52 protein-coding genes and 1 tRNA gene (1 of these 53 running past the window's edge) are annotated in these 57671 nt (G+C 32.8%); 33 read left to right on the top strand and 20 right to left on the bottom strand.

All coding sequences use genetic code 11. The annotated features are described in order from the left end of the window. Nucleotides 1-1639: the 3' portion of a DNA primase gene (gene dnaG, locus BZARG_RS07870; protein WP_008637118.1), read on the top strand. The gene continues 323 nt to the left of window position 1, outside the view; the window shows 1639 of its 1962 coding nt (coding positions 324-1962); its start codon lies off the left edge, out of view; the stop codon is at nucleotides 1637-1639. On the opposite strand, the gene BZARG_RS07865 is transcribed toward dnaG, so the two are convergent. Both BZARG_RS07865 and nadE read right to left on the bottom strand, forming a co-directional pair. Next, nucleotides 1640-2266, bottom strand: a complete 627-nt coding sequence (locus BZARG_RS07865; RefSeq protein ID WP_008637038.1) for a response regulator — start codon at nucleotides 2264-2266, stop codon at nucleotides 1640-1642. A gap of 92 nt (nucleotides 2267-2358) precedes the next feature. After that, complete coding sequence (gene nadE / locus BZARG_RS07860; RefSeq protein ID WP_008637035.1) at nucleotides 2359-3147, bottom strand: NAD(+) synthase; 789 nt, start codon at nucleotides 3145-3147, stop codon at nucleotides 2359-2361. Between the two features lie 95 nt (nucleotides 3148-3242). Here nadE and gldB point away from each other — a divergent pair, with 95 nt between their 5' ends. Together gldB and gldC are read left to right on the top strand one after the other, a co-directional pair. Then, entirely contained in the window at nucleotides 3243-4208 is a 966-nt protein-coding gene (gene gldB, locus BZARG_RS07855) for a gliding motility lipoprotein GldB (protein WP_008637057.1), read from the top strand. Then, nucleotides 4201-4536: a gliding motility protein GldC gene (gene gldC, locus BZARG_RS07850; protein ID WP_008637162.1), complete on the top strand. Its 336-nt coding sequence runs from the start codon at nucleotides 4201-4203 to the stop codon at nucleotides 4534-4536. The genes gldB and gldC overlap by 8 nt, the downstream gene beginning before the upstream one ends. A gap of 126 nt (nucleotides 4537-4662) precedes the next feature. Here gldC and BZARG_RS07845 read toward each other — a convergent pair whose 3' ends face one another. The 8 genes from BZARG_RS07845 to BZARG_RS07810 all read right to left on the bottom strand — a co-directional run bounded on the left by BZARG_RS07845 (nucleotide 4663) and on the right by BZARG_RS07810 (nucleotide 13728). Beyond that, nucleotides 4663-5454, bottom strand: a complete 792-nt coding sequence (locus BZARG_RS07845; protein WP_008637119.1) for a hypothetical protein — start codon at nucleotides 5452-5454, stop codon at nucleotides 4663-4665. Nucleotides 5455-5789: 335 nt separating this feature from the next. Beyond that, nucleotides 5790-7067 carry a rod shape-determining protein RodA gene (rodA, locus tag BZARG_RS07840; protein ID WP_008637033.1) on the bottom strand — a complete coding sequence of 426 codons (1278 nt, stop codon included), beginning with the start codon at nucleotides 7065-7067 and terminating at the stop codon, nucleotides 5790-5792. Between the two features lie 8 nt (nucleotides 7068-7075). Then, complete coding sequence (locus tag BZARG_RS07835; RefSeq protein WP_008637143.1) at nucleotides 7076-9004, bottom strand: peptidoglycan D,D-transpeptidase FtsI family protein; 1929 nt, start codon at nucleotides 9002-9004, stop codon at nucleotides 7076-7078. Further along, nucleotides 9004-9507 (bottom strand): rod shape-determining protein MreD, encoded by a 504-nt coding sequence (mreD, locus tag BZARG_RS07830; protein WP_008637129.1) that lies wholly within the window; start codon nucleotides 9505-9507, stop codon nucleotides 9004-9006. Before mreD ends, BZARG_RS07835 begins: the two co-directional genes overlap by 1 nt. Beyond that, entirely contained in the window at nucleotides 9500-10324 is an 825-nt protein-coding gene (gene mreC, locus BZARG_RS07825) for a rod shape-determining protein MreC (protein ID WP_008637164.1), read from the bottom strand. The genes mreD and mreC overlap by 8 nt, the downstream gene beginning before the upstream one ends. 11 nt (nucleotides 10325-10335) lie before the next feature. Continuing rightward, nucleotides 10336-11364: a rod shape-determining protein gene (locus tag BZARG_RS07820; protein WP_008637113.1), complete on the bottom strand. Its 1029-nt coding sequence runs from the start codon at nucleotides 11362-11364 to the stop codon at nucleotides 10336-10338. Nucleotides 11365-11628: 264 nt separating this feature from the next. Further along, nucleotides 11629-13161: a bifunctional phosphoribosylaminoimidazolecarboxamide formyltransferase/IMP cyclohydrolase gene (gene purH / locus BZARG_RS07815; protein ID WP_008637100.1), complete on the bottom strand. Its 1533-nt coding sequence runs from the start codon at nucleotides 13159-13161 to the stop codon at nucleotides 11629-11631. 111 nt (nucleotides 13162-13272) lie between these two features. Beyond that, nucleotides 13273-13728 (bottom strand): GAF domain-containing protein, encoded by a 456-nt coding sequence (locus BZARG_RS07810; RefSeq protein WP_008637181.1) that lies wholly within the window; start codon nucleotides 13726-13728, stop codon nucleotides 13273-13275. Nucleotides 13729-13822: 94 nt separating this feature from the next. On the opposite strand from BZARG_RS07810, the gene xrtF reads away from it, so the two are divergent. The 6 genes from xrtF (at nucleotide 13823) to BZARG_RS07780 (ending at nucleotide 18407) form a co-directional block, all read left to right on the top strand. Further along, a complete protein-coding gene (xrtF, locus tag BZARG_RS07805; RefSeq protein WP_040288214.1) occupies nucleotides 13823-14371 on the top strand; it encodes an exosortase family protein XrtF in 549 nt (182 codons plus the stop codon). Continuing rightward, nucleotides 14368-14796: an exosortase F system-associated membrane protein gene (locus BZARG_RS07800; protein WP_008637201.1), complete on the top strand. Its 429-nt coding sequence runs from the start codon at nucleotides 14368-14370 to the stop codon at nucleotides 14794-14796. The genes xrtF and BZARG_RS07800 overlap by 4 nt, the downstream gene beginning before the upstream one ends. Before the next feature lie 56 nt (nucleotides 14797-14852). Beyond that, a complete protein-coding gene (locus BZARG_RS07795; protein ID WP_449374802.1) occupies nucleotides 14853-15254 on the top strand; it encodes an HYC_CC_PP family protein in 402 nt (133 codons plus the stop codon). A 184-nt stretch (nucleotides 15255-15438) separates the two neighbouring features. Then, nucleotides 15439-17676 carry a TonB-dependent receptor gene (locus tag BZARG_RS07790; RefSeq protein ID WP_008637055.1) on the top strand — a complete coding sequence of 746 codons (2238 nt, stop codon included), beginning with the start codon at nucleotides 15439-15441 and terminating at the stop codon, nucleotides 17674-17676. 60 nt (nucleotides 17677-17736) lie between these two features. Next, nucleotides 17737-18093 carry a heavy-metal-associated domain-containing protein gene (locus BZARG_RS07785; protein ID WP_008637082.1) on the top strand — a complete coding sequence of 119 codons (357 nt, stop codon included), beginning with the start codon at nucleotides 17737-17739 and terminating at the stop codon, nucleotides 18091-18093. 107 nt (nucleotides 18094-18200) lie between these two features. After that, the gene (locus BZARG_RS07780) at nucleotides 18201-18407 is read left to right on the top strand and encodes a putative signal transducing protein (RefSeq protein WP_008637087.1); all 207 of its coding nucleotides are present in this window, start codon (nucleotides 18201-18203) and stop codon (nucleotides 18405-18407) included. A 146-nt stretch (nucleotides 18408-18553) separates the two neighbouring features. Here the strand turns inward: BZARG_RS07780 and groL are convergent, their stop codons facing one another. The 7 genes from groL to miaB all read right to left on the bottom strand — a co-directional run bounded on the left by groL (nucleotide 18554) and on the right by miaB (nucleotide 25417). Continuing rightward, nucleotides 18554-20182, bottom strand: a complete 1629-nt coding sequence (groL, locus tag BZARG_RS07775) for a chaperonin GroEL (RefSeq protein WP_008637107.1) — start codon at nucleotides 20180-20182, stop codon at nucleotides 18554-18556. Nucleotides 20183-20302: 120 nt separating this feature from the next. Beyond that, complete coding sequence (locus BZARG_RS07770) at nucleotides 20303-20578, bottom strand: co-chaperone GroES (RefSeq protein ID WP_008637117.1); 276 nt, start codon at nucleotides 20576-20578, stop codon at nucleotides 20303-20305. Between the two features lie 161 nt (nucleotides 20579-20739). Beyond that, nucleotides 20740-21093 (bottom strand): preprotein translocase subunit SecG, encoded by a 354-nt coding sequence (secG, locus tag BZARG_RS07765; protein WP_008637104.1) that lies wholly within the window; start codon nucleotides 21091-21093, stop codon nucleotides 20740-20742. Between the two features lie 3 nt (nucleotides 21094-21096). Further along, nucleotides 21097-22092 carry a hypothetical protein gene (locus tag BZARG_RS07760; protein WP_008637095.1) on the bottom strand — a complete coding sequence of 332 codons (996 nt, stop codon included), beginning with the start codon at nucleotides 22090-22092 and terminating at the stop codon, nucleotides 21097-21099. Nucleotide 22093: 1 nt separating this feature from the next. Beyond that, nucleotides 22094-22600 (bottom strand): LptE family protein, encoded by a 507-nt coding sequence (locus BZARG_RS07755; RefSeq protein ID WP_008637090.1) that lies wholly within the window; start codon nucleotides 22598-22600, stop codon nucleotides 22094-22096. Nucleotides 22601-22620: 20 nt separating this feature from the next. Further along, complete coding sequence (locus BZARG_RS07750) at nucleotides 22621-23889, bottom strand: sigma-54 interaction domain-containing protein (RefSeq protein WP_008637022.1); 1269 nt, start codon at nucleotides 23887-23889, stop codon at nucleotides 22621-22623. 88 nt (nucleotides 23890-23977) lie between these two features. Then, entirely contained in the window at nucleotides 23978-25417 is a 1440-nt protein-coding gene (gene miaB / locus BZARG_RS07745; RefSeq protein ID WP_008637158.1) for a tRNA (N6-isopentenyl adenosine(37)-C2)-methylthiotransferase MiaB, read from the bottom strand. Nucleotides 25418-25569: 152 nt separating this feature from the next. Between miaB and BZARG_RS07740 the strand changes: the two genes are divergently transcribed. The 8 genes from BZARG_RS07740 to BZARG_RS07705 all read left to right on the top strand — a co-directional run bounded on the left by BZARG_RS07740 (nucleotide 25570) and on the right by BZARG_RS07705 (nucleotide 36144). After that, complete coding sequence (locus BZARG_RS07740) at nucleotides 25570-26343, top strand: hypothetical protein (RefSeq protein WP_008637198.1); 774 nt, start codon at nucleotides 25570-25572, stop codon at nucleotides 26341-26343. A 159-nt stretch (nucleotides 26344-26502) separates the two neighbouring features. Beyond that, nucleotides 26503-29052 carry a type I DNA topoisomerase gene (gene topA, locus BZARG_RS07735; protein WP_008637200.1) on the top strand — a complete coding sequence of 850 codons (2550 nt, stop codon included), beginning with the start codon at nucleotides 26503-26505 and terminating at the stop codon, nucleotides 29050-29052. Between the two features lie 6 nt (nucleotides 29053-29058). Next, nucleotides 29059-30225, top strand: coding sequence for a formimidoylglutamase (locus BZARG_RS07730; protein WP_008637081.1), 1167 nt, complete (start codon nucleotides 29059-29061; stop codon nucleotides 30223-30225). Between the two features lie 162 nt (nucleotides 30226-30387). After that, nucleotides 30388-31758 carry a T9SS ring complex lipoprotein PorK/GldK gene (gene porK / locus BZARG_RS07725; RefSeq protein WP_008637196.1) on the top strand — a complete coding sequence of 457 codons (1371 nt, stop codon included), beginning with the start codon at nucleotides 30388-30390 and terminating at the stop codon, nucleotides 31756-31758. A 46-nt stretch (nucleotides 31759-31804) separates the two neighbouring features. Then, the gene (gene porL, locus BZARG_RS07720; RefSeq protein ID WP_008637051.1) at nucleotides 31805-32452 is read left to right on the top strand and encodes a type IX secretion system motor protein PorL/GldL; all 648 of its coding nucleotides are present in this window, start codon (nucleotides 31805-31807) and stop codon (nucleotides 32450-32452) included. Nucleotides 32453-32503: 51 nt separating this feature from the next. Further along, entirely contained in the window at nucleotides 32504-34054 is a 1551-nt protein-coding gene (gene porM, locus BZARG_RS07715; protein WP_008637190.1) for a type IX secretion system motor protein PorM/GldM, read from the top strand. A gap of 50 nt (nucleotides 34055-34104) precedes the next feature. After that, on the top strand, nucleotides 34105-35004 hold the full coding sequence (porN, locus tag BZARG_RS07710) for a type IX secretion system ring subunit PorN/GldN (RefSeq protein WP_040288207.1): 900 nt from the start codon (nucleotides 34105-34107) through the stop codon (nucleotides 35002-35004). 96 nt (nucleotides 35005-35100) lie between these two features. Further along, entirely contained in the window at nucleotides 35101-36144 is a 1044-nt protein-coding gene (locus BZARG_RS07705) for an NAD(P)/FAD-dependent oxidoreductase (RefSeq protein WP_008637079.1), read from the top strand. Here the strand turns inward: BZARG_RS07705 and BZARG_RS07700 are convergent. Beyond that, nucleotides 36137-36517 (bottom strand): DUF983 domain-containing protein, encoded by a 381-nt coding sequence (locus tag BZARG_RS07700; RefSeq protein ID WP_008637145.1) that lies wholly within the window; start codon nucleotides 36515-36517, stop codon nucleotides 36137-36139. The genes BZARG_RS07705 and BZARG_RS07700 overlap by 8 nt on opposite strands. A gap of 83 nt (nucleotides 36518-36600) precedes the next feature. On the opposite strand from BZARG_RS07700, the gene BZARG_RS07695 reads away from it, so the two are divergent. The 15 genes from BZARG_RS07695 to BZARG_RS07625 all read left to right on the top strand — a co-directional run bounded on the left by BZARG_RS07695 (nucleotide 36601) and on the right by BZARG_RS07625 (nucleotide 55637). Further along, the gene (locus BZARG_RS07695) at nucleotides 36601-38508 is read left to right on the top strand and encodes an ABC transporter ATP-binding protein (protein ID WP_008637094.1); all 1908 of its coding nucleotides are present in this window, start codon (nucleotides 36601-36603) and stop codon (nucleotides 38506-38508) included. Nucleotides 38509-38613: 105 nt separating this feature from the next. Beyond that, nucleotides 38614-39354, top strand: a complete 741-nt coding sequence (locus tag BZARG_RS07690; RefSeq protein WP_008637099.1) for a hypothetical protein — start codon at nucleotides 38614-38616, stop codon at nucleotides 39352-39354. A gap of 69 nt (nucleotides 39355-39423) precedes the next feature. Next, nucleotides 39424-39606, top strand: coding sequence for a CPXCG motif-containing cysteine-rich protein (locus BZARG_RS07685; protein WP_040288204.1), 183 nt, complete (start codon nucleotides 39424-39426; stop codon nucleotides 39604-39606). Between the two features lie 118 nt (nucleotides 39607-39724). Continuing rightward, nucleotides 39725-39797 (top strand) — tRNA-Met (locus BZARG_RS07680). A gap of 53 nt (nucleotides 39798-39850) precedes the next feature. After that, nucleotides 39851-41227: a tyrosine-type recombinase/integrase gene (locus tag BZARG_RS07675; protein ID WP_040288238.1), complete on the top strand. Its 1377-nt coding sequence runs from the start codon at nucleotides 39851-39853 to the stop codon at nucleotides 41225-41227. A 164-nt stretch (nucleotides 41228-41391) separates the two neighbouring features. Then, nucleotides 41392-42342: a hypothetical protein gene (locus BZARG_RS07670; RefSeq protein WP_008637075.1), complete on the top strand. Its 951-nt coding sequence runs from the start codon at nucleotides 41392-41394 to the stop codon at nucleotides 42340-42342. A gap of 332 nt (nucleotides 42343-42674) precedes the next feature. Continuing rightward, entirely contained in the window at nucleotides 42675-42812 is a 138-nt protein-coding gene (locus BZARG_RS15770; protein ID WP_008637112.1) for a hypothetical protein, read from the top strand. A 2-nt stretch (nucleotides 42813-42814) separates the two neighbouring features. Then, a complete protein-coding gene (locus BZARG_RS07660; RefSeq protein ID WP_237702582.1) occupies nucleotides 42815-43867 on the top strand; it encodes an AAA family ATPase in 1053 nt (350 codons plus the stop codon). 4 nt (nucleotides 43868-43871) lie between these two features. Beyond that, on the top strand, nucleotides 43872-44060 hold the full coding sequence (locus BZARG_RS07655) for a hypothetical protein (protein WP_008637025.1): 189 nt from the start codon (nucleotides 43872-43874) through the stop codon (nucleotides 44058-44060). Nucleotides 44061-44439: 379 nt separating this feature from the next. Then, nucleotides 44440-45312, top strand: a complete 873-nt coding sequence (locus tag BZARG_RS07650; RefSeq protein WP_040288236.1) for a DUF6371 domain-containing protein — start codon at nucleotides 44440-44442, stop codon at nucleotides 45310-45312. A 418-nt stretch (nucleotides 45313-45730) separates the two neighbouring features. After that, nucleotides 45731-49042, top strand: coding sequence for a helicase-related protein (locus BZARG_RS07645; protein WP_008637132.1), 3312 nt, complete (start codon nucleotides 45731-45733; stop codon nucleotides 49040-49042). Beyond that, a complete protein-coding gene (locus tag BZARG_RS07640) occupies nucleotides 49042-52662 on the top strand; it encodes an Eco57I restriction-modification methylase domain-containing protein (protein WP_008637175.1) in 3621 nt (1206 codons plus the stop codon). The genes BZARG_RS07645 and BZARG_RS07640 overlap by 1 nt, the downstream gene beginning before the upstream one ends. After that, complete coding sequence (locus BZARG_RS07635) at nucleotides 52662-54581, top strand: ATP-binding protein (protein WP_008637185.1); 1920 nt, start codon at nucleotides 52662-52664, stop codon at nucleotides 54579-54581. The genes BZARG_RS07640 and BZARG_RS07635 overlap by 1 nt, the downstream gene beginning before the upstream one ends. 4 nt (nucleotides 54582-54585) lie before the next feature. After that, nucleotides 54586-55167, top strand: a complete 582-nt coding sequence (locus BZARG_RS07630; RefSeq protein WP_123766896.1) for a hypothetical protein — start codon at nucleotides 54586-54588, stop codon at nucleotides 55165-55167. A gap of 5 nt (nucleotides 55168-55172) precedes the next feature. After that, nucleotides 55173-55637 (top strand): hypothetical protein, encoded by a 465-nt coding sequence (locus BZARG_RS07625; RefSeq protein ID WP_008637039.1) that lies wholly within the window; start codon nucleotides 55173-55175, stop codon nucleotides 55635-55637. 113 nt (nucleotides 55638-55750) lie between these two features. On the opposite strand, the gene BZARG_RS07620 is transcribed toward BZARG_RS07625, so the two are convergent. Beyond that, nucleotides 55751-56671 carry a tetratricopeptide repeat protein gene (locus tag BZARG_RS07620; RefSeq protein ID WP_008637172.1) on the bottom strand — a complete coding sequence of 307 codons (921 nt, stop codon included), beginning with the start codon at nucleotides 56669-56671 and terminating at the stop codon, nucleotides 55751-55753. Nucleotides 56672-56990: 319 nt separating this feature from the next. On the opposite strand from BZARG_RS07620, the gene BZARG_RS07615 reads away from it, so the two are divergent. Then, nucleotides 56991-57371 (top strand): hypothetical protein, encoded by a 381-nt coding sequence (locus tag BZARG_RS07615; RefSeq protein ID WP_008637116.1) that lies wholly within the window; start codon nucleotides 56991-56993, stop codon nucleotides 57369-57371. Between the two features lie 2 nt (nucleotides 57372-57373). Here BZARG_RS07615 and BZARG_RS07610 read toward each other — a convergent pair. Further along, on the bottom strand, nucleotides 57374-57671 hold a 298-nt coding region (locus tag BZARG_RS07610; protein WP_138280476.1), incomplete at its 5' end, for a transposase.

Genomic DNA, 57671 nt, shown 5'->3' with positions numbered 1-57671 from the left:
TACACGCGAAAGTTTATATTTGGTAAGCGAATATGCTAGTAAGTACTTCCAGAATGTGATGCATAAAACAGATCCTGGAAAAGCTATAGGCTTAAGTTATTTTAAAGAACGTGGTTTTACTGAAGAAACGATAAAAAAATTCGATTTAGGCTATTCGTTGGATGAATGGCAAGCATTTACGGATGAAGCATTGAAAAAAGGTTATCAACTTGATTTTTTAGAAAAAACAGGATTAACCATTGTAAAAGAAGATAAACGATTCGACCGATTTAAAGGACGCGTTATGTTTCCTATTCAGAGTATGAGTGGGCGTGTGTTGGGCTTCGGTGGTCGTATTTTGGGTATTGATAAAAAAGCAGCTAAATACTTAAACTCGCCAGAAAGCGATATTTATCATAAAAGCAAAGTGCTATACGGAATTTTTCAAGCGAAGCAGAGTATTGCAAAAGAAGATAATTGTTATTTAGTAGAGGGTTACACGGATGTAATTCAGTTTCATCAACGTGGTATTACCAATGTGGTATCATCTTCTGGAACAGCCTTAAGCCCAGAGCAAATTCGATTAATTAACCGACTTACCAAAAACATTACTGTTTTATTTGATAGTGATGCTGCAGGGTTACGTGCTTCTTTGCGTGGTATAGATTTAATCTTGGAGCAAGGTATGAACGTTAAAGTTTGTACGTTTCCAGCAGGAGATGATCCGGATAGTTTTGCCAAGAAAAACACATTAGAAGAAATTTCAACTTATCTAGAAGATAAAGCGCAAGATTTTATTCAGTTTAAAGCATCACTTCTGGTTGCAGATGCTAAAAATGATCCTATCAAGAAAGCGGAAACCATTCGTGATATTGTTAATAGTATTGCTAAAATTCCGGATCGTATAAAAACCGAGATTTACATTCGGGAGTGTTCGCGAATTATGGATATAAGTGAAGAGGTTTTGTTTAGCACATTAGCTCAAATTACTAAAAAAGAAACTCAAGAAACCCATAAAAAGGTTAGTCAAGATCGGAAAGCTTTTGATGTTATTAAAAACCAGGATCAATCTAACAAAAAGGTAGATGTCCAGTATGAATTAGAGCGAAAAATTATTCAAATTCTATTGTTGTATGGTAACAAAACAGAAGATTTTGAAGATTTAATTTTGAAAGAAAATGAGACCAATGAATTGGTTTTAGAGCCTGTTAAACATCAAGCAAAGGTATTTGAAAAAATATATTTAGATCTACAGGAAGATGAAATGCAGTTTACCAATGAAACTTTCAGGGACTTGTATTACACCATTATTGAAACGCTTAATCAAAATCCTGATTTTCTAATCGAAAATATTGTAAATACGGTAGAGTCCAGTATGGCTAGTGAGATAACAACCATATTAATGGAGGATGAGCGTCATTCTTTATCGGATTGGGAGCGTCAAAATATTTTTCCAAAATCTAAAGACTCTACCATTGCACAATTAGTAAGTGAAACTATTTTAAGTTTACGGTGCTACCTAATTGACTTAAAAGTTCGTGAGTTTCAACAGGGAACGTTGAGCAATATGGCAGACACAAATCGTAATATTCTAGAAGAAGTAAAGGATTACTCCGGACTAAAAATGTTGCTTTCTAGAAAACTTAATCGCGTTTTATAGTTACAACTCGAGTAGTTTAGCGCGACTAATTAAATCCACGATATTTGAAACATTCAATTTTTTCATGAGGCGTGCTTTATAGGTACTAACAGTTTTTTCATTAATCTCCAATTCTTGAGCTATTTCTTTATTTTTTCGACCCGAAGCTAAAAGTTTTAAAACTTCAATTTCACGGGTGGATAGCTTTTTGTAATAGGACCCTGTTCTCGAAGATCGGTTTTTGGAAGACATTTGTTCTGCCATCGCTTCACTTAAATACACATTGCCATCATTAACCTTTAGAATAGCTTCCTTAATAGTCGCAATACTGGCAGTTTTCATTAAGTAGCCTTCAGCACCAGATTTAATGGTGTTGATAGCATAAATTTCTTCGGGCTGTGCAGTGAACATAATGGTTTTAACTTTCGGAAATTCTTTTCGTAAGCGCCGTAAGGCAGTAATACCATTTAGTTTCGGTAAGTCTATTTCTGTTAAAATAATATCTACAGGATGTTGTTTTAAGAAATCAAAAATAGCTTCTCCATTATTTACACCACCAACAACTTGAATTTGAGGGGATGTAACAAACAATAACTCTAGTCCTTTTATAACTATAGGATGGTTGTCAACGACCAACAGTTTTATCATATTGATTTAATTTTAAAATTAATACTGTTGAGGCAAGGTTGTAATTGGGACGTTATTGTAAATATATAAAATATTTGACAGAAAATTCTATATTATTTAAAATTATTAGGAATTTCACAAATAGGTATGGGCTTCATCTTGTGTTTGTTAGCATTATTTAGGCGTTTATATATATTCAGGACATCTGTTTCTCTACCTTCAAAATCGTTTGCTGTCTTTCCTAATTCCAGCATATTCATAGCCCATTCTAATTCTGGATATGATGCGCCAATTTGATCTTCATCACTACGAGAGTCGCCAAATAAACCATCGCTCGGTGCTGCATCCAATATAGATGCAGGTACGTTTAGATATTTCCCGATCGCATAAACTTCCGATTTCATTAAATCGGCTAGCGGACTTAAATCCACACCACCATCGCCATATTTGGTGTAAAAGCCGATCCCAAAATCTTCTACTTTATTTCCCGTTCCTGCTACTAATAGCTTTTCTAAACCCGCGTAATAATATAAAGTGGTCATGCGTAATCGCGCACGCGTGTTCGCTAACGCCATGTTTACAATTTCCTGATTGCCTTCCAATGAGACTTGGGATTTAAATTCTTCAAAAACAGGTGTTAAATCTGTTTGTATGTCTCGTACATTAGAGAAGTTTTTCTTCAAAAACTTAATATGTTCTTGACCTCGAGATACGTGACTTTCATGTTGGTGAATTGGCATTTCAATACACAAAATATTTAGACCAGTTTTTGCGCACAGTAGAGATGCAACTGCGGAATCAATACCACCGGATATACCAATAACAAATCCGTTAACTCCAGCGTTATTTGCATAATTAGTAAGCCATGTTACAATATGATTGACAATTTTATCTGTTTGCATTTTAATGGATATTTTAAACAAAGTGATGTACCTTTGTATAACAAAAATATAGCAATCGTTGAACTAATAAAAATTAACGACAGATAAGTTTTTTTATGAAATATTTAGTGACACTTTTTCTCGTTTCTTTTTTATTTTCTTGCCAACAACAAAGTCAGGTGGAAAAGGAAATTGAAAGCATAGATATCACTTTTAAAGTGGAACGTTTTGATAAAGCGTTTCACAATTCTAAACCATCAGATTTACCTAAACTAATGGAAACTTTCCCGTTTATGTTTCCAGATGAGTATCCAGATGAATTTTGGGAAATGCGCATGCAAGACTCACTTCAGCAGCAACTAACAGGGGAAAGCACCCGAATTTTTGAGGATTTCAGTAAAGAAAAAGATGATATTACGCGTCTTTTTCAACATTTAGAATATTATTTCCCCGAATTTAAAGTGCCTCGTGTTATAACATCAACCTCAAATGTTGATTACCGAAATAAAGTTATTGTAACCGATACCATTGTTCTCATATCTGTTGACACTTATTTAGGTAAGGACCATGATTTTTATCAGGGGATTCAAAAATATTTAACAGCTAATTTTGAGCGTAATCAAATTGTAGTGGATTTAGCTACTGCTTATTCCGAGAAATATACCTTTCAATCCGATAGAAAATCCTTGTTGGATGAAATGATTTATTACGGAAAACAGCTCTACTTCAAAGATGTAATGATTCCGTTTGTAAGTGATGCCGAAAAAATTGGTTATACCGAAGAGCAGCTAAAATGGGCTCGAACAAATGAATGGTTTATTTGGAATCATTTTATAGGACAAGAATTGTTATATGATACCAGCGCCAAATTACCATCTAGATTTATTAATCCAGCACCGTTTTCCAAGTTTTATTTAGAGCAGGTGGATAATGAGTCGCCTGGAAGAATTGGACAATATATGGGATGGCAAATTGTAAAATCCTATATGTCCGAAAACCCAGTGTCTTTAAAAAAGATGCTGAATACGGAACCGTTAGAAATTTTTAAAACTAGTAAATATAAACCAAAAGATAATGGCTAAAATAAAATCTACTATAGAACTTAATGTTGAATTAGATGAAAATCGCGTCCCTGAAAGCTTAAGCTGGACTGCACCAGATGGAGGAATCGATAATGAAGAAGCGAAGGCTATGTTGCTATCCGTCTGGGATCATAAAAATCAGGAGACGTTGCGTATTGATTTGTGGACAAAAGATATGCCTGTTGATGAAATGAAAGTCTTTTTTCATCAAACTTTAGTAGCTATGAGTGATACTTTTAAACGTGCTACTCAAGATGAAAAAATGACAGCTACAATGAAAGATTTCTGCGATTATTTTGCCGAAAAACTAGATTTGAAAAAGGAATAAATTTTTAGTCTAGAAGTTCGTTTCCATCTGTTTTTATAGTAAACACGGATTGTTTTATTCTAATTATTCTAATTGTCTAGCTAGTTAGGTTTTAAGGCTTTCTGAACTTGTCAATGCAAATAGGTCTTATTTCGAATTTATAATAAAAGTAGCTTGTGCTTGTACTAACCAATCTGCATTTGTTGGATGTGATACAAATTTATAAACACCAGCTTTTAAATTAATTGGTAAATATCGGTTTGGAATTAGTTTGCCAATCCCAACTCCCAAAGGAACGCTCCATTGTTTATTGCTAATGGCATTCCAATTAACTGTAATATGTGGATTAGTGTAAACATACCAATGGTCTAAAAAGTTTTGGGAAACCATAATTTGTGCTTCTAAAATATTTACATCGGGTTTAGTGTGCGATCCAACTATGGAAAAGTAATTTTGCACAGCCAAGCCATAAGTTAAACCATTGGTTTGCTTTAAAGCTATGATAGACGGCCCAATAGAAAGCTTATTATTACCTAATATTTCTTTTACAGCAGGAAACATAATTGCCGGTCCGAAGCCCCAACTAAATCCCTTTTTTTTTGCTGATGTTATAGTGGATATAAACTTCACATTACCCAAACCATTTTTGTAACCAGACCGTGTTGGTATATTCATTAGAGGAATAACTGTTTTAGTTATAACTTGCCATTTTTTAAATATAGTAATTGGAATTATAGGCTCGAAATATATGATATTGGTATTTCTATCACCTAGATATAAATGATAAGAAACTGGAACGCTTAACATGTTAGCAATTGGGTTTTGAATTTTATCTCGTAATAACTTTCCATCATCAAATGGCGAATAGTTATCTTGGATTTGCGCTGTTAAAATTGTGCAATACGTAATGAAGAAAGCAAAGAATACTAGTTTTCTCATAAAAATATTCTTTTAAAGATGTTAGAAATTAGTGTAAATATTACGCGATAATACTCACTTATTTTTTGCTATTAAAACTATCTGATGTTCGATGAATATAGGGATATAAATTAAAAAGAAGCCTATATTATAAAATAAATACAGGCTTTATTTTTTTTAAGTGGTTGTTAATGATGGCTTAAGGGTCTCTAATGATTTAGTTTTTTTAGAGAATCAGAAGTCTTCCTAAAAAAAAGTAAAGGTTTCTTAACTGTAAGTGTTAGTGCAGAGATGTTGCGTTCTAATTATTCAGGAGGTTTTAATATGAATTTTCGTAATTGAATAAAGGTGATTATTTACCATTCATTAATTCTATTTGAATCTAATTTAATAAAAATAAATAGTAAAATAGTAAATCCCCAAAGTCCGGAGCCTCCATAACTAAAAAATGGAAGTGGTATTCCAATGGTAGGAATCAGGCCCATAACCATACCAATATTAATCAAAAAGTGGAAGAATAGAATGGCAGCAACACTGTAGCCATAAACGCGACTAAACTGCGACTTTTGCAATTCGGATAAATGAAGAATCCGTAATAATAGTAGTATAAAAATAATGACAACAAAGGCGGTACCAACAAAGCCCCATTCTTCACCAACAGTACTGAAAATATAATCTGTATGTTGTTCCGGAACAAACTTTCCTGTTGTTCTTGTGCCTTGTAAATAGCCTTTTCCAGTTAAACCACCAGAGCTAATGGCCTTTTCGGATTCGTATAAATTATATAGAATATCCCGCTGCATTTCTTGAATTTTAGCTGGATCTTTTTCTAGCCTTAACCATAAACTGATACGATCTTTTTGATGTATCTGTAGTATGTTTTCATATAAAAACTCCACCGCAAAACTTAAAACAAGGCAGGCTAAAATAATAGAAAACGTTTTTAAAATCTGTGGCTTTTTGCGTCTGGTGATGTGATATGTTAGTATTATAACGGTTGCCACAATTCCTGTTGTTACATCTCCAAATTTTAAAGCACTCATTGTAATTAGCGTTAAGCTAAAGCCTAGTATTAAATATACTTTAGGTAAACCTTCTCTATAAAAAACAAAAATAAAGGCGGCATAAACTAAAGCACTTCCGGTATCATTTTGGAGCAAGATTAAGAGTGCGGGAATGCTGATAATTATAAAGGCTTTAATTTGATCTTTAAAGTTTTTTAAATCGATCTGTAAGTCGCTTAAATGCTTAGCAATTGCTAATGCGGTAGCTGCTTTAGCAAACTCACTGGGTTGTATGGTCATGCCACCAATGCCGTACCAGGCCGTAGCGCCATTAACGTTTTTTCCAAATAAAAATAATCCAACCATGGAGACCATGGATAGTATATAAAGGACGCTAGAAAACCTAACGTAAAATTTGGATTCTAAAGATAATATTAGAATAATAAGCAGTAAGGTAAGCGATATAAAAAGTAGCTGTTTTCCGTATGGTTGTGTGAAATCGAGATAATCTATAGTATCACCAATATGAGAAGCCGATAGAATATTCATCCATCCAAAACCAACTAGAATTAAGAATAAAACTATGGTAATCCAATCAAACTTAAAATGTCTATTAGTTTCTCTGGTCATAAAAAATACTAAATCTCTTTTAATTTATCTTTTAAAATTTTTAATTCTTCGGGAGATACTGTTTCTTGTCCTCCTTGTCTATTAATTTTAAAGGGTTTTCCAGAAAATGGCTTTTGATATTCATGTTCTAAACTATACGTTAAAATCCAATTTTCTAAATCGGTTCGAGAAACTTCATCTTTTAAATATTTCTCAATCATTAAACTGGCAATTCTACCTGCATATCGTGAACCAAAATAACCGTTTTCCACAAAAACAGCAATGGCTATTTTGGGATCGTCTTTTGGAGCGAACGCAATAAATAGTGAGTGGTCTGTAAGCTGGGTGCGTTTACCTTCAATGATGGCAAAGTTTTCAGATGTACCTGTTTTTCCACAAATTTCAATACCAGGAACTTTTAGGTGTTGAGCGGTTCCATTATTCTCATACACATTAAATAAACCTTGAATCACGGGTTCAAAATGTTTTTTGTCTATGGTTGTATAATTTGGCGTGGTATATTTAGAATCTATTTCTTTCCCTTGAATATGTTTTATAATATGTGGTGTATAGTAAAAACCTCTATTGGCAATAGCAGCCGTCATATTAGCTAAATGTATAGGAGTCACTAAAATTTCTCCTTGACCAATGGCGTTTGATAAAACCGTACTTCCTACCCATTTAAAATCTGGGTACCATTTATCATAATAAGCACCATCTGGAATGTTTCCTTTTTTACCTATGGGTAAATCAGTACCTAAAAACTCTCCTAATCCAAAACTTTTTACATGATTACTCCAGATATCCATCGATTTAGAGGAGTTGGAAACAATATCTAAACTTTTACGATAGGCATTGGCGAAATAGGAGTTACAAGATTTTGATATGCCTAATATTAAATCGCGATTTCCGCCTCCACAGTGGCAACCCATTTTACCTCTACGTCCATAAAGGTATACGCCCGAGCAAAATAAGGAGGTTTGTGGTGTAATAACACCTTCTTGCAGTGCCGTTAGGGCTACAATAGCTTTGAAAGGCGATCCTGGTTCGTGCACTCGCAATAAACTTTTATCTATTAATGGTAAGTGTATGCTATCACGATATAATTTTGTGTAATTCTCAGAACGTTTTCTACCCACTAATAAATTGGGATCGTAAGATGGTGCAGATACTAATGCTAAAATCTCACCAGTTTTAGGCTCTAAAGCTACAATACCACCCCGTTTGTTGGTCATGAGTAATTCGCCATATTCTTGAAGTGTTCGATCTATAGTAATAGTAATATCTTTTCCTTGTTGGGGAATGGTATCAAATTCACCATTTTGATAAGGACCAATATCCCGGTTAAAACGATCCTTTTGAATGAACTTGATGCCTTTTATACCACGTAGCTCTTCTTCATAAGATAGTTCTACACCTTGTTTCCCTATTAAATCACCCATTATATAGTACGGGTTTGAAGCTATTTGACTCGGCGTAGCTTCAGCAATAAAACCTAAAACATTGGCAGCTACCGAAGTTTGATAATCTCGTAAAAGTCGTTTTTGAATATAGAAGCCTTCATATTTACGCATTTTCTCTTGTAAAACGGCATAATCTTCCTTTGATAAGTGTGCTAGAAATACATAAGGTAATCTAGGTGAATAATTATAAGCACGTTTATAAGTTTTTTTAAACTGGTCTTTAGTGATTTTTAAAAGGGAACAAAACTCTAATGTATCTAAAGGTTTTACTTCTTGTGGAATAACCATTACGTCATAAGATGGTTGATTTCCTACCAAAAGCTTTTTGTTTCTGTCGTAGACAAATCCACGTTTAGGGTAATCATAAACTTTTCTAATAGCGTTGTCATCTAGGATGTTATGTCCTTCAGCTGAATACACTTGTAAATAGAATAACCTTCCAATAAAAGTGATACCTACTAGAATAATAATAAAAAAGAGTAAAAATTGTCGCATTAAGTTTTTTTACTGAATAAGATGCTCGTTACTAAACACAGTATAATAGTAAATATACTTGAGAATAACGTCTTTTGAATCACCAAAATTATATCTTTTATGTTAAAAGTTTCTAAAGCAAATAGAATAAAATGGTGAATGAAGACAAGAATAATGAAGTAAATAATTTTTGCTCCAAAATCTACGTTTTTAAACTTAATGGTGCCATGGTCATAAACAGAGCCGAAACAAAACTTAAGAACAACAGGTCTAATAAATGCAATGCTCACTGCTGCAGCGGCATGAACACCTCCAGAATCCGAGAAAATGTCTATAGTTAATCCTAAAACAAAACTGATTAAAAGGTAGGTTAGCCGTTTGTCATTTATAGGGAATAGCAAAATAAAAATAACATATAAGTATGGGTTAATATGACCCAAGAAATTAATGTGGTTTAAAATCAATACTTGCACTAAAACGAGTACAATAAACTGTAGGCTATAAGACAAGACGCTATTATTCATTATTAGGTTTTAGTAGGCTGTTTATTTCATCTTTGTCTATATTTTCAATAATGTAAACATATTCAATATTGGTCATGTCATTAAAAAGTTTGACATCTATTGTGTAGAAGTTTTCGGCAGAATCTAAGCGGTAATCTTTAATGACTCCAATAGGAATGCCTTTAGGGAAAATTACAGAACGCCCAGATGTAACAATGGTATCGCCTTTTTTGACAGGTGCGATTTTTGAAATTTCATTTAGCTGCACTATTTGTGGCGATTTAGTATTCCACATTAAAGACCCAAAATGATTGCTGTTTTTTAATTGAGCACTAATTTTAATATTGGTATTTAATATAGATAAAACAGTAGCGAATTTTGTACTTGTTTGATCTACAATTCCCAGAATACCTTTGGGTGTAACTACACCAAAATCTTGCTTCATACTATCACGTTTACCACGATTAATGAGCAACACATTATTTTTAGCTGAATAGCTGTTTTTTATAACTTGAGCTGGCGTAAATTTATACTTAACACCTGAATAAACCGTATCGTTAATGAAACTGTTGTCTATTGTATCATTTGGTGTGTGATAAATTGAATTTAAACGCGCATTTTCCTCTTGTAATAAAATATTTTGAGATTCTAAATTAAAGTAAATAGAAACATTATTAGCCGAATTATAAACACCTCCTGTAATAAAGTTAGCCGAATTTATAAACTTACTCTTATGATAGGAATGCGACTGAATCGTAAAAATTACGGCAATAAAAAGCAGCAATAAATACAACAAATTAGTTTTGTTTCTTATAAAGAATTGAATGATTTGTTGCATGATTTAGAATGCTATTTTATCAAGATACTTTTGAATTTCGATAAGTTTTTTAATGTAATACCAGTACCTCTAACGACGGCACGTAAAGGATCTTCTGCAATATAAACAGGTAAGTCTGTTTTTTGAGATAATCGTTTGTCCAATCCACGCAACATAGAACCTCCACCTGCTAAATAAATACCAGTATTATAAATATCGGCAGCCAATTCTGGGGGTGTTTGAGATAGTGTTTCCATAACGGCATCTTCAATACGTAAAATAGATTTATCTAAAGCCTTTGCTATTTCTCTGTATGAAATTTGAACTTGTTTTGGTTTACCAGTTAGTAAATCACGCCCTTGAACACTCATGTCTTCTGGAGGTAATTCTAAATCCTCAGTAGCGGCTCCAATTTGAATTTTTATTTTTTCAGCTGTACGTTCACCTACATATAAGTTATGTTGGGTACGCATATAATATATGATATCGTTGGTAAACACGTCACCAGCAATTTTAACAGATTTATCGCAAACAATACCTCCTAAAGCAATAACAGCAATTTCAGTAGTACCTCCTCCTATATCTACAATCATGTTTCCTTTTGGTTGCATGATATCTACACCAATACCAATAGCGGCAGCCATAGGTTCATGAATAAGGTAAACTTCTTTTCCATTTACACGCTCACATGATTCCTTAACCGCACGCATTTCCACTTCCGTAATTCCTGAAGGAATACAAACTACCATACGTAAAGATGGCGGGAATAATTTTTTCTTTAAAGCAGGAATGTTTTTAATGAACATGCTAATCATTTGTTCGCTGGCATCAAAATCTGCAATTACACCATCCTTCAAGGGCCTAACCGTTTTAATGTTCTCATGCGTTTTACCTTGCATCAAGCTCGCTTCTTTACCAACGGCAATTATTTTTCCAGAAATTCTGTCTCGAGCAACAATAGATGGGCTGTCTACAACTACTTTATCGTTATGAATAATTAGGGTGTTCGCGGTTCCTAAATCTATTGCTATTTCTTCGGTTAAGAAGTCAAAAAATCCCATGTGTTTTAGTGGTTTATAAAAGGGTTGTTAATCAATTCTTGTAAATGTAATAAAAGTTTATGCAATTATTGTTGTTGGTTTTATTTTTGAATGGTTTTGTTTTTAAATTGTTTTCCTGCAACTTTACTTGTTGTGCCATTTTTCAGCAAAGTGTTATACTCTGTTGAAAAATGGCATATAGAACTCATATGAGAACTCCACTTTTACCGCCAGCCTACACGTAATATGTTTGGATTCCCGAAAGATTCCCAGTTACGTGGGACATTAGTGTTTAAAGTGGCGTGTTCCTGTAAATACCATAGATACGTTGTTCGCATTACAATAGTCTACGCTCAATTGATCTTTTATAGAACCACCTGGTTGAATAACCGCTGTAATACCTGCATTATACGCTATTTCAACACAATCTGGGAATGGGAAAAACGCATCACTCGCCATAACTGAACCTTGTAAATCGAATTTAAAAGATTGTGCTTTATGAATAGCTTGGTTTAAGGCGTCTACACGACTTGTTTGCCCTGTTCCACTAGCACATAACTGCTTGTTTTTTACTAACACGATTGTGTTAGACTTAGTATGCTTACAGATTTTGGAAGCAAAAATTAAATCTTCTAACTCCTTCTCTGATGGTTTATTGTTGGTTGCATCGGTTAATTTGTCAATGCTATCTGTTAAACCATCACGGTCTTGAACTAAAACACCATTTAGGCATGTTCTAACCGTTGTTTTTGGTAAGCTAATATCATTTTGTATTAATAAAATACGATTCTTTTTACCTTTTAAAACGCTCAAAGCATCTTCAGAAAAAGATGGTGCAATGACAACTTCACAAAACAGACTATGAATTTCGTTAGCAGTTGCTTCGTCAATTTCCGTGTTGCTAATTAAAATACCACCAAACGCCGAAACAGGATCGCCTGCTAATGCATCGGTGTAAGCTTCTTGTATGGTTTCTCTTTGAGCAAAGCCACAAGCGTTATTATGTTTTAAAATAGCAAAAGTTGGCGCCTCACCTTTAAATTCGTTCATTAAATTCACAGCAGCGTCCACATCTAATAAGTTGTTGTAGCTTAATTCTTTTCCATGAAGTTTAGTAAACATGGCATCAAAATCGCCGTAGAAGTATCCCTTTTGGTGTGGGTTTTCGCCATAACGTAGAGCCTGGCCATTATTTTCGCTTAATTTAAAGCTAGCGATAGCGTTATCTTGATTGAAATAATTAAAAATAGCCGAATCGTAATGTGATGAGACATTAAATGCTTTCGCTGCAAAACGTTTTCTGTCCGCTTCTAATGTTTCGCCTTTATTTAATTGTAACAAGTCTAAAAACTCACTGTAATCGTTTACCGAAGCCACGCAAACTACATCCGCATAATTTTTTGCTGCAGCACGAATTAATGAAATGCCTCCAATATCAATTTTTTCAATAATATCTTGATTGCTGGCGCCAGAAGCAACTGTGTTTTCAAAAGGATAAAGATCCACAATCACTAAATCGATTTGTGGAATATCAAAATCTTTTAATTCCGCAGCATCACCAGCATGATTTTGTCTGTTTAAAATACCACCAAATACTTTTGGATGTAAAGTTTTTACGCGACCACCAAGAATTGAAGGGTAGGAGGTTACATCTTCAACAGGAACAACTGGAATTCCTAAATCCTTAATGAATTTTTCTGTGCCTCCCGTGGAGTAAATTATAACATTTTGTTCGTGTAATGTTTTTACAATAGGTGCTAATCCGTCTTTACTAAATACAGAAATTAGTGCCGATTTAATGGTTTTTGTAGTACTCATGTGTGTTGTGTTGTTTTATGGCAGCAAAAATAGGGAATTACATTAAAAAAACTACTGTGTTTTAAAGTAAAACACGGTAGTTTTTCAACTTAAAAAGGAAGTTGTTAACAGTTATAAAATAGAAGCCACTTTTTTACACACAAACTCTAAAAAGCGCTCATCCATATCCGTAAACGGATCGATGGTATTAGAGTCTATATCAATTTGTCCTATATTTTCATTTTGCACAAAAATAGGTACCACAATTTCAGATTTTACGGTAATGCTACATGCAATATAATTATCTTGAGCAGAAACGTCTGGAACAACAAAATTTTGGTTGCTAATAGCTACTTGTCCACAGATGCCTTTTCCGAAAGGAATAATAGTATGATCGGTAGGGGCTCCAACATATGGGCCAAGTTTTAGTTCGTTTTTTTCGCCATTTTTAAAATAGAAACCCACCCAATTATAATAAGGTATTTTTTCTTCTAATAACGCGCAAATTTCTAGTAATCTTTCGTTTACAGGCTTTTCAGGTTGCTCAATAATAAGAGTTACAAATGGTTTTAATTCTTGAAGTGTCATTCGTTTTTAAATTTCAGTAAAAGTATTTAATTTGCAGTGAATTATAGAGGTCATTTTGTATAACTTTAACAATCAAAATTTACAATAATTTATAGTGAAAAAATTACTACTAAAATACAAGTCTGTCATTAAGTTTATCCTAACGTTTTTGGCGGTTTATGTGGTTTTATCTTTTTCCTATAAACTATATTTAGATCTTTCTACAGGAACCGATTATTACCCAGACTATGTTACACATGCTGTTGCGCAGCAAACGGCACATTTATTAAACACCTGGGGATATCATTCTCAAGTGCTTCCTCATCTTGATGAACCTACGATGAAGCTTATACTTAATGGTAAATATATTGCCCGCGTTATCGAAGGCTGTAACTCTGTTAGTGTTATTATTTTATTTGTTGCTTTTATCCTAGCTTTTTCAGGAAAGTTTAAAGTAACTGTTATTTATATTTTATCAGGTAGCGTTTTTATCTATGTGGTTAATTTAATCCGTATTGTATTGCTTTCTATCGGTTTATACCATTATCCGCAACATGAAGCCATTTTACACACAGTTATTTTTCCAGCTATAATTTACGGTCTGGTGTGTTTCCTTTGGCTTGTCTGGGTTAATCGATTTTCAAAAATAGCGACCAATAAATGAGAAAAGTAGTAAGCTATATCTCGATTGTTTTACTTATTCTTCTATTGGTACTTATCCGGTTTTTCGAAAATGAATTGTTTTATGATCCGTATTTGGCTTTTTTTGAAAATGATTATTTATACATTGATTCACCAAGACGTGAAGTTTTTAAACTCACCGCTTTTACAAGTTTGCGTTATCTGCTAAATACCATTTTGTCACTCGGAGTTCTGTTCGCTCTATTTAAAGATGTAAGTCTGATTAAATTTTCAGGAATTATTTATGGTTTTGCTTTTATTGTGCTAATTTTTTTCTTTTTATATTTTGTAATTAATCCGAACCAAGATGATTATTATTTATTTTTTAACATACGGCGTTTTTTAATCCAACCACTTTTGCTACTGCTACTTATTCCAGCGTTTTACTATCATAAAAAATTGAATTAGCTATTAATTCATTTCTAATTCTACTTTGTAAAAAGCCTTTTCACTATATTCGCAACGTGATTAAAAGCGCTTTACATAAAATTTTTACTGCAAGCATGGCAATATTAGTCTTGTTTTCCACTGTTTCTTTTACAGTAGAAAAACACTTCTGTGGCGATGTTTTAATAGATATGGCTATTTTTAACGCTGCTGAAAAATGCAGTTCTTATATTGTCGATGTCCAAATAATTAACCATTGTTGCAAGGATACGGTAGATGTTATAAAAGGTCAAGACGAATTAAATGTAAAATCACTCACCGATTTAGATTTTGATCAGCAGTTATTTTTAACAGCGTTTACTTATTCTTATTTAAATTTATTTGAAGGGCTCCCAGAATTAGTGGTCCCTCATAAAAATTATTTCCCTCCCAACTTGATAGCCGATATACAGGTGCTTAATCAGGTTTTTATTATTTGATTTATTAACGATTTGTTTTATGAGTTTTTAACTGATAAAACCATTTTTTTTATTGATGTTTCACGTGATGCATTGATTAACAACGATTCATAAATCCGTTAATTTTTTAATTAAATATATAAATGATACAGACATATTCTATATCCAAAAATCAAGAACCCCATACTTTAAAAGCGTCCCAAATATGAAAAAGATATTCTTTGTTTTGGGCTTTATACCATTCTTGGCATTTTCTCAAAATGATATTCAAGGCGTTATTTTGGAAACCAATGAGCAAAAATCGGAAATTCCTATTACCGGAGCCAACGTGTATTGGTTGAACACAGCCGTTGGAACTGTAACCGATTTTGATGGTGAATTTACCCTTTCATACAAGCCTGATTATAAAAATCTAGTTATTAGTTACGTAGGTTATAAAACAGATACAATAACGGTTAAAAGCCAAAAACCGATACGACATATATTAAAATCAACCAGTACGTTGGAAGAAGTTGTGGTTACATCTAGAAATAAAGCTACGGCAAAATCATACTTGCAATCGCAGAACATCATGACTGTTAGTAGTGATGAGTTACTGAAAGCAGCATGTTGTAACCTTGCGGAAAGTTTTGAAACCAATCCGTCTATTGATGTCAACTTCGCCGATGCGGTTTCGGGAACACGACAAATTAAAATGCTCGGATTAACAACGCCTTATATTCTGATTGCTACCGAGAATATTCCGTCTATTCGTGGTGCTGCACAAGCTTATGGTTTGAGTTTTATTCCAGGAACCTGGGTGGAAAGTATTCAAATAACCAAAGGAGCAGGAAGTGTGGTTAATGGTTATGAAAGTATCGCGGGGCAAATAAATGCGGAGTTGGTAAAACCATCAACCGATAAAAAGTTATATGTGAATTTATACGGCGGGAGCAATGAACGTTTGGAACTGAACACCCATGTTAATACCAAAGTCAGCGATAAATGGGACACGGGTTTATATCTTCATGGCAGTACGCAAAACAAGAAGCACGATGTCAACGGTGATAATTTTATGGATATGCCAATGTATGATCAGATTAATATTATGAATCGTTGGCAGTATACCAATCCTGAAAAAGGAGTGGTTAGTTTTATTAATTTGAAGTATTTAAACGACGGAAAACAAACAGGCGAAGTTAATTTTAATCCTGATACGGATAAAGGTACAACCAACGCCTGGGGAAGCGAAATTGATACCGAGCGTTTTGAAGTGTCCGCCAAATTAGGTTATGTGAATCCAGAAGTGCCGTATAAAAGTATTGGCGTTCAAACGGCTTTTAGTCGGCATGATCAGGATTCTTATTTTGGATTGAACATTTATGATATTGTTCACAACAGTTTATATGCGAATGCTATTTATAATACCTTAATTGGCGATTCGCGTCATAAAGTAAAAACCGGTATTAGCTATACTTATGATCAATATGATGAATTAGTAAATACCGATGAATACAGTAGAACAGAATCGTCTGTTGGCGCTTTTTTTGAATATAATTATGATAATTTAGATAGGCTAAATCTAACGGCTGGTGTGCGTGTAGATCAACATAATCTTCTTGGTTTTTTTGTAACACCTAGATTACATATGCGCTATACACTTTGGGAAAAGGGCGTGTTTAGAGCTTCGGTTGGACGTGGAAAACGAAGTGCGAATATCTTTACCGAAAATCAGCAAATGTTTGCCACATCGCGCGCCATTAACATTGTAAATTCTGGTGGTGATATTTATGGTTTAGATCCAGAAGTGGCTTGGAATTACGGTGTGTCGTATTTACAAGGATTTAATCTATTCGGAAGGAAGGGCGATATAGCATTCGATTTTTATAAAACCGATTTTCAAAATCAAATTGTTGTCGATTATGAAAATCCGCTAGCCGTGAGTTTCTATAATTTAGATGGCGCTAGTTATGCCAATAGTTTTCAAACCGAAGTAAATTATAATATTTTCAAACGTTTTGATTTGCGATTAGCTTATAAGTTTTATGATGTAAAAACCGAATACCAATCAGGGAAACTGGATAAGCCATTAACACCGAAACACCGTTTATTTGCTAATATGAGCTACGAAACCAATTTACAGAGTACTGGTGGACACTGGAAATTTGACGCGACTTATAATTGGTTGAGTAAGCAACGTTTTTCATCAACCGAAACGAATCCGTTGGCATATCAATTGCCAAATTATACACCAACTGTTGGTACATTGAACTTACAGATAACGAAAGTGTTTTCGCCAAAATTTGAAGTGTATTTAGGTGGTGAAAATGTTACCAATGAACGTCAGGACAATCCCATATTGGCGGCCGATGATCCATTTGGAGCGAACTTTGATAGTACGTTTGTCTACGGCCCTGTTTTTGGTAGTATGTATTACGCCGGATTACGTTTCAAAATTAATTAAGAATAGAAATATTTACAATCAGATTTCTGCTATTGCAGAAATCATAAAAATCAAATAAAAATGAAAAAATTAGGAATAGTAATCGTTATGCTTTTTGGCTTAACGGCGTTCGCTCAAAATAAAAATGCCAAAGCGTCAATTGAAGTTGATGGCGTGTGTAATATGTGTAAGGAGCGTATTGAGAAAGCGTGTATTACAACAAAAGGCGTTAAATCGGCTGTATGGAATGTTCAAACTCATGAATTGAAATTAATTTTTGATGAGCGTAAAACCGATTTAAAAACCATAAACCAAAGTATAGCTGATGTTGGTCATGATACCAAAGAAATAACTGCAAATGATGATGCTTATAACGGTCTTCATGCCTGTTGCCTGTATAGGGATGATGCAGTGAAAGATGATCATAAAGATGATTAATAAGTTGTAGCATCTATAAAAAAGCCCAAATAATTTGTTTGGGCTTTTTAATTTGTAATAATTCCAGTAAAATGATTAACTTACTATATCATTATAATACTCAAATTATGGCAAGAAAGTTAATAGTATCCAGCAACTCACAAGTAAAAATATCCGGAATAAAAAATGCTTTAGATGAAGCAAGTATTTCTTATTTTGAAATTAATAAATCAGACTCATCTTATCCTGGCATTTTAGGTCAAATTGAAGTTTATGTTGAAGATACAGAAGAGGTTGAAGCTTTAGATTGTATAAAGGATTTAATAAATGATTAGTAGTTGAAGAAATAAATAGGCTTTAAAGTATTTCGTAAAAATTCAACATTACTTTTAAATGTGTTTATTTTAAATTATAAAACAAAAAATCGCCTCAGTTTCTTGAGGCGATTTTGATAGACTAATATATGTTTAAGGCTTTCGACTTACATCATGCCTGGCATTCCGCCTCCGCCCATAGGCATTGCAGGTGAATCTTCTTTAATGTCTATTAAAGCACATTCCGTCGTTAAAATCATTCCAGCAACCGATGCCGCATTTTCAAGTGCTACACGTGTTACTTTTTTAGGATCAATAATACCAGCTTTCAACATATCTACATATGTTTCTGTTTTAGCATCGAAACCAAAGTTTTTCTTGCCTTCTAATACTTTAGCAATTATAACACTTCCTTCACAACCAGCATTTTCAACAATGATTCTTAAAGGCGCTTCAATAGCACGCGCTATAATTTGGATTCCAGTAACCTCGTCTAAATTATCAGCAGTTAATTTTTCAAGAATAGCTTTTGCTCTTAAAAGCGCAACACCACCACCAGCAACAATACCTTCTTCAACGGCTGCTCTTGTAGCGTGAAGTGCATCATCTACACGGTCTTTCTTTTCTTTCATTTCAACTTCAGAAGCTGCACCAACATAAAGTACGGCAACACCTCCAGCTAATTTAGCCAAACGCTCTTGAAGTTTTTCCTTATCATAATCGCTTGTTGTTGTTTCAATTTGCGCTTTGATTTGGTTCACACGGTTTTTAATAGCATCTGCATCTCCAGAACCATTAATAATAGTCGTGTTGTCTTTATCTATAGTTACTGTTTCAGCAGAACCTAACATGCTTAAATCAGCATTTTCTAATGAAAAACCACGTTCTTCAGAAATAACAACACCACCTGTAAGGATAGCGATATCTTCTAACATAGCTTTACGTCTGTCTCCAAATCCTGGTGCTTTTACAGCAGCAATTTTTAATCCACCACGTAATTTATTTACAACTAAAGTAGCAAGAGCTTGACCTTCTACATCTTCAGCAATAATTAATAAAGGTCTTCCCGATTGAGCAACTGGCTCTAATATTGGAAGAATTTCCTGTAGGTTCGAAATTTTCTTGTCGAATAATAAAATGTATGGATTTTCTAAATCGGCAACCATTTTATCAGAATCGGTAACAAAGTAAGGGGATAAGTAACCTCTGTCAAACTGCATGCCTTCTACAACATCCACATAAGTTTCCATTCCTTTGGCTTCTTCAACCGTAATAACACCTTCTTTTCCAACTTTACTGAAAGCAGTAGCAATTAAATCGCCAATAGTTTCATCGTTATTTGCAGAAATAGAAGCGACTTGCTTTATTTTTTCAGAAGAGTTTCCAACTTGTTGAGCTTGCTTAGCAAGGTCTTCAACTATGGCTTCAACTGCTTTGTCAATTCCACGTTTTAAATCCATTGGGTTCGCACCTGCAGCAACGTTTCTGATACCTTCTTTTACAATTGCTTGAGCTAATATAGTAGCGGTAGTTGTACCATCACCAGCTAAATCGTTGGTTCTGCTAGCAACTTCTTTTACCATTTGCGCGCCCATGTTTTCAAGCTCGTTTTCAAGCTCTATTTCTTTAGCAACGGTTACACCATCTTTAGTTACTTGAGGTGCGCCAAAACTTCTACTAATTATTACGTTACGACCTTTTGGTCCTAATGTTACTTTTACTGCATTTGCTAATGCATCCACACCACGTTTTAGTCCGTCGCGTGCATCACTATCAAATTTTATATCTTTTGCCATCGTAAAAAATGTTTTTATCATTCCCTCCAAGGAGGGAATCTGTTTGTTAATAGTTATCTACTTTAAAGTTGATTGATGAGATTCCTTCCCAATAGTTATCGGGATGTGTAGGAATGACAATTATACTATTGCAAGAATATCGCTTTCATGCATAATTAGGTAATCTTTACCTTCTAATTTTAATTCTGTTCCAGCGTATTTACCATAAAGTACCGTATCACCAATTTTTACGGTCATTGGTTCGTCCTTTGTGCCTTTGCCAGCAGCCATAACTTTACCTTGTTGTGGCTTTTCTTTAGCGTTATCAGGAATAATAATTCCAGATGCTGTTTTAGTTTCAGCCGCTTCTGGTTCAATAAGAACGCGATCTGCTAATGGTTTAATTTTTAATGCCATTTTTTTATGTTGTTTTATTATTTATATTAATTGTTACTCCTTATACAGTGTACTAAAAATGTGCCAATAGCTGTATACTGACAAAATTTCATTGAATCACTTTTGGGTATAAAAAAAGCCAACTTTTCAGTTGGCTTTTTTTAATTTCTTATAACACGATACTAGTTAGAATCGCTTGGTGTTTCAGTGTTTTCATTTGTTTGTGCTGGCATAGCAGGAGCAACGGGAGCAGGTTGTTGCGTATTGATTTGTTCAATAGCTTTTGATTCTGCTGTTCCGGTTCTGTTAATAGCTACATTTGAAACTAAAATTAACACCAACATAATTGTTGCTAGTGTCCATGTGCTTTTGTCTAAAAAGTCAGTTGTTTTTTTAACGCCACCTAATTGTTGAGAACCGCCACCACCAAAAGATGATGATAATCCGCCACCTTTAGGGTTTTGAACCATTATTACTACTATAAGTAAAAATGCAACTACTACAATTAGTGCTAAAAATATGGTAAACGTACTCATCTGCTATTCGTTATTTTGTTCTTGTAATTGTTTTACTGCCTTAATTTGGTCTGCAAAGAAACCACTTTTTTCTGGATATTTCAAACTTAAAATGTTGTAAGATTGAATTGCCTTTTTATAGTTCTTTTGTTCCAGATATATACGCGCTAATGTTTCAGTCATTAACGCTTCGGGCTGAATCATTTGAGCGTCTGCAATGTTGGTGTTTTTCACCGATATTTTACTGGGTTTAAGCTTCGGGTTTTTAGTGATAAATTGATCTATTAAATCAAACTTTTTGCTGCGTATACTTTCAAATTTCTTTGAATTCTTTATACGCTTTTCCGTTTTTTTAATGGTGCTCTCGTCTTCGTCTATTCGTTTTATAGGTTCTAAACGGGCAAGCGTTAGCCATTCATTAAAAGAATGTTTTTCTTGTTTATCAAACTTTAGAGGTTGGCCTAAATTTAAAACGGTATGCGGTGATTGTTCTTCTCCTATATGTTTACTTGTTTCCAATTCGGTTAGAATTTCAGAATTAAGTTCAGGTTTGTCTTCCTCTGAGAATGTTTCTTCTGGTGGAAAATGAGCAATTGGTGGCCGGTTAATTTTAGGTTGAAACAATTCGGCATCCAATGTGCCTTCGGTATCGGATATCTGTTGTTTTAAAACGTCGTCTACTCGTTGTTTCTTATCAACTGATAAATCTTCCGATTGAACTTCCATGGATTTTAAATGATCCAAATGTTGTTTGATATGTTGCGAAATTTCATTTTGCAAGAAAGCTTCCGAAGTAATAAAATCGAATAAAATACTGCGATCCGTTGTGTAGGCCGCTGTAATTTGTAATTCACTATTATATTTAGCGCTATTTTTGTTTTTTAAACCTTTTAGGTAACTAGCACGTGCTGATTGAAAATAAGGGAAATGTTCCAAAACTTGATGCAAACCCATGGTTTGATCCACAGTTATGTCTTTTGGTTCTTGTATGATTTTAGAAAACTCGGCAGCTGTCATCATGTTACCACTTTGTTAATGTTGCATTAAAAATATCTTGTGTTAAGCGCTCAAATATTTCAGCAAAAGCAGCATCCTTTTTAGCACCTGTTAATAAGCTAGAGCCCTCATAATCATAGAAGAATGAAAATCTTTGCTCTAAATTTTCATCTTCATTTTTCATATTATAAAAACGAACGTTTACTGATATGGATAATCGGTTTTGTGCGGCTGTATTATTTGCTGTTGCTGTGGTTGGTGAAATGCGGTATTCTATAATTTCGCCTTCATATATTAAGTCGGCACTCGATTTTACTAAATTTAAACTGGTCTGATTTATTAATAAATCCGTTAGTGCATTGGTGAAATCACGATCTAATCCAGGCTCTACTAAAATGGCATTATTTTGAAAATAATTTACTTGAAACGATTTAACATTTGAAGCAATGGAGGCACCTGTAAACGAATATCCGCCACAGCCTGAAAGTGTAAGTAAAACGGTTAGGGATAAAACTATTTTTAAAATTCTCATAAATTGATTTTTAAGACTAATTACAGATCGTATTGTTTAATTTTTCTATATAAAGTGCGTTCACTGATGCCTAATTCGGCAGCTGCTAATTTGCGTTTTCCATCATAACGTTCCAATGATTTTTTAATGAGCTCCAATTCCTTGTCATGTAAAGAAAGCGTTTCCTCTTCTTCAATTTCTTCGGCAAAATAATATTTATCAGCTTCTTCTTCAGTGGTTTTTTTAGAACTTTTATCATTTGGTTTTTCAGGAAGAGATAAAACCTCTAAATCTTCATAAGCTTCTTGTGTATCTTCATCTGCTTGACCATATATTTTTTCAATTAAGCCCTCATTTTTTTCTTGAACTTCTGATCCGCTTCCGGTTTTCATAAGCTCCATGGTGAGCTTCTTTAAGTCGTTTAAATCGCTCTTCATATCAAAAAGGACTTTATATAAAATTTCACGCTCACTGCTAAAATCGCTTTCCGATTTTGTTTTATTAATTACAGCTGGTAAGTGTGTGCTTTCCGAAGGTAAATAATGTCTTAAAGTATCGGCATTAATTTGTCTCTCTTTTTCTAAAACGGAAATTTGTTCAGCCACATTTCGCAATTGTCTAATATTTCCACTCCATCTAAATTTTAATAAAACGTTTACTGCATCATCTGATAATTTGATGGTCGGCATTTTATATTTTAAGGCGAAATCACTCGCAAACTTTCTAAATAGTAAATGCATGTCGTCTTTTCGATCTCGTAAAGGCGGTAAATTAATTTCTACAGTGCTTAAGCGGTAATAAAGATCTTCACGAAATTTTTCTTTTTTAATGGCATCAAACATATTCACGTTTGTTGCGGCTACAATACGGACATCGGTTTTCTGTACCTTACTAGAACCTACTTTTATAAACTCACCATTTTCTAAAACACGTAACAAACGCACTTGTGTAGTTAGTGGTAACTCACCAACTTCATCTAAAAAAATAGTTCCACCATCAGCCACTTCAAAATATCCGCTTCTAGCTGCTGTTGCGCCTGTAAAAGCGCCTTTTTCGTGACCGAACAATTCACTGTCAATAGTGCCTTCTGGAATGGCGCCACAGTTTACTGCTATATATTTACCGTGCTTTCTGTGGGATAATTGATGAATAATTTTAGGAATACTTTCCTTACCCACACCGGACTCTCCAGTAACTAAAACTGAAATATCTGTTGGTGCTACTTGAATAGCTTTTTCTATGGCACGATTAAGTGTTGGGTCGTTTCCAATAATTCCGAAACGTTGTTTAGTTGCTTGTACTGATTCCATACGTTACTTCCTGCGAAGGCAGGAATCTTTTTATTAATTACTATTTTTTATTAATTCCATTCAATCGAACTTAATCAAGAGCATGTAATTATTCTGAATATCCTACCGCTTCACCAATAAGAGTCGCCGTGGTACAATCATTTATTTTAACATTTACAAATTCGCCTACTTGATAGTTTTCTTTAGGAAAAATGACAACGGTATTTTGTGAGGTTCGGCCAGACCATTCTAAATCTGATTTTTTAGATGATTTTTCAATTAAAACCTCCAAAGTTCTACCTAAATTTGCTTGCGTTCTTATGTGTCCATGAGCACGCTGTGCCGCGATAATTTCTTGTAAACGACGTTTTTTTACCGTTTCAGGAACATCATCTTTCATATTTCTCCCCGCCATAGTTCCTGGTCTTTCCGAATAGGAATACATAAAAGCGAAGTCATATTTTACAAACTCCATTAAGCTCAAAGTATCTTGATGGTCTGCTTCCGTTTCTGTTGGAAATCCTGAAATCATATCCATACTAATAGAGCATTCTGGAAGAATTTTTCTAATGTTAGTTATTAACTCCTTGTATTCTTCACGCGTATGCAGACGATTCATTTCCTTTAAAATACGGTCGCTACCACTTTGAACTGGTAAATGAATGTGCTTACAAATATTTTTGTATTTAGCCATGGTTTCCACCACATCTAAAGTCATATCCTGCGGGTTTGAAGTTGAAAAGCGAATACGCATATTTGGTTGCGCTTCCGCGCAAAGTTCTAATAATTTGCAGAAATTTACTGCCGTAGCTTTTTCCATATCACTGGCTTTTTCAAAATCTTTTTTAAGTCCGCCGCCATACCATAAATAGCTATCTACGTTTTGACCTAGTAAAGTGATTTCCTTGTAGCCTTTACTCCATAAATCATTTACTTCCTCCATGATGCTTTGGGGATCACGACTGCGTTCACGGCCGCGTGTAAAAGGTACCACGCAAAATGTACACATATTATCGCAACCACGAGTAATGGAAACAAAAGCCGTAATACCGTTCGTGTTTAAACGTACAGGCGATATATCGCCATAGGTTTCGTCTTTGGATAGCATAACATTAATAGCATCGCGTCCAGCTTCCACTTCGGAAAGTAAATTAGGTAAATCTTTATATGCATCGGGGCCAACAACCAGGTCCACGATTTTTTCCTCTTCAAGGAATTTACTTTTTAACCGTTCTGCCATACAGCCTAAAACGCCGACTTTCATCTTCGGGTTTATCTTTTTTACAGCATTATATTTTTCTAATCGTTTACGAATAGTTTGCTCTGCTTTATCACGAATAGAACAGGTGTTTACCAAAACCAAATCGGCATCTTCCAGGTTCTGTGTGGTATTATAACCTTCCTTGTATAAAATAGAAGCTACAACTTCACTATCGCTAAAATTCATAGCGCAGCCATAACTCTCAATAAAAAGTTTTCGAGTATTGGTGTTTTTTGCTTCTAAAGTAAGGGTTTCTCCCTGTTTTGTTTCGTCTATTATCTTCTCCATAATTGCGTCTGAAAATGAGGTTCGGTCAATTGTTGTGCAAAGTTACGATTATTTTTTACACTGTGACAAAGTGTCATATATTATTAAATAATTTTGGGCATGATATATAATTACACGTAATTTGAAAACTAACTTAACCTAATTTACTATTTATGAATACTATGAATTCTCTTTTAGAAAAAATCGGAAACGCCCCAGCGTTGGATTTCGGAACTATTTTCAGTAATTCCATCGATTTATTTAAGAAAACTTGGTTGCAAGGATTCTTATTACAAATTTTTACATCTATTATCGTTTTGCCTCTAATTTTGGCGCTTTACTTACCTTTAATAAGTATAATGATTGCGCAAGCAAGTTCAGGTTATGAAGATCCAGATGCTTTTCAAGCCTATTTTGCAGGATTAGGATTTATTTATATGCTGTTTTTTATTTTGGGTATTATGGTTATTTCCGTTGTCGGAATGGCTTTACAAGCTGGTTTCTTTAGAATTATGAAACAATTAGATCACGATGAAACTATTAAAACGGCAGATTTCTTTTATTATGTTAAAGGACAATATTTAGGTAAACTATTCTTACTGATGCTTGCAGCACTATTTATTGGTTCCATTGCAGTCTTAATATGTGTGCTTCCTATATTTTATGTAATTGTCCCGCTGTCGTTTTTTACAATTATGTTTGCCTTTAACCCTGAATTGTCTGCCGGCGATATTATAACAGCTAGTTTTAAATTAGGGAATAAAAAATGGCTTTTAGTATTTAGTTTAATTATAGTCGCTTCATTATTATCGCAAATGGTAGGAGCCATTTTATGTGGTGTTGGTATTTTATTTACAGCACCATTTACGTATCACCCTATTTATTTAGTTTATAAAAATGTAGTAGGTTTTAATGAAGATGAACCAGTAAATCATATTGTACAATAGATTATAAACGGTTATAATTTTGTTTGCAAAACCTGTATTTAAAATTCATTAAGTACAGGTTTTTTAATGCTATCTAGCGCGAAATAATGAATAGGATTTTTTAATAATTAGGTGCATGTTCTTTTTTTCATATACATTTGTAGCCTTAAAAAATATGAAATGGCAAAGAATTTAGTAATTGTGGAGTCCCCTGCAAAGGCAAAAACAATCGAGAAATTTTTAGGAAAAGATTTTAAAGTAGAATCCAGTTTTGGACATATAGCCGATTTACCTTCCAAGGAATTAGGTGTTGATGTTGAAGGCGATTTTAAACCTGTTTATGAGGTTTCTAAAGATAAGAAAGCAGTTGTAAAAAAACTTAAAGATTTAGCAAAGAAAGCCGAAATGGTATGGCTAGCAAGTGATGAGGATCGCGAGGGTGAAGCTATCGCTTGGCATTTAGCCGAGTCTTTAAAACTTGATAAAGAGAAAACAAAACGTATTGTTTTTCACGAAATTACGAAAACAGCAATTCAAAAAGCAATTGAAAACCCGCGTGGTATAGATTACGATTTGGTCGATGCGCAACAAGCGCGACGTGTTTTAGATAGAATTGTAGGTTACGAATTATCACCTGTTTTATGGCGAAAAGTTAAAGGTGGTTTATCGGCTGGACGTGTACAGTCGGTTTCTGTGAGACTAATTGTAGAACGCGAACGCGATATTCAGGGCTTTAGTCCAGTAGCATCTTATAGAATAGATGCGGAATTTTCCAATGAAGATGGTAATACCTTTAAGGCGAAGCTGCCAAAGAACTTTAAGTCAGAAAAAGAGGCGCAACAGTTTTTAGAGAAAAATGCTAGTGCAACATTCAAAATTGGTGGATTAGAGAAAAAGCCGGCTAAAAAATCGCCAGCAGCACCATTTACAACGTCAACATTACAACAAGAAGCGGCACGTAAATTATATTTTTCAGTAAGTAAAACCATGAATATGGCGCAACGCTTATATGAAGCTGGTTTAATTACGTATATGAGAACTGATAGTGTAAATCTTTCTGATGAAGCCCGTAAAGGCGCCAAAGCAGAAATTGAAAGCGCTTATGGTTCTAAATTCAGTAAATCTCGTACGTATAAAAGTAAAGCTAAAGGCGCACAAGAAGCGCACGAGGCCATTCGTCCTACCGATTTTTCAAACCATTCGGTGAACATAGATCGCGATCAAGCAAGATTATATGATTTAATTTGGAAACGCGCTATTGCATCGCAAATGAGTGATGCCGAATTAGAGCGTACCAATGTAAAAATTGATGCTTCAACACATAAGGAAGTATTCACTGCTAATGGTGAAGTTATTAAGTTTGAAGGTTTCCTGAAAGTGTATTTAGAAGGAACAGATGACGAAGATGAAGAGCAGGATGGTATGTTGCCTGCAATGAAAGTTAACGAAACATTGCTTAATAATTATATCACAGCAACAGAACGTTATACTAGAGCACCAGCTCGTTATACAGAAGCATCTTTAGTTAAAAAATTAGAAGAACTAGGTATTGGTCGTCCGTCTACTTATGCACCAACTATCTCGACTATTCAGAATAGAAATTATGTTGAAAAAGGAGCGGTTGATGGCGTTGAACGCGAATACACCTTGCTGACTTTAAAAGATGGTACGGTTGAAAATAAAGTGCTTTCGGAAAAAGTAGGTTCAGATAAAGGTAAATTAGTACCAACTGATATTGGTACTATTGTAACCGATTTTTTAGTGAATCATTTTGAAACGATTTTAGATTATAACTTTACAGCGAAAGTTGAAGAAGACTTTGACGAAATTGCTGCAGGTAAAGTAAATTGGACTGAAATGATGAAAGATTTTTATAAAGACTTTCATCCAATTGTTGTCGACGTTCAAGAAAATGCGGAGCGCGAATCTGGTGAGCGTATTTTAGGAAAAGACCCTAAAACCGGAAAACAGGTAAGCGTGCGTTTAGGGAAGTTTGGTCCTATGGTGCAAATAGGAACTGTTGATGATGAGGAGAAACCGCAATTTGCAAGTTTATCTCAAGATCAGCAACTAGGTTCTATTACTTATGAAGAGGCTATGGATTTATTCCAGCTTCCAAAAGCATTGGGAGAATATGAGGAACTTCCTGTAGAAGTTAATAATGGTCGTTATGGACCGTATGTTAAGTTTGGTGAGCAATTTGTTTCTTTACCAAAAGGTACCGATCCATTAAGTGTAGAGTTGGAAGATGCTATTGTTATTATCAAGGAAAAGCAAAAAGCAGATGCTCCTATTTATATTTATAAAGATTTACCAGTTCAAAAAGGAAAAGGTCGTTTTGGTCCATTTATTAAATGGAATGATATGTTTATAAATGTTAACAAAAAATACGATTGGGATAATTTATCTGAAAATGATATTGTTACATTGATTGACGATAAAATCCAAAAGGAAATAGATAAGGTTATTCATAATTGGGAAGATGCGGGTATTCGTGTAGAAAAAGCACGTTGGGGCAGATTTAATGTGATAAAAGGTAAAACAAAAATTGAATTACCTAAAACAGAAGATGTTTCTAACATGACTTTAGTAGAAGCGGAAGCTATTATAGAAAAGAACGCGCCCAAGAAAAAAGCGACTAAAAAGAAGGCGCCTGCTAAAAAAGCGACAGCAAAGAAAGCTACGACTAAAAAAGCAGCTACTAAGAAAACCACTATTAAAAAGAAATAAAAGCGAATGAATTTTAATTTTCTGACTCCGGTATCCGATAGTGTTCTAACTTATAATGAATTATTGTCAACGCAAGCGCTTGGAAGAAAAATAGCTATTCATTCGTCTGAAAATGGTATTCCAAATTTAGATGGTGTGCAATTAGTCATTGTTGGTGTTTTGGAAAATCGGAATGATGTTAATTATATAGGTGAAGATTTCAGCTTAAACGAAATCAGAAAATCACTTTACGAATTATTCCCAGGAAATTGGCATACTAAAATCGCCGATTTAGGGGATATTAATAAGGGAGAATCTATTGAAGATACATATTATGCATTGAGAACTGCTGTATCGTTGTTGATTCCAAAAGGAATTATACCTATTATTATAGGCGGAAGTCAGGATTTAACCTACCCCATCTATCGTGCTTATGATGCGTTGATGCCTATGGTGAATATTGCCAATGTAGATTCTAAATTCGACTTGGGTGATTCTACCAAACCTATAAAAAATAATAGTTTTGTTGGGAAAATTATTTTGGATGAGCCCTATAATTTATTTAACTATGCAGCTATTGGCTATCAAACTTATTTTAATTCGCAAGAAGAAATAGACTTAATGGATAAACTCCATTTTGAATCCTATCGTTTAGGGTCCGTTTCACAGGATATTACTTTGGTAGAACCAGCTTTACGCGACGCTAATATTGTGAGTGTCGATTTAGGATCCATAAAAGGATCGGAAGTAGGCGCTAATCAACAAGTGTCTCCAAACGGATTTGATGGCAAGGAGATATGCGCTATTTCACGTTATGCAGGCATAAGCAATAAAGTTACAACATTTGGCGTTTTCGAATATAAACCGTCTAATGAGGATCATTTAACATCTGGTTTAATAGCGCAAATGTTATGGTATTTTATTGAAGGCGTTAATTACCGCGTAAAGGATGATGATTTTTCTCTAGAGAATAACTATCAAAAATTCATTACTTTGGTCGACCAACAAGAACTCATTTTTTACAAAAGTATTAAAACGGGTAGATGGTGGATTGAAATACCTTTTTTAGAAGAAATAAATAATAAATTAAAAAGACATACGTTATTACCTTGCACGCATCAAGATTACCAAAATGCTTGTAAGAATAATGTTCCGGAACGCTGGTATAAGGCCTTTCAAAAAAATAGTGTGTAAAAAACGTAAAGTTTACAGGGCGCTTTTAATCGATTAAACGCATTTATTCGCGACGAAACGAGTGTTTTATCTGAAAAAAGTTGTTTTTTACAAATTATATAAATATGTTTACGCTCTTAAAAATATTAAGGCAAAATAATTAACCTCGAGTATTTAATAGATATGAAAAAACTAATTTTATTAACCGCAATTTTAGCATTGCTTACTAGCTGTGGATCTGGAGACAGAGGTCAACTTGTTGGCGTCAAAGGAAAGAAATGGCATCCCGAAAAACCATTTGGTATGGAACTCGTTCCTGGTGGAGCTTTTATTATGGGTAAAGCTGATGACGACTTGGCTGGTGTTCAAGATGCTCCCGCTAAAACTGTTACGGTTCGCGCATACTATATGGACGCAACGGAGATAACAAATAGTGAGTACAAGCAATTTGTATACTGGGTACGCGATTCAACTATTAGAACACGCTTGGCTATTTTGGCTGACGAAGAAGGTTTAACCCAAACGGATGAAGGTACTATAGGTGACTATGCTTTTCTGAATGCTGACCCGGAAAACATGTCTGTTTACGAAAAGTATATGTATGATAATTATTCTGGATTAGGCCCAACAGGTTATGAAGGAAAAAAGCTGAATAATAATATAGATCTTGAGTTTGATACGGCTAATTATATAGATGAGCTATACACGGAGGTTATGGATACTATGTATTTGCCAATGGAAGAGTCTTACAATGGGCAACGTACTTGGGATGTAAAGAAATTTAAATTTCAATATACATACATGGATATCGCGAAAGCTGCCAAAATGAGTAATAAAGGTAAAAGGCGTTCTGAATTCTTAATTACAGAAGCTGTAGAAGTATATCCAGACACAACTGCTTGGATTCGTGATTTTGCATATTCATATAATGAGCCAATGCACAATGATTATTTCTGGCATGCTGCTTATGATGATTATCCAGTAGTTGGTGTAACTTGGAAACAAGCTAATGCGTTTTGTGAATGGCGTACACTTCATCATAATGAATATAGAAAGAGTAAAAAACAACATAACGTTCCAAAATATCGTTTACCGTCGGAAGCAGAATGGGAGTATGCTGCACGTGGCGGCTTACAAGCGGCTACATTTCCTTGGGGTGGACCTTATACCAAAAACGACAGAGGTTGTTTTATGGCAAACTTTAAGCCTTTACGAGGTGATTATGCTGCCGATCAAGCATTATATACAGTAGAAGCAAAATCTTACGAAGCAAACGATTATAACTTATATAATATGGCGGGTAACGTTTCGGAATGGGTGTTTGCATCTTACGATCCATCTTCTTATGAATATGTCTCAAGTATTAACCCAAGTGTAAATGATATTAACAATAATCGTAAAGTTGTACGAGGAGGTTCTTGGAAAGATGTTGCATACTATTTACAGGTAAGTTCAAGAGATTATGAGTATGCCGATTCGGCAAGAAGCTACATTGGTTTCAGAACGGTACAAGATTATTTAGGCACAGACATTACACTTAACGGCCAAAACTAAAAACAAACTTAACTTAACATTAAACTACTTAACTAAACTAAAAATTATGGCACAATCAAGAGGATTCAAGAAATTTATGGTAATGGCTTACGGATTAGGAGCATCTGTTGTTATTATCGGTGCATTATTTAAAATTACACACTTTGAAATAGGGCCATTAACAGGTAACGTGATGTTAACAATCGGTCTTGTTGCAGAAGCCATTATTTTCGCGCTTTCTGCTTTTGAACCTGTAGACAATGAATTGGATTGGGCTTTAGTATATCCAGAATTATCCGGAAGTATGGCGGCAACGACTAAAAATAAGGAAGAGACACAAGAAGCGCAAGGCTTATTATCCCAAAAATTGGATAATTTATTAAAAGAAGCTAAAATTGACGGTGAGTTAATGGCATCTTTAGGAACTAGTATTAAAAACTTTGAAGGTGCTGCCAAAGGTATTGCACCATCTGTAGACTCAATGGCTGCTACTAAAAAGTATGGTGAAGAATTATCTTTAGCTGCGGCACAAATGGAGTCTCTAAATAGTCTTTATAAAGTGCAATTAGAAAGTGTTAATCGTCAGGCAATTATCAACGAAGAATCTGTTGAGAATGCAGAGAAGTTAAAAGAGCAAATGCTATCATTGGCATCTAACTTGTCATCTCTAAACGGTGTTTATGGAGGAATGTTAACTGCAATGAACAAAAACTAATTAAGTTTAGTTATATCAATTTTAACTAATTAACTAAAAACTAAATTAGAAATGGCAGGAGCAAAATTATCACCGAGGCAGAAAATGATTAACTTGATGTATTTAATTTTCATTGCGATGTTAGCATTGAATATGTCAAAAGAAGTACTTTCTGCATTTGGATTAATGAATGAAAAATTAGTCGTATCTAATGAAGCGACTTCTAATAGAAATGAGGCCTTTATGGCCGGTTTAGCTGAAAAAGTTGTAGAACAACCAGCTAAATATATAGAGTTAAAAAATCAAGCTGATCAAATTAATGTACTCTCAAATGAATTTGATGCATATCTAAAAGACCTAAAAGGGCAAATGACCGCTACGGTGAAGGACGCTCGTGATTACGAAGTAATGGATAAAGCAGATTTTTTAAATAATCTGTGGTTTAAAGGCGATAAGTTAAAGCCAGAAGGGCAAGAGTTTATGGATCAAATCAACTCTTATAGAGATGGTGTGATGGCTGTTTTAAGCAAGAATCCTGATATGGCTGGTATTGCTAAAGATGTGGAAGATAAATTTTCAACGGGCGTTGTAACAAATAGAGATGGCAATAAAGTTGAATGGTTAGATTATAACTACAAAGGTTTTCCTTTGGTAGCATCTTTAACTAAAATGACACAGTTGCAGGCTGACGTTAAAACAACTCAATCCGAAGTTTTATCATCTATGTTAGCTGGTAAATTAAAAGTTGAAGCATCTTTAACAAACTTTGACGCAATTGTTGTACCGAGCAAAACAGCTTTCTTCTCAGGAGAAAACTTTACAGGAACTATTATTTTAGGTAAAAAAGATAATACGTTACAAGCAGACAAAGTAGTTATTAATGGTGAAACGTTATCTAAAGAATCAATGCAAGCTGGTAAAACAATACTAGATTTCCCTGCAGGTGCTGTTGGAGAAAGAGAGATTACTGGTGAATTTCAGTTTAAAGAAGGTGATTCTATTATCTCTATTCCTGTAAAGAGTACTTATGCAGTGGTACCGAGGCCAAATTCTGCTACTATCTCTGCTGATAAGATGAACGTTGTTTATCGTGGTGTTTCAAACCCAATGACTATTTCCTTCGCAGGTGTTTCAGATAATAACGTGTCGGCAACTGCTGCAGGATTACGCAAAGGTTCTGGAACTGGTAAATACACTATGAATCCAGGTTCTGGACGTGAGGTAACAATTAATGTATCGGGTACATTACCTGATGGGTCTAAAGTTAGCGATAGAGCGTCTTTCAGAATTAAAGATATTCCAAAACCAACAGGATCAGTTAGTGGACAAACAGGAATCGTTAAGTTACCACGTAATAGTCTTGAAATTTCGACAATCGGAGCTTTGTTAGACGATTTTGATTTTGAATTACCAATTCAGGTAACATCATTTAAAGTAAAAATTCCTGGTCAGCCATCTGTTAATGTTAATGGAAGTAGATTAAACAGTCAGGCTAAAAATGCTTTACGTAAAGCAAGACGTGGAGACCAAATATCAATTTTTGATATCTCAGCGCAAATTAAAGGTAACTCATCTTATAAATTAAAAGGAGTGTCACCGGTAATTGTAGAATTATCAAACTAATATAGGATTTAGCAATTGATGTTAAGCCCTTACAATTAAAATTAGAACCGATGAATTATAAAAGTTTTTTATTAACCGTCTTAGGTATGTCTTTTATGGCTACTTCTTTTGCACAGACAAACTTGCTAAATGCAAAAACTCCTGAAGAAATTGGGGTACGTACAGAAGCGCAAAAGGAAGTAGACAATGATAAACCGTTAGAATACGGCTATATTGATGATAGAGACATTTTGTTTTCTAAAATGACTTGGGAACGCATTGTTCTTGATGAGCGCGTTAACTTTCCATTGTATTATCCTGTGGATACCAATAATATTGGAAAGCATAGACGTTCGTTATTTGATGTTCTTTTAAAGAGCATTAAAGACGGTAGTTTAGAAACCGTTTATGATGATTCGTATTTTACAGCTCCTCGTACACTCAAGGATTTAGGAGCAAGTATGAGTAAAATTGATACTTTAGATATTGGCTATGAGCAATATAACGCTGAAGGGTACGTGGATCCAGAATATATTATTAAGCGTGAACTTTCAGCTTACGATGTGAGTGCATACCTGATTAAAGGACTTTGGTATTTCGATAAGCGTCAAGGAGAAATGAAGTATCGTTTAATCGGTATTGCACCTGCAGCGCCAGACGTTAACTTTATCGATTCAGATGATGTGGCGAATAAAGAACCAATTGCATTATTTTGGGTTTTTTATCCAGATGCGCGCGATGTCTTACATGAAGCAAAAGCATTTAATAATAAAAATAGCTCTATGCCATTTTCTTATGATCACTTGTTAAACTCTAGACGGTTTAACGGCTATATTTACCAAGAAGAAAACGTATATGGGGACCGTAAGGTTACTGAATATGTAGCAGAAAATGCGTTGATGCAATTATTAGAGTCCAATAGAATTAAGGAGAAGATTAGAAACTTTGAATTAGATATGTGGGCGTATTAAATCTAGCTTACTAAATAAATAAAACGCTCACTTTTTAAGTGAGCGTTTTTTGTTTAATCATGTTTTTAATTCGAAAACCATAGTATCTTTGTGCCTATGAAAATAGATTATTTTATAGTAGGTCTCGGGTTAGCTGGTGTTGCTTTTTGTGAGCAATTACGTAAAGCAAACAAAACTTTTTTGGTTTTTGATAATGCGTCTCAACAATCATCCATAGTGGCAGCAGGAATGTATAATCCAGTTATTTTAAAACGCTTTACCGAAGTGTGGATGGCAGATGAACAGTTGGCGCTTGCATTACCATATTATAAAGAGTTGGAGGAGTTGTTGCGTGTTAAATTGGATTATAAATTAAAATTATATAGGAAATTTGCTTCCGTAGAAGAACAAAACACCTGGTTTACTGCAACCGATAAGCCAAAGTTGGAATCTTATATGTCTACCAAGCTGGTACCTAATGATGGTGATCATATTGATGCACCCTTTAATTTAGGTGAAGTTTTTCATGCTGGTCGGGTAGATACAGCAGCGCTAATTACTAATTATAAAGACTATTTGGAAAGCCAGTCCCAGTTAATTACTGATGGCTTTCATTATGAAGATTTGCAAATAAACTCCAGCACACTTCACTATAAAAATCACGAAGCCAATCATATAGTGTTTTGCGAAGGGTTTGGATTAAAGCAAAATCCGTTTTTCAAGTATCTGCCTTTAAATGGAACCAAAGGTGAAGTTTTAGGAATAAACGCACCGGATTTGAAAATAAGTTATGCTATTAAATCGGCTGTTTTTATTATGCCTATAACAAATGATGATTACTATATTGGTGCTACTTATAATCGTTTTGATAAAACAAACAGTCCAACGGAAGCTGGTAAAACGGAACTTATTACTAAATTGAAAACCTTTTTAACGGCACCTTTTACAATAACGAGTCATAAGGCAGGGATTCGTCCCACTACAAATGATAGAAGACCTTTAGTGGGGACGCATGCAATATATAAGAATCTTCATGTGTTAAACGGTTTAGGTTCGCGTGGCGTCATGATAGCACCTTACGCGGCAGAACAATTGTTTAATTGGATAGAAAATAAGCAAGCATTAAACCCAGATATTTCAATAAGTAGGTTTCCTATTTAGCCTTTTCTTCGTCGTAATTAACGAACATATTAATCCAGATATTTCGAGATATACGCATAATAATAGGCGAAAAAACAACAAGCGTCCCTATGATGGCAATAAACGCAGTCATTAAATTACTACCTAAAAAAAGAAAACTTATTACAAAAGCAGCAACAGCAAAGGCAATACCAACGCCATAACTAACATACATGGAACCATAGAAAAACGATGGTTCTATGTAGAATTTAAAGCCACAATGCTTACAGTTTTCATGCATTTTCTGTACATCCTTTAAGATATACGGGTTTTTATTCACGTACATAGATTCCTCATGACACTTTGGACAAGCACCCGTGAAAATACTATAAAGCTTCGTTCCTTTTTTTATCATGTTTATTAGTTTATTTTTGCCGCTTGTAAGAAATGCAAAATTAAGAATATTATCTAATATAGTCCAGTAACAATTGTAATATAATGCTCAATATCCACAATCTTTCCGTATCCTTTCAAGGTGATTACCTCTTTGAAGAAATAACATTTAAAATAACCGCTGGCGATCGTATTGGTCTCATTGGAAAAAATGGGGCAGGGAAATCTACCATGTTAAAAATTCTAGCCAAAGAAATGGAGCCAGATTCCGGACAATTGGCATCGGATAAGAATTTAAGAATTGGATTTTTAAAGCAGGATATCGATTTTGTTTTAGGGAGAACTGTTCTGGAAGAATCTTATGAAGCTTTTAAAGAAATTAAAGAAGTTGAAGCTAAACTCGATCACATTAATACGCAATTGGCCGAACGTACCGATTATGAAAGTGATTTTTACCATCAGTTAATGGTAGATGTTAATGATATGCAACATCAATATGAAATTTTAGGAGGCTATAATTATCAAGGAGAAACGGAAAAAATTCTTCAGGGTCTAGGATTTAAACGAGAAGACTTTAATAAGCTTACCGATACTTTTTCGGGAGGTTGGCGTATGCGTATCGAATTGGCAAAACTGTTATTACAAAATAACGATTTATTACTGTTGGATGAACCAACAAACCACTTGGATATAGAATCTATAATCTGGTTAGAAGGTTTTTTAAGTAACTATTCGGGAGCTGTTGTAATTGTTTCGCACGATAAAATGTTTTTGGATAATGTTACAAACCGAACTATTGAAATTTCTCTGGGTCGTATTTACGATTATAACAAACCCTTCTCGCAATTCTTGGTATTACGTCAAGAAATTAAAGAGCAGCAGTTAGCAACGCAGAAAAATCAACAAAAAGAAATAGAACAGACAGAAAAACTTATTGAAAAGTTTCGTGCCAAAGCATCTAAAGCTACCATGGCGCAATCCTTAATTAAAAAGTTAGACCGAATGGATCGCGTGGAGGTGGATGAAGACGATAATAGTGTGATGACGCTTAAATTTCCAGTTTCTGTGGTTCCAGGTCGCGTGGTAGTGGAAGCATCTAATATTACCAAACGATATGGCGATTTAACCGTTTTAAAGAACATTGACTTACATATTGCCCGTGATATTAAGACAGCATTTGTTGGCCAGAATGGTCAAGGTAAATCTACATTAGCAAAAATTATTGTTGGTGAATTAAAACATGAAGGTGAATTAAAACTGGGCCATAATGTACAGATCGGCTATTTTGCTCAAAATCAAGCTGAATATTTAGATGGAAATAAAACCGTTTTGGATATTATGATTGACGCTGCCAATGAGAAAAACAGAAGCCGTGTACGCGATATTTTAGGCTCATTTTTATTCCGTGGTGATGAAGTAGATAAATATGTTCGAGTACTATCTGGAGGTGAACGAAACCGTTTAGCACTTGCTAAATTATTATTGCAGCCATTCAATGTGCTGGTCATGGATGAGCCGACGAACCATTTAGATATGAAATCTAAAAACGTATTAAAAGATGCTTTAAAGCAGTTTGAAGGTACGTTGATTTTAGTATCTCACGATAGAGATTTTCTTCAAGATTTAACTGATACGGTTTATGAATTTAAAGATCATAAAATAAAAGAGTATCTCGGAAATATCGATTTCTATTTAGAGCAGCGAAACGTTGAAAACTTACGTGAAATTGAAAAGCGCGATGTTGTAAAGCAAACACCAAAAGAAAGTAACAAAGAGAGTTATGAATATCAGAAAAAATTTAAATCGCTAAACAATAAGTTGAGTAATATTGAATCTAAAATTCAGCAATTAGAAAAAGATATCAAAGAAATTGATGTAAAACTGGCAACAAATTATGATCAAGTTGTTTCCGATTCAAATTTTTTCGAAAGCTATCAAGGCAAAAAAGATAAACTTGGAAGTTTGATGCAAGATTGGGAGAAAGTTCAAGAAGGATTGGAAGATTTAGGATAATCTAAGACGCTTCCAATAGTTAAATCTTAAAAAACAGTGCATTTCGTCGATTAAAATTGTTTTTAGTCTATAATAGTTTTAGTATTGTTATATAATTTATTGCTTATGAAAGCTATTAACCTTTTTGTTTTATGTTTATTTGTAACCTTTACTTCTTTTGCAAATGTTCCAATCAAGCAAAAAGTAGCACTTGTTGCGCTTTATAATTCCACAAATGGAAACCAATGGATTAATACGTGGGATTTAGCAACACCGATTGCAAGTTGGTATGGTGTAACTGTTAAGAATGATCAAGTAGTTGCCTTAAATTTAGAATTTAACAACTTACAAGGTTCTCTTCCGCATGAAATAGGTGATTTAGAAAACTTGAAGCATTTGAATTTAGGTTTAAATAAATTAACTGGCATTATACCATCATCTATAGGTAATTTAAAAAGATTGGAAACATTAAATATTGCCATGAATAGGTTGGAGGGCGAAATTCCTTCAGAAATTGGTAACTTATCAAGTCTCCATATATTAGAACTAGGCAGTAACAAATTATCAGGCATGATACCTACAGAAATTAGTGCTCTGAATAAATTAGTGAAATTAAGTTTAATCGATAATAAGATTAGCGGTGAGATTCCAGTTGAAATTATGAGCTTAAAACAACTAGAGGAGTTGGTGTTAGCGAATAATGAGTTGGCTGGCGATTTACCATTTGCATTGTCTTATTTTCCCAAATTAAAAACATTTATGGTAAGCGACAACAAGTTAACTCAAGAGTACATCAGTCTAATTAACGGTAACAACCCAAATATGATGGACTTAAATTCAGGATCTGTTATTACAGATAATGATTAAAAAATTTATTAACATGATTTTAAAGAGGTTATTATTTTTTAATAACCTCTTTTTTTGTAATTTAATTTCATGAATGAACACGAGTTTCAATGTCCCTATTGTTGGGAAACAATTTCAATGCTTTTAGATAGTTCACAGCCTGAACAAGAATATGTTGAGGACTGCGAAATATGCTGCAACCCGATACAAATATCAGTTAAATTTGAAGGACAAACGTTGGTTATGTTTAATGCGATTAATCTTGAGCAATAAATTTATTTAAAATATCCTTGTTATATCTAAAAAGCATTGTATCTTTGCAGTCCCAAATGGTTGAGTCGGCATTATGAACCGATAAGTTAAAAGCTAAAAAGCCCTTTGGAAATCACATCGCGGGATAGAGCAGTAGGTAGCTCGTCGGGCTCATAACCCGAAGGTCACTGGTTCGAGTCCAGTTCCCGCTACGAAGCTTAAGCTAATTAAATCAAAGGGTTGTGTATTCACAACCCTTTTTTTTATGACTTCAATTTTAAGCTTTATATTGCAGGTACATGATTCAGTACATGATTTGCCTATGAAACCTAACTACAACGAACCCAAAATTTACACTGGCGGAGTGGATGTTTACCGCTGGTCTAAACTTACCAAAAAGCAACAAACAGAGGCACTTAAAAAAGACTGGTATATCTATTTTTCTTTTCGAGATCCGAACACGGGATATTTAAAACAACAGAAAAGAATGAAGGCTTCGGCTAATAGTTATTCTACCAAGAAACAACGGCTACAAATTTTGCAACCACTTCTATTTCATCTTATCAATATTTTGGATGCAGGTTATAATCCTTATTTGGAAGATAATTCTCATGTTAAAGCAATTCTGACAGGTAAACCCGTTGTAAAGCAAGTAGAAAATTTAGAAGTAACAACGCCTATCGTTAGGAAGCAAGTTGTTGAAAACACACCTTTGATTCTAAAAGAGGACGAAGCTATCATCACGCTCGAGGATGCTAAAAAAATAGTTTTAGATACTAAAGAGAAAGTACTAAATAATAATTCTTTTCCAAAATTCCGAAGTCGTATAAATCAATTTTACAGATGGCTTTATGAGAATGATTATAAGGAAACGGACTCTATAGAAGCTGTTAATAAAAAGACTGTAATACAATATTTAAATACTGTATTACAAAAGACAAGTCCCCGTAATCGTAATAATTCGCGAACCGATTTAGGTTCATTCATTGAAACATTAGTTGACAATGATGTATTACAAACTAATTTCGTCAAAAAAATAAAGAAGCTGACCGCCAAGGCTAAACGAAATAAGTCTTATAATTCCGAACAGTTGAACGACATCAAGATTTATATGAAGGAAAATGATCCTATACTATCGCTCTTTGTGGATTTTGTATGTTATGGTTTTTTAAGGCCTATGGAGGTTTGTAGGCTAAAGGTGGGTGACTTGAATTTTAAGGATATGAAAATGCAAGTTCAAGCCAAAAATAAAGCGGTAAAGGAAAAGATAATTCCAGAAATACTTTTTGATAAACTACCTGATTTATCAGCTTTACCTAAAAGTTATGATTTGTTTAATCTTTGGAAAATAGGTGGAATATGGGATGTGACTGAAGCCAGTAAACGTGATTATTTCACAAAACGTTTTAAGAAAGTAAAAGATCATTTCGGATTAAATGAAGATTATGGTCTTTATAGTTTTAGGCATACCACGACTTCAGAACTCTACAGAGAGCTATCTAAAGAACCAAACATGTCACCTAACGCCGCAAAGAGTAAGCTCATGCTTATAACAGGTCATTCATCTATGACAGCTTTGGAAAGTTACTTGCGAGATATTGATGCTGAATTACCAGAAGATTTTTCACATTTTTTAAACTAATTATTATTTTTACTACAACGTACTACTTCGTATTACATTGTAGTTTGCTGTAGTACAGTAGGTTGTAAGAGGTGTTTTTTCTGGTAAAAAATGGAGGCTCAAGCTAATCTTCTTTGTTGTTGTAAAAAGTTATTTTCGTGACTCTTTAAACCCTTTATAATAATATGAAATATTTTGGAATCCTTCAAAGAGAAAAATTTGAAAAAGAATCTATAGCTACTCAAGACGAGATTCTCGTTCTAAACGATTTTTATGAAGATGTTTTACATACTGGCAATATCTCTGCTTCAGAAGCTTTTCATAAAGGTGTAAAAGTGCCCTTGAAATCCATCGTTCAGCCTAATAGAAATTTGATAGATGAGTTTTATAAACTTTTATTAAACCGTTATGAACATTTTATTGATAACAATTTTGTGGGGTTCTTTAATGAGTTTAACGATGAGATATATGGATTAACGACCGTTGAACAAAAGAGAGTTGCTCTAAAGTACTTTAACATTTTATATAAAGACTTAAAAGTTGAGGGATTTAATAAAATTGAAAGGAATATTTCTGTTTTAGGAATAGAAAATATTGGTAATGAAAATCGTTTAGAATATTTAAGTAATCGAAGGAAAGCATATAAGAAAAATGCAGCGATCCGTAGCTTTATATTTGAACACCTATATGGTAATTTAGAGTTTTTCAGTAATGAGCTTGTAAATGATAATGACATTATTAATGAGTTTATTTGTTTTGAATCTCAATTAAAAATATTGATAAGCTTAAATGATCGATTTTCATTTGAGACTGATACTTATTTTTCAAAAGCAGCAAAAAGTAAAGAGGTATTCTATAAGTACAAAAACATCTTCATTTCCATAGATTCGTTTATTACGATTCATATGACTATTGACAATCTTTCAGAAAATGTCCCTTCGAGCATTAATTGCTTATATCATGTTATTGATAAGCTAAAATTAATAAAGGGCAGTAAATCTGACTTCATGATTTATCTGCGGAATGAACACAGAATTATAATAACAAATATTCCAAAGATTGAACTTATTGTTGGTAGCCCAACTGAACAAAGAGTTGATGGTTATTTAGAAGAATTTAAGGGATTTGCCGTATAAAAACTATGATTTTTCTAAAACACCGCAAATTCATGTTTTCAACTATGAAATAACGTTTCTCCACCATGTTTTCAACTGGTTAATTTTTTAAAAGCCGTTGTAGATTGGCATTAGAATTTAAACATAAATCTAATGGACAACCAGTTGAACGAATCACTGCAAAATTTTATTAAAGCTACTGATGCTTACTTAAGCATTTTAGAGCAAAGACATGTTAATCCAGTTAAGGTGATATCACCTTTATTCGGATTTGCAAAACTGAACCACCTCAAGATTAGATCAATCTTAGGGTGGTTTCCTTATTTATTAAACCTCCTAAAAATTAAAAAATCATGAAGAAAACAGGATTAACTATCCGTATTGAGGACTATCTGCGTGAAGAAATTGAGAGACGAGCGGAAGAAAACAATCAAACGGTATCGGCCTATGTGCGACAAGTATTAATGGACAAACATTTTATTTTTGCTTAAACATGAAAGAAAGAAAAACAATTGAACCAGAAAAACTTGAAATGATCAATAATGACATAGATGAGCTTCAAGAAAAAACTAAAGAACAAGAAAGCATTACCAGTTGTTTTCTTGTTAAACCTGCAAATCAATGGATTCAGGAAGCCAAAATGCGACCTATACCAAAACTGTTATTTGATAAATTTTGGTTTGAAGGTGAATTATGTATTCTGTTTGCAGACACAAACGTAGGTAAATCAATTTTAGCTGTACAAATGGCTAATAGTATAAGTAAGGGAAAAGCTGTAGATGGCTTTGAAATTGAAGCCGAATCTAAAAAAGTGGCTTACTTTGATTTTGAGTTGTCAGATAAACAATTTGAAAAACGGTATTCTGATGATTATAAGGATCACTACATATTTCATGATAATTTTTTAAGAGTAGAAATTAATACAGAAGCCGATGTGCCAAGAGAATTTAAGGACTACGAGGATTATTTATGTCATTCATTTGAAACAGTTATAGAAAAGCATAAAGCTGAAGTTTTAATCATTGATAATATAACCTATCTAAAAAGTGATAATGAAAGAGCTAAAGATGCACTTGTAATTATGAAGCATCTTAAAGCACTTAATAAAAAGCATGGGGTTTCAATTTTAGTGCTGGCACATACGCCTAAACGTGATGCTACCAAACCAATCACCAAAAATGATTTGGCGGGTAGTAAGATGCTCATGAACTTTTGTGATAGTGCTTTTGCTATTGGGGAAAGTGCTTCCATGCCAGCACTTCGTTATCTCAAACAGATAAAGCAGCGTAATACAGAGCAAGTGTTTCACGCTGAAAATGTGGCTGTATGCAAAATTGAGAACCCTCATAACTTCTTGAAATTCGTATTTGAAGGAATTGGATCCGAAGAGGAGCATTTAAGACATTATACCACTTCAGATATTTCAGATCGGGATAGTACTGTAATGGACTTAAAAGAAGAAGGTTTGCCAAACACAGAAATAGCATCTAAGTTACGCATTAGTGAAGGGACAGTCAGAAACACCTTGAAACGATTAGATAAATAGGCTAATGGATGCATCAACAGTATATCGTGTAGCAAAAGCACTTCCGCAGGAAGAGCTGGCGAAGCTATACGATATGCTGAAATCTGAAATATTTCCTGTAAAATTTCCAAGTAAAATTGACGAGACCAAAGGTGAAGTAAAATTCACAGATGAAGATGCGTTAGAATACCTATTTGATAAACTGAATATATGAAAACCCAAACAGTAACCCCTCATAAAATTCGTAAGGTTCGTAGCCATTACGATAAATACGAATTTTACGAATGTTACGACCCTTGCGAATGCTACATATGAACTTTAAAACAACTTTTAATAGAACGTTTACTGCTTTAGAAAAGATGGTGAATGTCTTATGTCGCTCTGTGTTAGCGGCTTGAAATTATATACACGATGTGTAATGTGCATTTTCATGCTATTAACGCTTATGGCGATTAAAAACTAAAATGAAAATCAAGTCGTAGCCCTCGTAAAATTCGTAATCCTCGTAATCCCCGTAATATTCGTATTCATTACGAATGCTACGAAATTTACGAGCTAATAACCCAAGAATAATTAACCAACCAACAACTATTATGAATAATACCTACAAATATCAATTAGATAAGTCAAGTAAAAAGTTTCGATGTCCACAATGTCAGAAAAACACATTGGTGAAGTATATAGAAACAGAAACAAAACACTATTTAGATCACCATATTGGCAGATGTGATAGAGAAGGTAAATGTGCCTATCATTTTACGCCAAAAGGTAATACACCTATCTCAATACTCCCAGAAAACTATAAGCCAGAAATACCAACTTATCATAAGGATGATACTATTGCTATGTTTGGTAAGAATCACATGGAAAACAATTTTATTCTATATTTATTACAGTTTTTCCCTTCAGTAGATGTGGAGGAGGTCATACAAAAGTTTTTTATAGGAACGTCAAATCATTGGAAAGGTGCTACGGTATTTCTTCAAGTTGACGAATGTATTACGGTTCACGCTGGAAAAGTGATGTTGTATGATGCATATACAGGTAAAAGAGTCAAGAAGCCATTCAGTTATATTTCATGGTTACATCGTGTATTACACATTAAGGATTTTGTATTACAACAATGTTTATTTGGATTTCATAATTTATGTGAAAGTGACATTAAAACAGTTGGAATAGTAGAGTCAGAAAAAACAGCTATTATATTGAGCATTTTTAGACGAGATATTATCTGGATGGCAACAGGTAGTAAATCTAACTTTAAATCTAAGCTATTAAAACCTTTGCAAGACCGTAAAATAATTGCTTTTCCCGATAAAACAGAATTTCAAGATTGGAATAAAACAGCGAAACAACTAAAAAAGAAAGGTTATAGCATAACTTGTAGCCATTTATTAGAAAGTTTAGACCTTGATGCTGGTGATGATTTGGTTGATTTTCTATTGCCTTCTAAAAAGGTAGCTTAATTTAGATTCTCATTTAGGATATTTATGTTTAACCAATTTTTAAAACAATAACTTTTTTAACCATCAGAAAGCGATAATTTCTGCGATTTTGACTACACCTGTCATCAACTTGACCACTTGTGTAGTCAAAATCACAGGACTATCACAGGTCAATTACAGGTCAATCACAGTACGTAATCAAATTATCACAGGCCAATTACAGGTCAGATTTAGGTGCTATACTGACGAGTAAATCTCCAACTTCCGAATTATATCACAATATTTCTTTTTAATGTATTTGTGAAACCCACCTTGAATGTAACGTTGATTCGCTATTGTTGTAATAATAGTCTTGTATAGCGTAATTTTATTTTTTTTCAATTTCCACTGTCAACGACAAAAAGATTGTTAAATTTATGACATAATTTAAACAAGTTTAATGTCAACAAAGTTTTTCACTAATAAATCAAATAACAGCTTATTAAAAAAGTTCGAAGGAGTTTTCAAGAACTTACCTAACATCCATAATTTCGATGCTTTAGTTGGCTATTTTAGAGCTACAGGGTATTTCAAGTTAAGACCATATTTAGAAAACATACCTGAAATTCGCATTTTAGTAGGAATAAATGTAGATGTAATTTTAGAGAAATATCACTCATTAGGTCAACAGCATATTATAGACCCACAAGAAACCAAAGATGAGTTTATAAAAAAACTAAAAGAGGATATTCAAGGAGCTGATTACTCAAAAGACATAGAGGATGGGATTTTACAATTCATAGAAGATATTGTAAGTAAAAAAATAACGATTAAAGCGCATCCTGAAAAGAATTTACATGCTAAAATCTACATCTTTAAACCCAAAGAATTTAACGAATATTCAACAGGTAGCGTAATAACAGGTTCTTCTAATCTTACTGAATCTGGTTTAGGGTCAAGAGAAAAATCAAACTACGAATTTAATGTTGAATTAAGAGATTACGATGATATACGTTTTGCTACAGAAGAGTTTGAATTACTTTGGAGAGAATCAATAGATATTCTACCCGTCGACATTTCTGGTTTAAAAGAGGAAACATTTTTAAATGATAACTTCACACCATTTGAACTATATATTAAATTATTAATTGAATATTTTGGTAAACGTATTGAATACGATCCAACAAATATTGATTTATTACTTCCAGATAAATATTTAAGACTTACTTATCAATCAGAAGCCGCAATTGAAGGCTATGAGAAATTGATGAAATACAATGGCTTCTTTTTAGCAGATGTTGTTGGATTAGGTAAAACGATTGTTGCTGCAATTATAGCAAAGAAGTTTGTCTTTGAAAATGGGTACCATTCTAAAATATTAGTAATCTATCCACCTGCATTAGAAGATAACTGGAAAACAACAATTAAAGATTTTCATATAGATAACAATACTTACTTCGTGTCAACAGGGAGTCTTCATAAGGTTTTGGAAGATAAGTATCTAAATTATCCTAATCCAAATGAATACGATTTAATTATAATTGACGAGGCTCATAAATTTAGAAATGACACCTCTAATATGTATGAGAAATTGCAAACAATTACAAAAACAGATAGAAGAATACCAGGGTCTAATGGAGATACTCGTAAAAAAGTAATGTTACTTTCTGCTACACCATTAAATAATCATCCTGCTGATATTGAAAATCAAATCTATTTATTTCAAGATAAAAGGAATGCTAATCTGCCAAGTGTGAAAGATTTACAATCATTTTTCACACCTCTAAAAGATGAGTATGATGAATTAAAAAAAGATGATATTCTTGATATAAAAAAGGTCAAAGCTATTTTCGATAAAATTCGAGATAAGGTAATAGAACCTTTAGTCATAAGAAGAAGTCGTACTGATATTGAAAACAATGAGGACTTTAAAAAAGATATTACCGAACAAGGCATTATATTTCCTAAAATAAATCCACCTAACGAAGTTAGATACGAGTTTGACGATGAATTAAGTCAATTATTCGATACTACAATTACCATGTTGACATCAATGGATGAAAATAGAAACCCTGTTGATGGTATCGGGTTTTATAGATATAGAGCTATTGAGTTTTTAATAAATGAAGAGGACAGAAAACGATATGGTAATGTAGAATCCATTTCAAAGAGATTAGCTGCAATAATGAAAACGTTATTGGTAAAACGTTTGGAAAGTAGTTTCTATGCTTTTAAAATGTCATTATCAAGGTTACATACGAATACGAATCATATGATTAAGATGTTCGAGGATGGCAAAGTATATATAGCACCTGATGTTGATGTAAACAAATACCTTAATGAAGGTAAAGAGGAAGAGTTAGAAAAGAAAATGAATGAAAAAGGTGGAAATAATGAAACCTATGGAGATGGTGCTTTTAAAGAAGACTTTATTGATTTATTAAAGGCAGATAAAAAGAAAATAAAATTGTTAGTTGATGAATGGGCTAAAATTGATTATGACCCTAAGCTGGATAAATTTATAGCAGATTTAAAAACTAAATTCTTAAATACAAAGAATAATCATTCTGGTAAGTTAGTAATATTCTCTGAATCAAAAGAGACCATAAATTATTTGAGTGATTCTTTAAATAGTATAGGAATTGAAAAAATATTGACTATTAGTGCCGCTAATAGAAAAGATAAATTTCCAACCATATTAGAAAATTTTGATGCAAATCAAGATAAAGTAGATTGGAAAAATGATTACAATCTAATTTTTACAACTGAAGTATTAGCGGAAGGAATAAACCTGCATCGTTCTAATGTAATTGTTAATTATGACGTTCCTTGGAACTCAACAAGATTAATGCAACGTATTGGTCGAGTTAACCGTATTGGTACAGAAGCAGACGAAATACACGTTTTTAATTTTTACCCATCAGATAAATCAGATAATCAAATAAAACTAACTAATACAGCAATAAAAAAGCTACAAGCATTTCATAGTGTATTTGGTGAGGATAGTCAAATCTATTCGCAGTTAGAAGAAGTAGGTGAAGCTGGTTTGTATGGTTCTAAATTAAAACAAGAGCTAAATGAAACACTATTACTTTTACAAGAGTTAAGGAGTTTTAAAAATAAGAATATTAATAAATTTAATGAGATAAAAAACATTCCTAAAAAATCTCGTATTGCTCGTAAAGCAAGTAAGATAGATTCTTTTATTAATGTAGATAATGCGTCAATAACTTATATTAAAAGTGAAGGGCATCCTGGAGTATTTTATAAAACTGACGAAAATAATGTAGTACACGAATTAACCTTTGTAAACGCTGCAAATATATTTAAGGCAAACAGTAAAGAGAAAGCTGTTAAACTACCAGAAAATCATCATAAACAAGTCACAAAAGCCTTAACGCACTTTAAAACTATTGCAAAAAAAATTGAAACAAAAAATGTAACTAAAGCTCAATTATCACAAAGAGAAAATAAAGTAATAGGTGATTTAGAATTGTATATTGGTTTAACTGAAAATGAATTTATAAAGAATCAATTGAAGAGGGCTCATGATGAAATCTATAACGGTTCTCACAGGCAGTTAGCAAATAAGATTTATCAGTTTATGAAAAAAAACACTATAAATGATGTTAATGTTGTAATTGAAACACTATTTAATGATGTAATTAAACAAATGAATTTTAGTGATACAGCTCGTATTAAGGCACAAAGAGCATCACTATTCAGCAAACCACAAATTGTAATATCAGAATCTTACATCGAAACTAAATAATGGAAAATATACTATCACAAATATTTACTTCAGATTATAATCGAACATCATTCGAGGATAATGTATTGAAACCTATTTTTCTTAATTCGGTTAAAGATTTTGTTTTGTTTGATGAAGATGGTGAACAAGAAGTCGAATTATCAGACACAGAAAAACGTACAGCTAAAAAAGTAGTTAAGTATGGCGAATTTAATACACACGATAATCGTAAAATAGAACTCTACGAGGTAACAGTTGAAGATTTTAGTAAAGTTAAAATTGCTCGTGTAGGTTTAGGTGCATTAGTTAAAAAATTAATAATAGGTAATAATGCTGTTTTTGCAACCTTTAAGTATGAAAATGTAACCAATAAACATTGGCGATTCTCTTTTATAGCTTACGATAGCTTTTTTGAAGAAGGTCAAGTACAAACTAAAGAAACCAACCCAAAACGTTATACCTATGTTTTTGGCGATAATGATGAAACCTACCGTACAGCAATAGACCGTTTTCAAGAGTTAGATAATAAATTTCAAATAAAAGTAAAAGATATTCAAGAGGCATTTGCAGTTGAGGCACTGTCTAAAGAGTTTTTTGATGAATATAGAGAAACACACTACGCCAAGTTTGTAAAATTCTTAACAGGAGAAGAATTTCAAAAGAAAGGCAGTAAGTATGAATTAATAAAAGTTCAAAATGCTTCACCTTTTTTAGCTTCTGTCTTTAATGGTAGCGAAAACGATGAGGATGCAAAGAGAGATGCCAGAGATTTTTGTAAAAAATTATTAGGTCAAATTGTATTCTTATACTTTATTCAGAAAAAAGGATGGTTAGGTGCTACCAATACAAATTATAAAGAAGGAAATGGAGACAAAAATTTTATTCAAAACTTCTTTAAACAAGCAGGTGAAAATGATTCATTTTATCCAGTTTGGTTATCAAAACTATTCTACGATACTTTAAATCAAAAAAGAAATAATGATGACTTCACAATGCCAGATGGTACGGTCGTTAAAATTCCTTACTTAAATGGTGGGCTATTTGAAAAAGAATCTGAAAAGTTTGATTTTTTAGTATTTCCAAGTGAATTGTTTACAGACTTATTTGAGTTTTTTAATCGTTTTAATTTTACCATTTACGAAAATAGTCCAGAGGAACATACTATTGCTGTAGATCCTGAAATGTTAGGTCATATTTTTGAAAACTTACTGGAAGACAACAAAGATAAAGGTGCTTTTTATACACCAAAGGAAATTGTGCAATACATGACACAAGAATCCTTGATAGAATATTTAGTTACACATTTAGGCGATAACACCAAAGAAGGTATTATTCAATTTGTAAAGCAAAAAAATAAAGAAGCATTAACAGATACCCAACTTATTGAATTAAACAATCTTTTAGATAAAGTAAAAATATGTGACCCAGCAATTGGTTCAGGTGCATTCCCAATGGGATTATTACACGAAATATTTGCTTTAAAAGAACGGATTGCTTTTGATACTAATATTGGTAATTGGAATCCTGCAACTGTAAAAGAAAACATTATACAAAACTCTATTTACGGTGTAGACATAGAAAAAGGTGCAGTAGATATTGCGCAACTACGTTTTTGGTTAAGTTTAATAGTAGATGCAGAAGAACCAAAACCATTACCAAATTTAGCCTATAAAATTGTTGTAGGTAATTCTTTGGTAGGTAAATTTGAAAATGAAATAATTGAAATAGATTGGAGTACAGACGATACCTCTGCAGGTCTTTTTGCACAAGATATTATTAATGAAAAATCCAAATTATTAAAAACTATATCTGATAAACAAAAACAATTTTTTACAGCGGATGCAACTCATAAAACTGCTCTTAAAAAGGAAATTAGAGATTTAAAATTAGATATTTTATCTAAACAATTAGCTCTAATGATTGCAACCAAGGGCTATCAAAAACAAACAGGTAAAAAACTTACTAAAAAAGAAACCGAAAAATGGTTAGAAACCCAAGGTTGGATAAGGACAAAGGAAAAGATTGAAATTCTAAAATTAAATAACAAACCATTTAATCATTTTGATTGGCGTTTAGACTTTCCAGAGATTTTAAATCCTATAGTAACTGAGAACACAGGATTTGATATTGTTATTGGGAATCCACCTTATATAAAAGAATATACAAGTAAAGAAGCCTTTGACGGTTTTAGAAGTTCAGATTATTATCAAGGTAAAATGGACTTATGGTATGGATTTGCTTGTATTAGTATAGACTTATTAAAAGAAAAAGGTGTTGAATGTTTTATAGCGCAAAACAATTGGATAACAAGTGCTGGAGCATCCATTTTTAGAAATAAGGTTTTAAATGAAACTAAAATAAAGCTCTTTACAGATTTTTGGAATTACAAAGTATTTAAATCGGCTGGTATTCAAACTATGATTTATTTACTTAAAAAAGAAATCCCTACCGGTTTATATCCTCTAAAATATTCATTACTAAAAGATGATACTATTAAGGAAAGTGAATTAGAACACTTCTTAAACTTTAACAATGATGTAGGTATAGATGAAAAATACATATTAGATTTTGATAGTACTTTATATTATGATTCATTAATTACGTTTAATAATCCAAGAATTGATAGTGTTCTTAATTTAGTGCTTGAAAATAATATTGAATATTTAAGTAGTAACGATATTGCTCAAGGAATTGTTTATCCTCAAGATAAACTGAACAAAAAGAATGCAGATAAATTAGGAGAAGATTTTAAATTAAATGAAGGCGTGTTCCAGCTTAATGAAAAAGAATTAAATAATCTTAATTTAAGTAAAGATGAAAATAAAATTATAAAACCATTTTATTCAACTTCAGAATTACACAGATATTTTGGCTATAAAGAAAATAAAGAATGGATTATTTATACAAAATCCGATATTAAGAACAATATCAATTCGTACCCAACTATAAAAAGTCATTTAGATAAGTATTCTACAATCATAACTTCTGATAATAAGCCTTATGGCTTGCATAGAGCAAGAAATGAAGATTTTTTTATTGGAGAAAAAATAATTTCTTTAAGAAAGAACAACAAACCTTGCTTTACTTATACAAATTTTGATTGTTATGTTTCCCAAACTTTTTATTCTATAAAAACTGATAGGTTTGATTTAAAATACTTAACGTCGCTTTTAAATTCTAAACTCATTGCTTTCTGGTTACGTTTTAAAGGTAAAATGCAAGGAAATAATTATCAAATTGATAAAGAACCATTAGTAAATATTCCTGTTCTACAACCTACAAATATTGATATATTTAAAGTGTTAACAGATTATCTACTATATCTACATGATCCTATTAAAAAAGATATTGTAAGTCATACAGAAAATGAACGAATAGCTTCCCATATAGAAGATGTATTAGATATGATGGTTTACGAATTATATTTTGAAAACCATATGAAAGAAAAAGGTTTAGATGTTTTACAATTTATAAACCCTGAACCTATTGAAAATATTAAAGACGAAGTTAAAAATGCTGAAATTATAAAAGACTTTTATTTGTGGTATCAAAAACCAGAAAATGCAGTCCGTCAAAGAATATTATTAATTGAAACAAGAAGTAAAGATACACTGGCTGTTATTAGAAAATCGGTTAACTAATGAGCAGAATAGATACTTTACAAATACATAATTTCAAGTTTTTCAATGAACAAGAAGCTATAAAATTAGATGGCAAACATCTTTTGCTTTATGGTGAAAATGGTAGTGGTAAAAGTTCGATTTATTGGGCATTGTATACGCTTTTTGAGGCTTCTTTAAAAAATAAAAAAGAAGACATAGAGAAATATTTTAAGCATCATTCTGTTCATCCGCAATCATTAGTAAATATCCATACAGAACCCATTTATACTGGTGAGTCGTTATTTTATGATTCATTTATAAATGTAAAAACTAAACATACACCACCTTTAGAATATAATGTTTCATTATTAGATACTGCAATTAAAGATAATAGTTTAGCTAAAGAAGTAAATCAAGCTTCAGATTTTATAAGTTATAAAGTACTCTATAAATTTCAAGACTTTTGGAATGGTGATAAAATGGATTTGGCAGATATTTTTATAGGTAGTATACTTTCCTATTTAAACTTTCCTGAAAAAGATTTAATCCGTAATGGTTCTATCGTAAAATTTACTAATGCTTCGGATATGTATAAGGAAATTATGAATGGTCCTGGCATAACAGAAAATGACAAAGGAAAGACAATTCAAGTATATAAAAATAGTCCAGAGAATAAGAAGTTTAATGTTTTTGCAAAACACTTTAATGACGAGTTAAAAGATTTGATTGATTTCATCAATGTTAATGCTCCTACTATGCTTGCAAAGTTAGGTTATGATATTGATTTTGAATTACATTATGAAGAATTGAAATTTCAAAAAGCAGATGTGAATTTTAATTTTACCCCATTTAAAATAGAGTTTGTTATAACAAAATATTTAGGGAAACCAATAACCATAACCAGACCACAATCATTTTTAAATGAAGCAAAAATTACTGCTATTGCTATATCAATTCGATTGACAATTTTAAGAAGACGGATAAATACCGAAGCTGGTGATATTCTTAAATTTATTGTGTTTGATGATGTAATGATTAGTTTAGATATGAATAATAGAGATAAACTCATTGATTTTCTATTAGATCCAGCCAATAAATTCACAGAAGATTATCAATTACTATTTTTAACTCACGATAGGAGTTTGTTTTTTTATTTAAAAGACAAAATAAGAAACGTAGGTTTAAAAGATAACTGGTTATATAAAGAAATGTACGTAGATTCTTTAAGTGAGAATGAAACACCTGTTATTTATAATCACCCTAATAAATTAAAAAAAGCAAAATACTATATAGATAATCACGATTATCCAGCAGCAGGAATTTATCTACGCACACAATGTGAAGAGATTTTAGACAACCTATATCCAGATCAGAGTAAATATGAAGTATCAACAAACAATGATGGTGTCTATGAAACTAAATCTCAAAATTTAAATGGCAAAATAGGTCATTTGGAATGGTTCTGCTCAAAGGAAGGTATAGATTTTGTAGATTTTAAGGACTTGAAAACTTATAAAAGTGTCATATTAAATTCTTTAGCTCATAATGATTTGCATTCGCCTATATACAAGTCAGAGTTAATTAGAGTTTATGATGTATTAGAAAAACTTGTATTAATTAAACGTGATACACAAATAGCGAAACCTAATGATACATTTAAAATAGCATTTATAAAAAATGATGGTACTACATATTCTGTTGGTATCACTATAAAGGATAGGTTAATGATTTTAGAAAAGGATGGTAGTTACAAGAGACTTTCAAATTTCTGTAAAGCAAACATTACTTATATAAATGATAATGGTACAGAAACTAAAGATATTAATATAGAAAAGGAATCAATACAACAAATTGTAACTGAAAAATGCACACAATTAGGTATTGGTTTAATTAATGTTGAAAGCTACATGTTGAATCGAAAAGGAGTCACAGTTCAATCAATGATTGATGCAATCTAAAAAAATGAATTTAGTTGTATTAAAAAAAGCGTCTTCAACTAATCTAAAAGATTTTATTAAAACTTGGTCTAAACTATATACATTTTCAAATGAAGCAATTTATAATAAATCAATAGTTAAACAAACATTTACTAAAACCGATATTCAAGATTTATATGTTTGGAAAAATGGTATGAAATTAAGTGTGTTAAAGCAAAAATCATTAGACACTAAAATCAAAGCTAAACTCTCTATTATTAATACTTTTAAAAGTAATAACGAAATAGATATAGATGCATTTAGAAAAGAGTTTAAAAACCTACCAGCAACAGTTTGGAAGATATTTTTATTGCATATTATAAAACCATATAAATATCCTATTTACGACCAACACATTCACAGAGCATTTTTATTTATTCATAATGAAGATTGGAGTAACATTTCAAATACATCAATAAATAACAAGGCTAAAGAACAATTTTATTTTGAAAGATATTTACCATTTATAGAAGCAAATAACATCAAGGATTTAAAGAAATTAGATGAGGCATTCTTTGCTTTTGGTCAGTTTCTAAACACACGTAATTACAGCACATTATTACAATAGCTTATATGATAGATAGGTTTACAAATTGGGTAAAATGGGAAGATAGAAATACGTTAGAAGGTATAAATTATTCAGGTATCTATTGTATAGCAGTATCAAAAAAATCACTCAATACGTTTAGTTTTATTCCAGAGTTAGAATATATTGGTATGACTAATTCTAAAGGTGGTTTAAAAAATCGTTTAAATCAATTTGGAGCTACAATAAGAATGAAAAATATAAATCACGGAGGTGCTGATAGATTCTTATATCAATATCAAGATTATGAAGCAATAAAGAATAATATTTATGTTGCAGTCTGTTCTTTTGAGTGCGATACTAAAAACCCATCACCAAATGATTTAAGAATAATGGGAGAAGTTGCAAAATGTGAATATGATTGTTGGGCAATATATGTTGAAGAGATAGGCAGATACCCAAAGTTTAATGACATGAGCAATGCACCAAAATTTAGCAAAAAGAAAAAATAAGCTCGATGATGTTAGAGGCAGAAAGGGTTTGTCGTTCTAATTGGTGTTTTTTAAGAAACAGTACTCTGCATTCCTAAGTAAGAAATGAAAATGCAATTTATTCAAATTGCTATTTAATCCATATTCCAATGTGCTGTGCTTGCATCACTACCAAATTCATCTGTTAGATAATCATCATAACCTTGACAGAAATCATCATAACCATGACCATAAAAGTTAGGGTGAAACAATTTAGTTTCATATTCTGGTTTTGATAGTTCTTTGAATTGTTTTAGTGTTTTATCTAATATATCTATATAATCCTTTAACATCTTTTTTGGTTCCTCATTAATATAAATTTCGTCTATTCTCAAGCCAAGGTTAAATGCTCTAATTAAAATACTTTCACTTAAAGTGCTTTGAAAAAAAAATTTAAATTTCATGGGAAACACACCTCTATACATCGCGTGTTCTGCAAAATGCCAATGAGCATGACCGCTTGATGGATTTAAAAGTATTGCTCTATATAAATCAATTAAGCCAAACATTTTTAGTTTTTTTTCTCGAGTTCTACCAATTCTATAAAGTGTTTTGCTCGTTCTTTTAATTTTTAGAGCTTTAAAAAAGAAATCAATGGCTTCAAAATTTTTGTTCAGTTGATTAAGTATTTTACCCTTCAAATAATAGCCAATTTCGTTATTTGGTTGTAAATCTATAAAACAATTAATGGAAATTAATGCTTGGGTGCCTTGCCCATTGTATAGATGAATAAAAGCTTTCAAAAACTCAATTTTATAGGCTGGACAATCAAAATTCATTGAATTTTTAAATACTTGATCAACTTTATTATTCTTATACCAATGCTTACTATCACAATCACAGGTAATATAATTATAGCCAAGTATTAAATAATCATATGATTCATTGAACTGTTTATTTTCAAGGCAAATCATTGCGTTATTAAAATAATAAACTCCTAAGTTTTCAAAATTCTCGGTTTTCAGAAATTGGGCAATCTCTTGTTCTAATTTTGCATTTTCAATTACTTTTTTCATCTTTTAATTTTCACTTAATTGGATATGTAAATTTGTATATCAATATAATCAATTTTAACCATGATAAAATTTTGAATTAAGATTTTAATCTAATTAAAAATTGAATTTTTAAATTAATGTGTATATTTGAATAGAAATTTATTATAAATCAGAGTACACGATCAGTACATGATTTAGTTAAAATAAGCATTAAAATAGCGTAAAATTGGGGTTTTTATCAAACTCATAACCCGAAGGTCACTGGTTCGAGTCCAGTTCCCGCTACTAAATGTAATCAGTTTAAAATCAATGGTTTTGTTCACACAAAACCATTTTTTTTATGTTTAATTTAAATTCTTACCTTGCGAATGAACACGGAAACGAACACATTCTAGAACACAGTTTGCAAAACAAGAAAAATTTTTCAGCCCCAAAAATTTATAATGCTAACGGAGATTTGTCGAAACGTTGGCACGTTTATTACTCGTTTAGAAATCCAGAATCTGGAAAACTTCAGCGCATGAAGAATGTCTATGGCAACGTTAATAGATATACTACCAAAGAAGATCGTCTCGCAATTTTAAGCGTTTACAGAGCTAAGCTTTTAAATTTACTAAAAGAAGGCTTCAACCCATTTGAGGACAATACGCAGAAATACCAGGAACGAGAACAAAACAAGCGTAATTTAAATGGATCAAGTCCAAAAGTTGTGGGATTTTAGGATTATGCAAAAATAGTTGTCAGTCTAAATAAGAAAAAATTCACGTTTCTAACCCCTCTAAACTGTGCTCTAAATGCCTTTATTTTTGCATTAAAGGATTCAGCCGAAGCATTTGTGCTTCTATTATCAAAATAGTTGAGTATATTTTGATAGTGTATAGACATTGTCCTTGCAATTGTATTGAAGCTTTTAAAGCTTGCCTGTCTTACTTTTTCATCCCATCTATGCTTGATTCTAATTTCCTGTAGAGCATCTAATGCTAATTTTTGAACATGAAACCTATCGATGACTAATATGGCC

It is taken from the genome of Bizionia argentinensis JUB59 (assembly GCF_000224335.1).
Lineage (GTDB): Bacteria > Bacteroidota > Bacteroidia > Flavobacteriales > Flavobacteriaceae > Algorimicrobium > Algorimicrobium argentinense.
Note: the sequence above shows the minus strand (reverse complement) of the source record. Positions and strands in the feature narration are given on the sequence as shown.

Excerpts from the sequence above, each read along its gene's own strand:
- BZARG_RS07865 (WP_008637038.1), bottom strand. The coding sequence starts at position 2,266 with ATGATAAAACTGTTGGTCGTTGACAACCATCCTATAGTTATAAAAGGA.
- nadE (WP_008637035.1), bottom strand. The coding sequence starts at position 3,147 with ATGCAAACAGATAAAATTGTCAATCATATTGTAACATGGCTTACTAAT.
- gldB (WP_008637057.1), top strand. The coding sequence starts at position 3,243 with ATGAAATATTTAGTGACACTTTTTCTCGTTTCTTTTTTATTTTCTTGC.
- gldC (WP_008637162.1), top strand. The coding sequence starts at position 4,201 with ATGGCTAAAATAAAATCTACTATAGAACTTAATGTTGAATTAGATGAA.
- BZARG_RS07845 (WP_008637119.1), bottom strand. The coding sequence starts at position 5,454 with ATGAGAAAACTAGTATTCTTTGCTTTCTTCATTACGTATTGCACAATT.
- rodA (WP_008637033.1), bottom strand. The coding sequence starts at position 7,067 with ATGACCAGAGAAACTAATAGACATTTTAAGTTTGATTGGATTACCATA.
- BZARG_RS07835 (WP_008637143.1), bottom strand. The coding sequence starts at position 9,004 with ATGCGACAATTTTTACTCTTTTTTATTATTATTCTAGTAGGTATCACT.
- mreD (WP_008637129.1), bottom strand. The coding sequence starts at position 9,507 with ATGAATAATAGCGTCTTGTCTTATAGCCTACAGTTTATTGTACTCGTT.
- mreC (WP_008637164.1), bottom strand. The coding sequence starts at position 10,324 with ATGCAACAAATCATTCAATTCTTTATAAGAAACAAAACTAATTTGTTG.
- BZARG_RS07820 (WP_008637113.1), bottom strand. The coding sequence starts at position 11,364 with ATGGGATTTTTTGACTTCTTAACCGAAGAAATAGCAATAGATTTAGGA.
- purH (WP_008637100.1), bottom strand. The coding sequence starts at position 13,161 with ATGAGTACTACAAAAACCATTAAATCGGCACTAATTTCTGTATTTAGT.
- BZARG_RS07810 (WP_008637181.1), bottom strand. The coding sequence starts at position 13,728 with ATGACACTTCAAGAATTAAAACCATTTGTAACTCTTATTATTGAGCAA.
- BZARG_RS07800 (WP_008637201.1), top strand. The coding sequence starts at position 14,368 with ATGAGAAAAGTAGTAAGCTATATCTCGATTGTTTTACTTATTCTTCTA.
- BZARG_RS07790 (WP_008637055.1), top strand. The coding sequence starts at position 15,439 with ATGAAAAAGATATTCTTTGTTTTGGGCTTTATACCATTCTTGGCATTT.
- BZARG_RS07785 (WP_008637082.1), top strand. The coding sequence starts at position 17,737 with ATGAAAAAATTAGGAATAGTAATCGTTATGCTTTTTGGCTTAACGGCG.
- BZARG_RS07780 (WP_008637087.1), top strand. The coding sequence starts at position 18,201 with ATGGCAAGAAAGTTAATAGTATCCAGCAACTCACAAGTAAAAATATCC.
- groL (WP_008637107.1), bottom strand. The coding sequence starts at position 20,182 with ATGGCAAAAGATATAAAATTTGATAGTGATGCACGCGACGGACTAAAA.
- BZARG_RS07770 (WP_008637117.1), bottom strand. The coding sequence starts at position 20,578 with ATGGCATTAAAAATTAAACCATTAGCAGATCGCGTTCTTATTGAACCA.
- secG (WP_008637104.1), bottom strand. The coding sequence starts at position 21,093 with ATGAGTACGTTTACCATATTTTTAGCACTAATTGTAGTAGTTGCATTT.
- BZARG_RS07760 (WP_008637095.1), bottom strand. The coding sequence starts at position 22,092 with ATGATGACAGCTGCCGAGTTTTCTAAAATCATACAAGAACCAAAAGAC.
- BZARG_RS07755 (WP_008637090.1), bottom strand. The coding sequence starts at position 22,600 with ATGAGAATTTTAAAAATAGTTTTATCCCTAACCGTTTTACTTACACTT.
- BZARG_RS07750 (WP_008637022.1), bottom strand. The coding sequence starts at position 23,889 with ATGGAATCAGTACAAGCAACTAAACAACGTTTCGGAATTATTGGAAAC.
- miaB (WP_008637158.1), bottom strand. The coding sequence starts at position 25,417 with ATGGAGAAGATAATAGACGAAACAAAACAGGGAGAAACCCTTACTTTA.
- BZARG_RS07740 (WP_008637198.1), top strand. The coding sequence starts at position 25,570 with ATGAATACTATGAATTCTCTTTTAGAAAAAATCGGAAACGCCCCAGCG.
- topA (WP_008637200.1), top strand. The coding sequence starts at position 26,503 with ATGGCAAAGAATTTAGTAATTGTGGAGTCCCCTGCAAAGGCAAAAACA.
- BZARG_RS07730 (WP_008637081.1), top strand. The coding sequence starts at position 29,059 with ATGAATTTTAATTTTCTGACTCCGGTATCCGATAGTGTTCTAACTTAT.
- porK (WP_008637196.1), top strand. The coding sequence starts at position 30,388 with ATGAAAAAACTAATTTTATTAACCGCAATTTTAGCATTGCTTACTAGC.
- porL (WP_008637051.1), top strand. The coding sequence starts at position 31,805 with ATGGCACAATCAAGAGGATTCAAGAAATTTATGGTAATGGCTTACGGA.
- porM (WP_008637190.1), top strand. The coding sequence starts at position 32,504 with ATGGCAGGAGCAAAATTATCACCGAGGCAGAAAATGATTAACTTGATG.
- porN (WP_040288207.1), top strand. The coding sequence starts at position 34,105 with ATGAATTATAAAAGTTTTTTATTAACCGTCTTAGGTATGTCTTTTATG.
- BZARG_RS07705 (WP_008637079.1), top strand. The coding sequence starts at position 35,101 with ATGAAAATAGATTATTTTATAGTAGGTCTCGGGTTAGCTGGTGTTGCT.
- BZARG_RS07700 (WP_008637145.1), bottom strand. The coding sequence starts at position 36,517 with ATGATAAAAAAAGGAACGAAGCTTTATAGTATTTTCACGGGTGCTTGT.
- BZARG_RS07695 (WP_008637094.1), top strand. The coding sequence starts at position 36,601 with ATGCTCAATATCCACAATCTTTCCGTATCCTTTCAAGGTGATTACCTC.
- BZARG_RS07690 (WP_008637099.1), top strand. The coding sequence starts at position 38,614 with ATGAAAGCTATTAACCTTTTTGTTTTATGTTTATTTGTAACCTTTACT.
- BZARG_RS07685 (WP_040288204.1), top strand. The coding sequence starts at position 39,424 with ATGAATGAACACGAGTTTCAATGTCCCTATTGTTGGGAAACAATTTCA.
- BZARG_RS07675 (WP_040288238.1), top strand. The coding sequence starts at position 39,851 with ATGACTTCAATTTTAAGCTTTATATTGCAGGTACATGATTCAGTACAT.
- BZARG_RS07670 (WP_008637075.1), top strand. The coding sequence starts at position 41,392 with ATGAAATATTTTGGAATCCTTCAAAGAGAAAAATTTGAAAAAGAATCT.
- BZARG_RS15770 (WP_008637112.1), top strand. The coding sequence starts at position 42,675 with ATGAAGAAAACAGGATTAACTATCCGTATTGAGGACTATCTGCGTGAA.
- BZARG_RS07660 (WP_237702582.1), top strand. The coding sequence starts at position 42,815 with ATGAAAGAAAGAAAAACAATTGAACCAGAAAAACTTGAAATGATCAAT.
- BZARG_RS07655 (WP_008637025.1), top strand. The coding sequence starts at position 43,872 with ATGGATGCATCAACAGTATATCGTGTAGCAAAAGCACTTCCGCAGGAA.
- BZARG_RS07650 (WP_040288236.1), top strand. The coding sequence starts at position 44,440 with ATGAATAATACCTACAAATATCAATTAGATAAGTCAAGTAAAAAGTTT.
- BZARG_RS07645 (WP_008637132.1), top strand. The coding sequence starts at position 45,731 with ATGTCAACAAAGTTTTTCACTAATAAATCAAATAACAGCTTATTAAAA.
- BZARG_RS07640 (WP_008637175.1), top strand. The coding sequence starts at position 49,042 with ATGGAAAATATACTATCACAAATATTTACTTCAGATTATAATCGAACA.
- BZARG_RS07635 (WP_008637185.1), top strand. The coding sequence starts at position 52,662 with ATGAGCAGAATAGATACTTTACAAATACATAATTTCAAGTTTTTCAAT.
- BZARG_RS07630 (WP_123766896.1), top strand. The coding sequence starts at position 54,586 with ATGAATTTAGTTGTATTAAAAAAAGCGTCTTCAACTAATCTAAAAGAT.
- BZARG_RS07625 (WP_008637039.1), top strand. The coding sequence starts at position 55,173 with ATGATAGATAGGTTTACAAATTGGGTAAAATGGGAAGATAGAAATACG.
- BZARG_RS07620 (WP_008637172.1), bottom strand. The coding sequence starts at position 56,671 with ATGAAAAAAGTAATTGAAAATGCAAAATTAGAACAAGAGATTGCCCAA.
- BZARG_RS07615 (WP_008637116.1), top strand. The coding sequence starts at position 56,991 with ATGTTTAATTTAAATTCTTACCTTGCGAATGAACACGGAAACGAACAC.